Here is a 56,626-nt window from a genome sequence, read left to right on the forward strand (position 1 = left end):
GCGGGACCGGCCGGACATGCTCGCCCAGGCCAAGGTCCTCATGCGCGCCTACCTGGCCACGTTCGTGCGGGAGGAGGACGGCCGCGACCCCGATCCGGAGCGGGACCCTGATCCGGAGCGGGGTCGCGGGGGTGGTCAGGCCAGGCTGGCCACGACGGTGGGGACGCCGTTGCGCTCGGTGGAGTAGAAGTCGCCGACCGAGTGGGTCGCCCCGAGCACCTCGACGACCGTCAGGCGTTCGCCGGCGCCGACCAGGCCCTCGCCCAGCGTCAACTCGGCCCGTCCGCGGCGCTCGCTGTGGGTGACGAAGTCGCGCGAGGTGTCGCGGCTGAGAACGTCGAAGAGCGCGAAGCCGTGGCCGTCCACCTGCGGCACGGCGCGGACCAGCAGGTGAGGGTAGACGACCACGTCGTGCCAGGGCGGCGTGCCGGTGGAGTCGGCCGCCTTCCAGTCGATCTCGACCAGACTGCGGCCCTCCGCCGACACCCTGCAGGAGATCGCGTCGTCCGAGCGGTCGACCCGCATGTCCGCGAAGCGCTTCGGATACCCCCACAGCTCGCGGCCCGCCGCCACGCTCCACGAGTGGTTCTCGTACTCGGCCAGGTAGAAGCCGCCGACGAGGTCGCCGTAGCGGACCGGGACGATGACGCCGCAATCCATGAAGCCGCCGTTGGAGGCGCTGGAGAAGTCGGCGACGGTGACCACGAAGCGGTCGTCGGCGAGCACGAACGGGGTCGGCCGCAGCATCCGCTCCAACTGGTCGGCGTCGCCCCGGCAGTAGACGGTCACGGTGCTCAGCTCCGGCGCGGAGTACGGCTCCGCCGCCGGGGCGTAGTCCAGGCGCTGCCAGAAGTCGAGGGGGTTGTAGTTCTCCCGCATGGGTGTCGTTTCCTTGTCTGTCCGGTCCTCAAGAGGGCCGGTCGGTGAGAGGGCAGGTCGGTGTGAGGGAGCCAAGCCGGTCGGTGAGAGGAGACCGTGCCGGTACGGCGGGTGTGGCGGGCCCGCGGTCCGGCTCAGGCCGGGTGGTCGGCGGCAGGGGGCGCCGGGCTGTTCGCCCGCGGGGATGAGGCCGCCGGGCCGTCGAGTGCCAGACCGTTGGTCTCGGGGGCCCAGGCGGCGGTGACCACGATGCCGAACGCCAGGACGAGTGCGGTGGCCACCATGACGCCGACCACCCCCATGGACTCCAGGCCGATGGGCAGCAGGAAGGTGCCGACGGCGGCGCCGATCCGGCTGACGGCGGAGGCGATGCCGAGCCCGGAGGCGCGCAGCTCCGTCGGGAACAGCTCGCTCGGGTAGATGAACTCGAGGTTGCCGACCAGCGCGAGCAGCATGCCGAACAGGACGAACAGCGCCACCGTGATCCACGGACTGCCCGGCACCAGACCGATCCAGAGGCTGATCACGGTGAGCACGGCCATGAACCCGATCAGCGCGGTCCGCCGGCCCATGCGCGGCAGTAGGAAGATGCCGACGACCGTGCCCACCAGGGCGAACGCCGAAGGCAGCACCGTGCCGACGAACTCGTCCTTGACGTGGAGCGCGGACAACACGTCGGGCAGGAAGATGAACAGCGAGAAGTTCGGGATCGCCAGGGCCATCCAGAACAGGCCGGCCACCGCGGTCCTGCGCCACATGTCCGGGGCGAAGAGCCTGCGCCAGGAAGCGGCGGCCTGCGGCGCCTCGGCCAGGCCGTCCAGGACGACCTCGGGACCGAGCCACCTGTCCACGATCCGGCGTGCCTCGGCGGCCCGGCCCTTGCTGATCAGCCAGCGCGGCGACTCGGGTGAGCCGGTCCGCATGATCATGACGATCAGGGACGGCACGGCGCTGGTGGCGAGCGCCCACTTCCAGGCGTTGTCGCCGCCGAGTTCGACGACGTAGTAGCCGACGACGGTGGAGACGAGGTAGCCGAGCGCCCAGAGCACGCCGAGCGAGCTCATCACCGACGTGCGCAGCTTGCGCGGGGTGAACTCGGCGAGCAGCCCCGGACCGATCGCGTAGTCGCCGCCGATCGCCAGGCCCAGCACCAGCCGGATGACGAAGAGCTGCCACGGCGCGGAGGTCAGCACCTGGAGGGCGGAGACGACCACCATGGCGAGCAGATGCAGCCGGAACAGGTCCCTGCGGCCGAACCGGTCGGTCAGCCGGCCGAACACGAGGCCGCCCGTGAAGAGGCCGATCAGCGGTGCGGCCGAGACCAGGCCGTCCCAGACCGACGTCATGCCGAACGCCTCGGGGATGGACGGGAAGGCGAAGATGACGATGCCGAGGATGTAGCCGTCGATGAACATGCCGCCGCCGACGACCGCCGCGATCCGCAGGTGGAACGGGCGTAGGGGCATCTCATCGAGCGTCGTCGCTGTGGACGGCTCTCTCATGCGCAATCCTCCAAGGATCGAGAGGGGGAGGGGTGGAGAGAGCCCTAACGGGAGATCTCGGACTGATCGACGACGACGCCGGGGCCGAAGTCGAAATCGGTGAAGTCGATCCGGGCGGCCACGACCTCCAGTGGCCCGAGGAACTCCAGCGGATCACCGGGGCCGTCGTGCAACTCCAGGGTCGCAGCACCGAAGACCGGCGGGCGAAGCGTCCGGCCGGGGAACTCCAACCGGATCGTCTCGGCGGTGACCGGCACGTCCTCGTGAGGAGTGGTCAGGTGCCGCACCTGGAAGGTGGGTCCCCCGGCCGGCCACTCGACGGCGCCCGGGTCGCCGGGCGTGAAGTCGGTGGTGATCAGGGTGTGCCCGCCCCTGCGGCACTCGAGATGAATGCGGCCCTCTCCGTCCTCCTCCCAGACGATCTCGCCGCCCTTCTTGGGCCAGGCGAACACCTCGCGGCCCACGCACAGGCCCATGTCGTCGGCGATGTACTCCAACGGCACGTGCGAACCCGCTTCTCCGTTCCAGGAGCACGGGAGGATGAACTCCATGTTGTACAGGTCGGTGCGGTCGACGACCTTGCCGACGCGTGACCACTTCACCCGCAGGTAGTCGCCCCCGCCGGTCAGCGGGTAGGGCAGCAGTTCGCCGACCAGCCCGGGGCGGGTACGGCAGAGCAGGGTGACGTTCTTGGTGTCCCGGAACTCGTGGATCCCCAGCGGATACAGGGGAGACCAGCTCGGAATGGTGGCGATGATCTGACGCATGGTCATGCCGCTCCCAAAACTTGAGTTGAGTCGAGTTGAGTTTTGTTCCGAGAGTATGGCCATCGCCTCGCGACACCGTCAAGAGACCTGCGCGGCTGGTCAGACACGTGCGGAAGGCGTCGATCGCGGTGGAGCCCTGCCCTTACGGGGGCTGCCGCCGCCGAATGGCGGGACCGTACGCCGAATGCGGGGGTCGTACGACGACGGCCGGCCACGACCGCGGGTCTGCGGTCGTGGCCGGCCGTCCGCGAAGGTCGCGTGCGCGGCGCCTGTCCGTCGGCGGCTCAGCCGTACATGCCGGGGGCGGTGGCGGTGCCGTCGTTGACGGCGTGGAGGCCGCCCTTCTCGTCGCGCCACAGGCGCCAGCCGTTCTGGCTGCCCGTGAACCAGGAGGGCGGCGCGGAGGAGGAGTCCTTGCGCTTGCCCGTGGCCAGGTCGAACTCGCACAACGCCGCGATCGAGTAGAACCCGGGGATCATGCCGTGCAGCGGCAGCGGCTTGGGGTCGGTCACGCAGAACGACCATCCGCTCGCGCCGCTCACCGGGGTCGGCTCGCCGGTGCTGAGGTCGAAGACCGAGCCGGGCGCGTCGCGCTTGAGGAAGCCGAGCTTGTTCATCTCGGGCGGGAAGGCCAGCCACCAGCCCGACCCGGGGACCTGGGTAGGCGTGATCTGCCCCAGGACCCGTCCGGTCTCGGCGTCGAGCCGGGCGAACCCGCCATACTGGCCCTGCTCGTCGACCGGCCGGACGACCGGCGCGTACGCGGGGTTGCCGCTGGGGTAGACGCGGACGACGGACGGCCGCATCCAGTCGACGGCGCCGTCGGAGAGACGCGCGGAGAACAGGCCGAACGTCGAGGTCTCCTTGGTCTCTGGGTTGGTGTACGGGGCGACGTACCCGATGATCTTGTCGCCCGTCGCGCCGAAGGCCCAGCCCCCGCTGAGGTCGACGTCGGGGCCGAGGGCCTGCTCGATCGGCAGCTGCCAGACGGTCTTGCCGTCCTTGAGCGCGCGGGCCTCCAGCACCGGGTGGGAGGCGAGCCTGAGCATGACGACCTTGGACGCGTCGGACCACTCGACCTCCGCGATGCCGGCGAGGCGCCATTTCACGGCACCGTCGCGCGGATCGAGGACCACGACGCGGGCGGACGAGAGCGCGGTGTCCTCGGAGACACAGACGTACGGCCCGCAGCGTTGCGGCCCGAAGGTGGACCGCACGGGCCTGATCCACTTCTGCTGCCCGGTGCGGGCGTCCCTGGCGACCAGCGTGGCGCCCTTGCGGCCGGCGGCGGCGGGGTCGAGCGCGACCACCACGGCCTGCCCGCCGCCGGTCTCCACGGTCGCCGGAGCCTGCACCCCCATGCCGGGAAGCCGCCCCACCATCGTCGCGGGGTGTGCCCACAGCCGGCGGCCGGAGGCGAGGTCGAGGGCGACGGTCTCCAGGGAGCCGTCGGGCCGCATGGAGGTGGTGGCCGCGACGCCGCCTCCCGTGGTGGCCCGGCTGACCGCGTTCACCTGCGTGTTCTGCCAGGCCGGGTAGTCCTTGGCGGCCTCGTCGCCGCCGGAGCAGCCGGTGAGGGCGCCCCCGGTCAGCAGGGCGGTCGCGGCGAGCGCCAGAGCGGGTTTCACGTGGTTCAGCTGGGGCCGGATCATTTCGCTCCTACAGGGGGTGATGGCCCGGCCGCAGGAGGTAACCGGCTCTAGGCGTTCGGAAGCGGCCCGGGTCTCCGGCGGAGCAGCGCCGCCCACCGTCCGTGGGGGCCGACCGCCCGGCCGGCGACACGGGTCGCGGTGACCTCGGTGCCGGGTTCCTCCACGGCCATTGCGGCCAAGAGGTATTGCGATCCTTCGACGCGCACGGGTTCCGGCTCGGGCCACAACCCCAACGCGGCGCATACAGACGGTAGCACTGCGTACGCGGCTTGTAGGTAACCTCGGGCAGATGGATGAAAACGATCAGGTCCGAACATCTCGGCCGGGTTCGCGTCGAATTCGGGTCCGAGCAGGTCGGCGAACGCCACGGTGCGGCCGCCCGCCTCGACGACGGCGACCGTCTGGGCCGCGGCGAGCTGCCGCGACCAGCGCCGGGTGACCCACCGGAGCGGCTGCGCGATCGGGCGCACGGTGCCCAGGTCGGGGCAGGTCCCCACGACCACCTCCGCGCCCGCCTCGCGCAGCCGGCGCACCGCCTTCTGCAGGTGCCGTACGGCCCGGGCGGGCAGGGTGGCCGTGGTCACGTCGTTGGCCCCCACGAAGACGACCGCGATCTCCGGCCGGTCCTCCAGCGCGCGGTCCACCTGGACGCCGAGGTCCACCGACGCCGCGCCCGACTGGCCGACCACGGTGAGGCGCACCGGACGCTCCGCCACCGCCGCGAGCCCGTACGCGACGCGGACGGCCGGGGTGTCCTCGGGGTGGGTCATGCCGAGGCCGACGGAGGTCGAGTCGCCGAGGACGGCCATCCGGATCGGCTCCCCGGGGTAGGCGCCGTACACGCCGTCGGCCTGCGGGCCGTCGAGGCCGTGCGGCTGCCCCACGATGCGCCGGGCCACCATGGCCTCGGCCATCAGCAGGCCGTACGTGACCGCTCCCAGGGCCGTGAGCCCGCCTCCGCCCAGGGCTGCGGCGGTGGCGATGCGCCGCGCGGCGCGCACCGCGCCGGACGTCCAGATCACCCGCCCTCCTCACGCTCACGGTACGGTTTGAAGTAAGAAACTAGCCGAGTTCCGGCCACCCCTATCGGAATCCCGGCTGACGGCAGGCTGACAAGCTTCGGCAAACAAGGTGGTCATCGCGGTGCGCGTACACGACTCGCTGGTGGAGCTGATGGGCGACACCCCGCTCGTCCGGCTGCGCAAGGTCACGGCGGGCGCGCCCGCCCAGGTCCTGGCCAAGGTGGAGTACTTCAACCCCGGCGGCTCTGTGAAGGACCGCATCGCGGTGCGGATGATCGAGGCGGCCGAGCGGAGCGGCGAGCTCAAGCCCGGCGGCACGATCGTCGAGCCGACCTCCGGCAACACCGGCGTGGGCCTGGCCATCGTGGCGCAGGAGAAGGGCTACCGCTGCCTGTTCGTCTGCCCGGACAAGGTCGCCCAGGACAAGATCAACGTGCTCCGGGCGTACGGCGCGGAGGTCGTCGTCTGCCCGACCGCCGTCTCGCCGGACCACCCCGACTCGTACTACTCGGTGTCGGACCGGCTGGCCCGCGACATCCCGAACGCCTGGAAGCCCGACCAGTACTCCAACCCCGAGAACCCGGCGAGCCACTACCACTCCACCGGGCCGGAGATCTGGGAGCAGACCGAGGGCAGGATCACGCACTTCGTCGCCGGCATCGGCACCGGCGGGACGATCAGCGGGACCGGCAAGTACCTCAAGGAGGTCTCCGGCGGCCGGGTGAAGGTCATCGGCGCCGACCCCGTCGGTTCCGTCTACTCCGGGGGCACCGGCCGTCCATACCTGGTGGAGGGCGTGGGCGAGGACATCTGGCCCGCGACGTACGACACCACGATCTGTGACGAGATCATCGCGGTCTCCGACAAGGACTCGTTCGGCATGACCCGCAGGCTCGCCCGCGAGGAGGCGCTGCTCGTCGGCGGCTCGTGCGGCATGGCGGTGGTGGCGGCCGTACGGGTGGCCCAGGCGGCCGGGCCGGACGACGTCGTGGTCGTGCTGCTGCCGGACGGCGGCCGTGGCTACCTGTCGAAGATCTTCAACGACGAGTGGATGGCCGACTACGGCTTCCTCACCACGTCGAGCGAGGAGGGCCTGGTCGGCGATGTGCTGGGACGCAAGACGCCCGGACTGCCCGAGTTCGTCCACGTCCACCCGCACGAGTCGGTCGGCACCGCGATCTCGATCATGCGGGAGTACAACGTCTCCCAGCTTCCGGTCATGAAGGAGGAGCCGCCCGTCATGGCGGCCGAGGTCATCGGCTCGATCGTGGAGCGCGACCTGCTTGAGGGCCTCTACCGTGGCCGGGTGCGGTCCGAGGACGAGATCGGCGGCCACATGTCCGCGCCGCTGCCCATGATCGGGTCCGGCGAGCCGGTGGCCCGGGCGGTCGAGGCGCTGGAGAAGGCCGACGCCGCCGTGGTCCTGGACGACGGCAAGCCGGTGGGCATGGTCACCCGTCAGGACCTGCTGGCCTTCCTCGCCAACCACTGAGCCGACCACTGAGCCGACCATCGAGCCGACACCGAGCCGACACCCAGCCGACACCGAGCCGGCCGCTGACGCGCCCGCCGGGACCAGGCGGGCCGGGCGGCTACGCTCGACCCCATGAACCAAGGTTTCGAGACGCTCGCCATCCACGCGGGTCAGGAGGCGGACCCCCACACGGGTGCGGTCGTGCCGCCCATATACGCGGTGTCCACCTACAAGCAGGACGGCGTGGGCGGCCTGCGGGCGGGATACGAGTACAGCCGGTCGGCCAACCCGACCAGGACCGCCCTTGAGGAGGCGCTGGCCGCCGTCGAGGGGGGCGTGCGCGGGCTGGCCTTCGCGTCGGGCCTGGCCGCCGAGGACACGCTGCTGCGGTCCGTCTGCAAGCCCGGCGACCACGTGGTGATCCCCGACGACGCGTACGGCGGGACCTACCGGCTGTTCTCCCGGGTGCTGGAGCCGTGGGGGGTCTCCTTCGACCCGGTGCCGCTCGGCGACCTGGACGCGGTGCGCGCCGCCATACGGCCGAACACGAAGGCGATCTGGGTGGAGACGCCCACGAACCCCCTGCTGAACGTGGCGGACATCGCCGCGCTGGCGGCGGTCGCCCACGACGGGGGCGCGGTGCTCGTGGTGGACAACACCTTCGCCTCGCCCTACTTGCAGCAGCCGCTCAGCCTGGGCGCGGACGTGGTGGTCCACTCGACGACCAAGTACGTCGGCGGCCACTCCGACGTGGTTGGCGGGGCGCTGGTGACCCGGTCGGCGGACCTCGGCGAGCGGCTGGCCTACCACCAGAACGCGATGGGCGCGGTGGCCGGGCCGTTCGACTCCTGGCTCACGCTGCGCGGCCTCAAGACGCTGGGCGTGCGCATGGACCGGCACTGCGACAACGCCGAGCGCGTGGTCGACCTGCTGCTGTCGCACCCGAAGGTCGTCCAGGTCCTCTACCCGGGCCTGCCCGAGCACCCGGGCCACGAGGTCGCGGCCAAGCAGATGCGGCGCTTCGGCGGGATGGTGTCGTTCCGCGTCGAGGGAGGCGAGGAGGCGGCCGTCGAGGTCTGCAACCGCGCCAAGCTGTTCACGCTCGGGGAGTCGCTCGGCGGCGTCGAGTCGCTGATCGAGCACCCCGGCCGGATGACCCACGCGTCGGCCGCCGGGTCGCCGCTGGAGGTCCCCGCCGACCTGGTCCGGCTGTCGGTCGGCATCGAGACCGTCGACGACCTGCTCGCCGACCTCTCCGAGGCTCTCGGCTGACGACTCTCCGGCGCCGCTCCGCTCTCCAGCTTCCGCTCCGCGCTGCTCTCTAGCGGGCGCTCCGCTCCGCTCTCTAGCGGGCGCTCCGCGCTGCTCTCTAGGGGGCGCTCCGCGCCGCTCTCTAGGGGGCGCTCCGCGCCGGGGCCGCTTGCTCCGGCGCGGAGGCACGGGCGGGAGCCACCCACCGTTCGCACAGCAGGGCGGCGAGCGCCGCGGCGGTCAGGACGGCGCCCGCCACGGTCACGCTGCGGACGCCCGAGTGGTCGATGAGCGCGCCGCCCAGCAGCGACCCGCCCGCGATGCCGACGTTGAAGGCCGAGCCGCTGCCGGCCGAGGCGATGTCGGTGCTGCCCGGGGCCACCTGTAGCGCGCGGCTCGCGATGGCCGCCGCCAGCGCGCTGAACGACATGCCGGTCACGCAGAGGGCCACCACCGCCACCGGGTGCAGGGCGCCGAAGAAGTAGAGGGTGAGCAGCGCGCACGTGATGAGGGCCAGCGGCCCGACGAGGGCCGTCCTCGGCCGGCTGTCGAGCAGCCGGCCGACCACGATCGTCCCCGCGACGCCGGAGATCCCGGACGCGAGGAGCAGCGGGCTGAGCGCGGCCGGGGCGAAGCCTCCGAAGTCCAATAGGAACGGCGTGATGTAGGTGTACGCGGTGAGGTAGCCGCCCACACCGATCACGGTGGCGACGATGAGCAGCGCGTAGCGGCGGGCGTCCGGGGTCGCGCCGCGTCCGGGCTCGTGGCCGCCGGAGCCGACGCGCGGCATCAGCGTCGCCACGGTGACGCACGTGATCAGGCCGACGGCGGCGGCCAGGGCGAACGCGGTCCGCCAGCCGACCTGCTGGCCGAGCCAGGTGCCCACCGGGACGCCGAGGACGGGCCCGAGGGAACTGCCGATCGACATCCGGGCGATCGCGCGGCCCCGGACCTCCGGGGGGAACATCGCCGCCGCGGCCGGGGTCGCGACCGACCAGAACAGCGCCTGGGTGGCCGCGACCAGCAGCCGTGCGCCCAGCAGCACCGGATAGTTCGGCGCCACGGCGGTCAGCAGCATCCCCGCGACGAACACGCCGAGCGTGGCGGTGAGCAACCTGCGCCTCGGCACCCGCCGGGTCAGCCGGGTGAGCGGCAGCGACGCCAGCACCACGACCGCGGCGTACCCCGTCACGAGCAGGCCCGTCTCGGACGGCGACCGGTCCAGGTCGGCCGCCATGACCGTGAGCAGCCCGATGGGGAGGACCTCGGCGGTGACGTAGGTGAAGGCCCCGACGGCGAGGGCGACCAGCGCCCACGCCGCCCGGCGTTGCGTCGTAAGGTGCACCCGCTCCTCTTTCCCCCGTTTTCGGCCAAAGACGTTCTACCGGACATTCAGGGAAAAGCGGGAATCTTTCTCAGGGGTTGAAGAAGACCATCAGCAAGAGGATGACGAGCCAGATCAGGGCGCTGATGCCGCCCAGCGCGGCGATCCGCCCGGTCTGCACCTTGGCGTCGTCCTCCGGCGACTCGCTGGACAGCGCGGCGATGGCCGTACGCTGGTCGCGCTCGACGATCACCAGCAGGACGGCCGCCACGACGAACAGTGTCATCGACACCGACAGGTACGGCGCGCCGAGCGCGCTGCGGCCCAGCAGCAGGCCGAACAGGAAGACCCCGATCGTGAGCAGGCCGAACAGCCGGGTCGCGCGGTGCAGATACCGCAGCACGGCGACCTCCCTGGCCCGGATGTAGCGCGGTGTGACGCTCGTGACCGCCGTGAGCGGACCGAGCGCGAAGATCGCGAACCCTATGTGCAGCCACAGCAGGAAATGGTCGAGAGGCGACATGGGCAGAGGCTATCGCCTGGCTGATCGGCCCGCAGTCGCCCGGACGCGCTCGCCGCGGGCGCGTCGGACGCCGGAGCGTCGAGGAACTACTTCCGGCGGCGGGGGCGGTTGTGGACCGCCATCTCGAACAGCACCGTGGTGAGGACCATGAGGACGACGAGGCCGACCGCTGCGAACATGGGAGCGCTCCTTCCACCGGCATGTGGAACGACCAGCGCGAACAGGGGATGCCTGTCTATCGTCCGCCGATTGCAACCCGGTCGGCAATCGATTATCGATCTCCCGGTATCGGTCTCCCGGAGCCACGGACGCCCGTCTCCCCGCTCGCGCCCGCTGCCCGGAGCACTTCCGGTCTCCGTCCTGCGGCGTCGGGACGCGCCCCCCGAATCGCGCCAATGTGCCTAGCTTGCCCGCATCTCGGGCGGCGAACCGCCCTGTGGCGTCCGACAAGGCCGCGACCGCGGCTCGGTCTTCGTCAGCGGGTGCGGCGGGCGCGCAGGAAGTCGCTGACGACGTACTCGCCGAGGCGGTCGGCGCTGGCGGAGAAGACGCGGCCGCCGTTGCGCCGTGCGACCTCGTCCACGAACTCCCGCAGCCGGTCGTCGGCGGCCAGCATGAAGACGTTGATCGTCGCGCGTCGCCGGGTCATCTTGTCGACCTCGGCGAGCGTGAGCGTCAGCGTCTCCTGGGACGGCGGCCACTCGAAGCGCGGCACGCCGTTGCGCATCAGGTGCGCCGTCGGCTCGCCGTCGGTCACGACCAGGACCACCGGCTCGAAGTCCGGGTGCCGGTCGAGGTGACGGCCCGCGATCAGCAGGGCGTGGTGCAGGTTGGTGCCCTGGACCATGTCCCATTCGAGCCCGGCCAGTTCGTCGGGCCGCAGCACCCGCGCGTAGTTCGAGAACCCGATGATCTGCACCGCGTCCTGCGGGAACTTCGAGGCGACCAGCGCCTGGAGGGCGAGCGCGGTCTGCTTGGCCGCCGCCCAGGTGCCGCGCAGGGCCATCGAGTAGGACAGGTCGACCAGCAGGCAGACGGCCGCCGCCGAGCGCCGCTCGGTCTCCACGACCTCGAAGTCGTCCACCGACAGGCTCACGGGAGCGCCGCCGCCCCGGCGTACGCCGTTGACGACCGTACGGACGACGTCGATGGGCTGCTCGTCGCCGAAGCGCCACGGACGGGTCGATCCGGTCGGCTCTCCGGCCGTGCCCGCGTCGCGCTGGTCGTGGTCGCCGCGGCGGCCCGAGTCGAGAGAGGCGAAGACCCGGCGCAGGGCGGTCTCCCCGAGCCGGCGTACGGCCTTGGGGGTGAGCTCCAGCTTGCCGCGGTTGCGGCGCAGGTAGCCCTGGGCCTCCAGTTCGCGCTCGACCTGCCGCAGGGCCTCCAGGTCGTCCACGGCCGAGCGGCCGAGCGCCCGCCGGATGGCGGCCTCGTCGATGTCGTCGAGCCGGGCGCCGGGGTAGTCCTGGCGCAGCGCGGTCTCCAGGTCGCCGAGGTCGGCCAGCTCCTGCAGGGCCGTCACGGCGTCGCCCATGCCCATCGGCTGCTCGCCGGACACCCGCTCGGGGGCGCCCCAGGCGAGGTCGGGGCGGCGGGCGTAGAGGGCGTCGCCGAGCCGCCGCATCTGCTCGGTCAGGCCGGCCTGCTCCAGCGTGTGGTTGATCAGCCCGGCCAGCTCCTCGCGCTGCTCCGGGGTGAGCGAGGCGAGCAGCCGCTGCGCGGCGGCGGCGCGGCGGGCGAGCTGGTCGACCAGCTCGTCGAGGTTCCGCGGGTTCTCGGGGAACATGTCCCCGTATTTCTGCATGAACCGGTCGAAATCATCCTGGGTGTGCTCACCCCGGGCGTCCCGGTCCAGCATGTCGTTGAGATCCGACATCATCTGCCGGACCCGCTCCATGGCGGCCGGGTCGGGGTTGGCCAGCGCGTCGCGCATGCCGCGGAACTGGCTGTCGAGGACCTCCCGGCGCAGCAGGTCGCGCAGTTCCTCGAACGTCTGCCGCGCGGCGGCCGACCGCCAGTCGTAGTCGGCCAACTCCTGGACGGCCCTGGACGTGTCCGAGGGCAGCGCGTCGAGCGCGGACTCGCGGAAGCGTGCTTCGTCCGAGGGATCGGGGAACAATTCGGCCCGCTCCTGGCCGATCGCCTTGTCGAGCAGGGCGCGGGCGCGCTCCAGCGTGCCGTCGAGCCTGGTGTTCTCCCGCAGGTCGCGGCGGCGCCGCCGTACCTGGCGGAGCAGGTCGTCCAGGCCGCGGCGGTCGGGAGCGCCGGGGAGTCCTCGCCGCAGCAGGTCGCGCAGCGCGTCGAGCGGCGTCGAGCCGGACAGGATGGCGTCGCCCATCTCGTCCAGCGCCGAGCGCACGTCGTAGGGCGGAGCCAGCGGATCCGGCCCGTCGTGGTACTCCCGGTAGAAGTAGCTCACGTGCGGTACACCGTCGCGCCGTCGGTCTCGTCCTTGGACAGCCTGCGCATCAGGTAGAGCCCCTCCAGCGTGAACTCCAGCGCCGCGGCGGCGTGGCCGGGCGACTCGTCGCCCTCGCCCATGCCGAGCCGCGCCATGATCTTCGACAGGCCCTCGACACGGCCGATCCTGCGCAGCAGCTCGTGGGCCGGCACCAGCTCGCCCGACTCGACCTGCGCGCCCTCGCCGAACCTGTCGAGCAGCGGCGCGAGGTCGGCGCCGCCGAGCGAGGCGCGGAAGGTCTCGGCCGTCGCGCGGCGCAGCAGGTGGGAGAGCACGTCGACCTCCCGCCCCTCCTCGCTGACCTCGAACTCGACCTTGCCGCGCAGCGTGTGGACCACGCCGGGCAGGTCGCACACCCGCGTGACGGGCCGTTCCTCCCCGGTCAGCGCGGCCCGCCGTACGGCGGAGGCGGCGGCGGTCTCGGCGGCGGCGATCGAGAAGCGGGCCGACACGCCCGAGCGGGAGTCGACGGCGGTGGACTCGCGGACCAGGCGGGTGAACCGGGCGATCACTTCCACCAGGTGGTCGGGCAGGTCCGCGCCGAGAGCGCCGAGGTCGGCCTCCTGGCGGATCAGGACCAGCTCGTCCTCGACCGCGCGGGGGTAGTGCGTGCGGATCTCCGCGCCGAAGCGGTCCTTCAGCGGGGTGATGATCCGGCCGCGGTTGGTGTAGTCCTCGGGGTTGGCGCTGGCGATCAGCAGGATGTCGAGGGGGAGCCGCAGGTTGTAGCCGCGGACCTGGATGTCGCGCTCCTCCAGCACGTTGAGCAGCGCCACCTGGATGCGCTCGGCCAGGTCGGGCAGCTCGTTGACGGAGAAGACGCCCCGGTTGGTCCGGGGGACCAGGCCGTAGTGGACCGTCTCCGGGTCGCCGAGCGTGCGGCCCTCGGCGATCTTGATGGGGTCGACGTCGCCGATGAGGTCGCCGACCGAGGTGTCGGGGGTGGCCAGCTTCTCGCCGTACCGGTCCTCGCGGTGCTTCCACGCGACCGGCAGGTCGTCGCCGTGCGCGGCGGCCAGCCGCCGGCACCGCACGCAGACCGGCGCGTACGGGTGGTCGTTGATCTCACAGCCCTTGACCACGGGAGACCACTCGTCGAGCAGGCCGGTGACGGTGCGGATCAGGCGGGTCTTGCCCTGACCGCGCTCGCCGAGGAGCACGAGGTCGTGACCCGCGATCAGCGCCCTCTCCAGGTGCGGCAGGACGGTGTCGTCGAAGCCGACGATGCCGGGGAACCGGGTCTCGCCGGCCCGCAGCCGGGCCAGGAGGTTCTCCCTGATCTCGGCCTTGACCGTACGGTATCGGTGTCCACTCTCGCGCAGTTCACGCAGAGTGCTGGGGGCAGGCGTGGGCGATTTGTGCACGGAGTCGAGCCTACGTCTCCGTCAGATGATCCGGCAGCCCGGTTTGCCGGACGCCCGACCCAATTGGACGGGCGGCCCGTGCGTTGACCTCCGTTCAGTGGGGAGAATCGGCCCAGGGAAACAGTCGGCAGGAAGAGAGGGCGAGACGATGGCGGTAATGACGAGCCGCTTCGCCGACGGTCTCGCCGTGGGCGCGAACCTGGTGGAAGCGGCCGAGACGGCCGTACGCCAGGCGTTGGCCGGCCTGTCGGGTCCGCCGGACCTGGTGTGCTTCTTCATATGCGGGGACGATCCCGACGACGTGGCCAGGGCGGGCCAGCGGGCGATGTCGGTCGCGTCCGGAGCCGACGTGATCGGCTGCAGCGCGACCGGCGTCATCGGGCACGGCCAGGGCGTGGAGCTCACGCCGGCCGTGAGCGCGTGGGCGGCATCCCTCGGCGGCGCCAGGATCGACACCTTCGCCCTGGAGACGCTACGCACGGAGGACAAATTCGTGGTCGTGGGGCTGCCCGAACGCGTCCCCGACGACCGGGCGGCGATCCTGCTCGCCGACCCCTACAGCTTTCCCACCGACGCGTTCATCGAGCACTCGCACGAGGTGCTGGGCAGCCTGCCGATCGTCGGCGGCCTGGCCAACGGGCTCCAGGGCCGTGGTTCCGTACGGCTGTTCGCCAACGGAGAGGTCCACGACTCCGGCGCGATCGGAGTGATCATCGGTGGTTCGGTGAACATCGGCACCGTCGTCAGCCAGGGCTGCCGGCCGATCGGGCCGTCCATGGTCGTCACCCGGGCCGAGGACAACGTGTTGCTGGAACTCGCCGGTCAGCCCGCCCTCGCCCGCCTGGAGGACATCGTCAGCGCCCTCGACGAGGAGGACCGCGACCTGGTCGCCGCCGGCTTACAGATCGGCATCGCCATGGACGAGTACGCCGAGCGCCACGAGCGCGGCGACTTCCTGATCCGGGGGGTCATCGGCATCGATCCCGAACGCGAGGCGGTGGCCGTCGGCGACGTGATCGAGATCGGCAGGACGGTGCGGTTCCAGGTCAGGGATGCCGAGACCGCCGACGAGGACCTCTACGAACTGCTCGACGCCCACCTGCAGCAGCACTCCGGCCGGGTCGAGGGGGCCCTGCTGTTCTCCTGCAACGGCCGGGGCTCGGGCATGTTCGGCTCGGCCGACCACGACGCGCTCGCCGTGCGCGAGACGCTGGGGCCGATCGGGGTGGCGGGCTTCTTCGCCGCGGGCGAGGTCGGGCCGGTCAGCGGGCACAATCACGTCCACGGCTTCACCGCGTCGCTGCTCGTCTTCTCCAGCGGCACGGGATTCTCCAGCGGCACGGGGCTGTCCACCGGTACGGGAGCGGGTGCGTGAGCGACCTCGCTCTGGCCGTCGACATCGGCGGCACGAAGTTCGCGGCGGGCCTGGTGGAGCCGGACGGGCAGGTGGTGGCGGCCGAGCGGGTCGCCACCCCGCAGGGCGGCGACGCGGAGACTTTGTGGGAGACGCTGACCGGCCTGCTCGACCGGCTGGACGTGCCCGATGCCCTCGCCGGCGTGGGCATCGGCTGCGGCGGCCCGATGACCTGGCCGGAGGGGGAGGTCTCGCCGCTCAACATGGGCGGCTGGCGCGGTTTCCCGTTGCGCGGGAGGCTGGCAGCGCGCTTCCCCGAAGTCCCGGTCCGCATCCACAACGACGCGATCTGCCTGGCCGTCGCCGAACACTGGCGCGGCGCCGGGCGGGGGAGCGCGGCCATGCTCGGGATGGTCGTGTCGACCGGGGTCGGCGGCGGGCTGATCCTCGGCGGCAGGCTCATCGACGGCGGGACGGGCAACGCGGGTCACATCGGCCACGTGGTGGTCGATCCCGAGGGCCCGCCGTGCGGTTGCGGCGGCAACGGCTGCCTGGAGGCGATCGCCCGCGGCCCCGGCCTCGCCGCCTGGGCGCTCGCCCAGGGCTGGTCTCCGGGCGAGGCCGGCACTTCGGGGGAGCTCTACCAGGAGGAGGGGACGGCCACAGCGCGCAGGCTGGCCGCCGACGCCGCGGCGGGTGACCCGATCGCGCTGGCCGCGATGGCCAGGGCCGGGCGCGCCCTGGGCGTGGCGATCGCCTCGGCCGTCAACCTGTGCGACCTCGACCTCGTGACCGTCGGCGGCGGGCTCAGCCAAGCGGGCGACCTGCTGTTCGGGCCCCTGGAGGAGGCGTTGCGGGAGCACACCCGGATGGGGTTCGCCGGGCGGGTGCGGGTGGTGCCCGCCGAGCTCGGCCAGGACGCCGGTCTCGTCGGCGCCGCCGCCCTCGTGATCGCCGGAGACGGATACTGGTCGCCCGGCCTCTGAAGGCGTGTCGCTCCCCGGAACCTGTGATGATTGGCACATGGCTGTCCCACAGGTGACGTACGACGACGTCGTCGCCGCGCGCGAGTTGCTGTCGGAAGTGGCGGCGCTGACGCCCGTCCTGCACTCACGGGTGCTGTCCGAGATCGTCGGCGGCTCGGTTCACCTGAAGTGCGAGAACCTCCAGCGGGCCGGGTCGTTCAAGATCCGCGGGGCGTACGTGCGGATCGCCCGCCTGAACGAGGAGGAGCGGGCCAGGGGCGTGGTCGCGGCCAGCGCGGGCAACCACGCGCAGGGCGTGGCGCTGGGCTCGTCGCTGGTCGGAGCCAAGTCGACCGTCTACATGCCCGAGGGCGCGCCGCTGCCGAAGGTGGAGGCCACCCGGGCGTACGGCGCGGACGTGGTCTTCGCGGGGCACACCGTCGACGAGGCCCTGCGGGCGGCCAGGGAACACGCGGACCGGACCGGCGCGGTGTTCATCCACCCGTTCGACCACCCCGACGTGGTCGCCGGGCAGGGCACGGTCGGCCTGGAGATCCTGGAGCAGCTTCCCGGCACGGCCACGATCGTGCTGCCCATCGGCGGCGGCGGTCTCGCGGCGGGGGTCGCGCTCGCGGTGAAGTCCCAGCGCCCGGGGATCAAGGTGGTGGGCGTGCAGGCCGAGCGGGCCGCGGCCTACCCCGACTCGCTGGCGGCCGGCCGGCCGGTCATGGTCGAGCCCACGTCCACGATGGCGGACGGCATCGCGGTCGGGCGGCCGGGCGACCTGCCGTTCGAGCTGATCCACTACCTGGTGGACAGCGTCGTGACGGTCTCGGAGGAGTCGCTGTCGCGGGCCCTGCTGCTGTGCCTCGAACGCTCGAAGCTGCTGGTGGAGCCGGCCGGAGTGGCGGGGGTCGCGGCGCTGCTCGACCAGCCGCACGCGTTCGAGCCGCCGGTGGTCGTCGTGCTGTCGGGCGGCAACATCGACCCGCTGCTGCTGGCCAGGGTGCTGCGGCACGGCCTGGCGGCGGCGGGCCGCTACCTCGCCTTCCGCATCCGGCTGACCGACCGTCCCGGGGCGCTGGCCGCGCTGCTGGCCCGGCTGGCGGACCTCGGGGCCAACGTGCTCGACGTGGTGCACGAGCGGTTCGGCTCCCGGCTGCACCTGGAGGAGGCCGAGGTCCTGCTGCAGCTGGAGACCCGCGGCCCCGCGCACTGCGACGAGGTGCTGAGCGCGCTGCGGCGGGACGGCTACAAGCTGCTGTTCTCCTGAGCCGGACGGCGGCCGGTCAGGTGATCGCCGCGGTCAGGTGATCGGGGCGGCCAGGTGATCGGGGCGGTCAGGTGATCGTGGCGGGACGCTTCGGCTGGAACAGCCAGGCGTCGAACAGCCCCTTGAGGTTCTTGCCCGAGACGCGCTCGGCCAGCGCGATGAACTCCGGTGTCGTGACGTTGCCATACCTGTGGGCGTCGGTCCACGCCCTGATCAGCGGGAAGAACTTCTCGTCGCCGATCTCCCGGCGCAGGGCGTGCAGCGTCATCGCGCCGCGGGTGTAGACGGCGGCGCTGAACAGGTCGTCGGAGCGGGCCGTGCCCGGGGGGTAGGCCCACATCGGGTCCGCCGCGTTCGCGTAGTAGCGCCGGAACGCCGAATCGGCCGTGTACTTGCCGGTGTGCTCCGCCCACAGCCATTCGGCGTACGTCGCGAAGCCCTCGTTCAGCCACAGGTCCCGCCAGCGCCCGATGCTCAGGCTGTCGCCGAACCACTGGTGCGCGAGCTCGTGCGCGATGATCGCGGGCTCGGGGGAGAAGCCGCCGTAGATGGGCTTCGTCTGGTTCTCCAGCGCGTACCCCGCCGCGTAGTCGTCGATCACGCCGCCCGTGGAGGAGAAGGGGTAAGGCCCGAACACGGTGGACCAGTAGTCGGTGATCTTCCCCGTCTCCGTGAAGAGCGGGTCGAGCGAGCCGCGGAAGGAGTCGGCGACGGCGACGTAGATCGGCAGGCCCTTGTCGCTCTTGCCGGTGCGGACCTGGAACTTCCCGGTCGTCATCGTGGCGAGGTAGCTCGCCATCGGGTGCTTCTCCTGCCAGACGAAGGTCGTCTTGCCCGCCTTGGTCTGCGGCGTCCCGGCCATCTCGCCGTTGGCGATCGCGGTCAGCCCCTCGGGAACGGTGATTCGGAAGTCGTAGGTCGCCTTGTCGGAGGGGTGGTCGTTCGACGGGAACCAGGTCTTCGCGCCGTTCGGCTCACACGTGACGAACGCCCCGTCCGAGGTGGGGATGAAGCCGTACTGGCCGAGGTTGGCGGAGTCGCGCATCGGCTGGGGCACGCCCGAGTAGTCGACCGTGACCGCGAACGGGTCGCCGTTCGAGATCCGCCGGGCCGGCTCGATCACGAGCTCGTCCTTGCTGCGGCTGAACGAGGCCGCCGCGCCGTCCACCGTCACCCGGCTCACCGTGAGCCCGTGCAGGTCCAGGTCGAACGACGTCAGGTCCTGTGAGGCCTTCGCCTGGATCGTGGCGCTGCCCGCGAGGTTCCTGGACGACGGGTCGTACGACAGGCGCAGGTCGTAGTGCTGGACGTCGTAGCCGCCGTTGCCGTCGCTGGGGAAGTCCGGGTCGCCGATCCCCGGGGCGCCCGTGGTGCCCCTCGACGCGCCCGCACCCGGCGACGCCGGGGCGACCGCCGCCTGGGACGCCGGAGCGACGGCCGCCTGGGACGGCGCGACCGCGCCCTCGGACGGCGCGCAGGCCGTGACGGCGCCCACGGCCACGGCACAGATCAGGGCGGAGACCGATCGGCCGGCCCGCACGCCGGTCGGCGTGGTGGTCGGCACTGGCAACGGAGGAAGACGATGCGTGGACATATGTCTGGCAACTCTACGCGAGGCCACGCTGTGGTCCGGGTAGTGACTCCGGATGTTTTCCCTGCTCGCAGGGGTCGTCGAGGGTCCAGTGGCGCCTGAGTGACGGGTCTCAGGCGTCCACGACGAGCGTCCGGGCCGCCTTGTCGTGCAGGGCCTGCTTCCTGCGGTCGAACAGGATCCACGCGAGGTTCACCAGTCCGAGGCAGCACAGCCAGCCCAGCACGATCTCCACCGCCTGCCGCACCGCGATCGGCCCGGGCCCGGCCGGATCCCCGGTCTCCCGCACGACGCGCATGCCGAACAGCCTCTTGCCCACCGTCTGGCCGTTCCAGAACGACTGGAGCAGCCAGTAGTAGAGGAACCCGATCACCCCGACGAAAAGGCCGTTGCCGACCGGGATCCGCGCCACCGCCCCCGCCGTGCTGTCGTACACGACCCTCCAGTTGTCCCAGGTGACCGGCGAGGTGACGAGCCCGACGAGCACGGCGTCCACGATTCCGGCGAACAGGCGGCGCCAGCGGCCGGCGAGCCGCGGCGCCGTCTGCCCGAAGGGCGGGGGCGTCCAGGGGATCCTCGGTTCCTCGTACGGGTTTCCCGGAGGCGGCGGTGGTCCCATGGCTGAATGGTCACCCCGCCGCCCTTCGGTCAAAGCCGGGCAAGCGCAAAGGGTGCGTCAGAGGGTGCCGCGGCGTTCCTGCTCGCGCTCGATGGCCTCGAAGAGCGCCTTGAAGTTGCCCTTGCCGAAGCCGAGGGACCCGTGACGCTCGATGAGCTCGAAGAAGACGGTGGGCCGGTCAACCACCGGCTTGGTGAAGATCTGCAGAAGATAGCCGTCCTCGTCGCGGTCCACGAGGATGCGGCGCTTCTTCAGCTCCTCGACCGGCACGCGGACCTCGCCGATGCGGGAGCGCAGCTCCGGGTCGTCGTAGTAGGAGTCGGGCGTGTCGAGGAACTCGACTCCCGCCTCGCGCATGGCGTCGACCGTCGTGACGATGTCGTTGGTGGCCAGCGCGATGTGCTGCACGCCCGGGCCGCCGTAGAACTCCAGGAACTCCTCGATCTGGGACTTCTTCTTGCCCTCGGCGGGCTCGTTCAGCGGGAACTTGACCTTGCGGGTGCCGTCCGCGACGACCTTGGACATGAGCGCCGAGTATTCGGTGGCGATGTCGTCGCCGATGAACTCCGCCATCTTGGTGAAGCCCATGACCTTCTCATAGAACTCCACCCATTCCTCCATGCGCTCGACGTTGCCGACGCAGTGGTCGACCGCCTGGAAGAGCCGGCCGTTCTTCACCGCTGGCGGCGCGACGATGGGCTCGGCCGCGACGTATCCCGGCAGGTAGGGGCCGGTGTAGTTGGACCTGTCGATCAGCGTGTGCCGGGTCTCGCCGTAGGCCGCGATGGCGGCGACCACGATCTTGCCGTGGTCGTCCTCGACCACGTGGGGCTCCTCCAGCCCCCGGGCCCCCTGCTCCAGCGCGTGCCGGTAGGCCGTCTCCACGTCCGGCACGTCCAGCGCGAGGTCGATGACGCCGTCGCCGTGCTCGGCCACGTGGCGTGCGAGCGGCGTACCCGCCCGCACGGTTCCGCGCAGCTCGAACCGGGCCGAGCCCGACACGAGGACGTACGCCACCTCGTCGCGGCTGCCCGTCTCCGGCCCCCGGTAGGCCACCAGGCGCATCCCGAAGGCGGTCGAGTAGTAGTGGGCGGCCTGCTTCGCGTTGCCGACCGCGAAGACCACCGCGTCCATGCCGTGAACCGGAAAGACATCGTTCATGGGTCAACTGTCGATTGGCGTGGCCAATTTGTGCAACAGTGAGTTGATTCACTGGACAATGTGCTCAGTTATCGCCGCATACAAGAGGAAATCGTTATGACGATTGACCACCTCGATGCCCGGCTCGTCGCCCTGCTGGCCGCCGAGCCCAGGATCGGCGTGCTCGAGTGCTCCCGCAGGCTGAACGTCGCCCGGGGGACGGTGCAGGCCCGGCTCGACCGGATGGCGGAGAGGGGAGTCATCACCGGCTACGGCCCGAACATCGATCCGGGCGCGCTCGGCTTCGACGTGACGGCGTTCGTGACGTTGCACATCCGGCAGGTCGCGGGACACGTGCCGGTGGCCGACCAGCTCGCGCTCATCCCCGAGGTCCTGGAGGTCCACACGATCACCGGCGGGGGAGACATGCTCTGCCGCGTGGTCGCCCGCAGCAACGCCGACCTCCAGCGCGTCATCGACCTGATCGTGGACGTGCAGGGCGTCGTGCGGACCGAATCGGTGATCGCGCTCGACACGCCTGTGCCGTACCGGACCCTCCCGCTCGTCCGTGCGGCCGGGGGCTGACGCGCGTTTTCCACAGTGTCCTTGCCGCGGGGCAGGCTTTTCCACAGACGTCGCGGGAAGTGCCGGACCATCGATGGCCATCGTTTACCGTGGTTCCATCCGCCCAGCTCAGAGGACACAAATGGGCGTAGCGGGGGTATCGGACTTATCGGGGGTCACAGCGTGGACAGCGCCGAGGAGGGCCCGATCGGGGAGGGCGCCATGGATCCACGGGCGTCACTCGGCGGCCCGGACGGGGGAGGAGGCGGCGGGGACGGCGGCACGCCGGAGCCTCGCCGGCGAAGACGGCTGCCGCGTGTCCTCCTCGTGAGCGTGGCCACCGGGATCGTCGGGCTCGCCGTGTTCCTCGCCGTGGTGTGGGCGCTGACCCCCATCCCGGACAGCACCCAGGAACTGGCGACGGCCCAGGGCTCGGTGATCTACTACCGGGACGGCAGGACGGTCCTCGCCACCGAGGGCGTCAACCGCAAGAACGTGCCGCTCACGCAGGTCCCCCAGGTCGTCAGAAGCGCGGTCATCGCGGCGGAGAACCGGACGTTCTATCAGGACCAGGGCGTCTCCCTGTCCGGTACGGCCCGCGCCGTGTGGTCGACGATCAGCGGCCGTCAGCTCCAGGGCGGCTCCACGATCACTCAGCAGATGGTCCGCAACTACTACACCGGCCTCGGTCAGGAACGCTCCATCGGGCGCAAGCTCAAGGAGATCATGATCGCGCTGAAGGTGGATCGTTCCAAGTCGAAAGACTGGGTGCTGGAGCGCTATCTCAACACCATCTACTTCGGCCGGGGGGCTTACGGCATCCAGGCCGCCGCGCGGGCCTACTTCGACAAGGACGTGCAGAACCTGACGGCGGCCGAGGGCGCCTACCTCGCCGCCGTGATCCAGCAGCCCACCCGTTTCGCCAACCCGACCGGGGCCGCGCTCGACGCGGTGAAGGCCAGATGGACGTCGGTGATCAAGGGCATGCGCGAGACCGGCGCGATCACCCGTGAAGAGGCCGCCGCCCAGGTGTTCCCCACACTCGCCGAGCAGCGGGCGCCGCTGTCCCTCGGCGGCCAGAACGGCTACATGCTGGCGCAGGTGCGCGCCGAGCTGAACCGGCTCGGCTTCACCGACGAGGACATCAACCACGGCGGCCTGAAGGTCACCACGACGTTCGACAAGAAGCTGATGGCGCAGGCCCAGCAGGCGGTCAAGTCGGTCCTGCCGGACGACACCCCCAAGAAGGTCCGCACCGGCCTGGCGGCCATCGATCCCGCGACCGGTGAGGTCGTCGCCTTCTACGGCGGTCGTTACGAGACCAACCAGTACGACAACGCCTTCTCCGCCAAGGTGCAGGCCGGCTCGACGTTCAAGCCCTACACGCTGGCCGCCGCGCTCGAAGCGGGATACGGGCTCGACACGCTGGTCTACGGCAACTCCCCCATCCGCATCGGCTCCGCCGACATCCCCAACTCCGGGGGCAAGTCGTACGGGCAGGCGATCACACTGCTCCAGGCGACGCAGTTCTCGGTCAACACCGCCTTCGTGGACCTCGGGCAGCGGATCGGCCTCGACAAGGTCGTCGCGGCGGCGCGGGCCGCCGGGATCCCCGCGGCGCAACTCGTCCCACACCAGGGCGCCGCCACGTTGCCCCTCGGCGTGGCCTCGGTGAGCGCTGTTCAGCAGGCCTCCGGGTTCGCCACCTTCGCCGCCGGAGGCATCCACCACGAGCCTCACGTGATCCGGGCGGTCACCGACAGCACCGGACTCACCCGGAAATTCGCCCCACCCGGCACCCGGGCCTTCAGCGAGAACACCGCCGCCGACACGACGTACGCACTGGAGCAGGTGGTGCGCAGCGGCACCGGCACGGCCGCGGGGCTGTGGGACCGTCCGGTGGCGGGCAAGACCGGCACCACCGACGAGTCGGCGGCCGTCTGGTTCTCCGGCTACGTCCCCCAGCTGGCCGTCGCGGTCAACATGTTCCGCGACGACAACAAGCCGGTGACCGTGCCCGGATACGGCGAGTTGTACGGCGGCACCCTGCCCGCCGAGATCTGGAAGACCTTCATGAGCACCGCCATGGAGGACAAGCCGGTCAGGGAGTTCCCCGACCCGGTCACGTGGAACCCCTACTACTGGGACACCTACGGCATGGCCATGCCCCAGCAGGGCGGGGCTCCCACGGCCTATCCGTCGGGGCCCGCCGGGTCGCCCATGCCGTACGGGCGGGATGACGAGACGACGGTGCCCGGCCAGGACATGCCCGGCGCGCCCACGGGCGCGGACGAGGAGCAGCAGGGCGCGACCGGCCAGGACGGCGAGGCAGGCCCGAGAGGCGGCGCGAACGGCATCGGCGACGCGACCGGCCAGAGCGGCCCGACCGGCACGGGCCGCACCCGCGATACGGGTGCCGCGGACGCCGCCACCCGCGCCGGCCCCGAGACGGGGACCGCCAGATCCGACGCGGGCGCCACCGGCACGGCTGCCAAGCGGGCCGGCCAGACCGACCCGGGCACCCGGCGGACGGGCCAGACGGGTCAGTCCGGCCAGAACGCGCAGACTGGCCAGACTGGCCAGAATGGTCAGAGCGGTCAGAGCGGCCAGGCCGGCCCGGTCGCGCAGATCCCCGGGCCGCAGCTCCCGGTCGCCCAGGTCCCCGCTCGCTGACGGCCCCGGCCCGGCACTCCGGTGGCGGGCGACTGTGACGCTCAGGCGACCCCATCGCCCCGCTGCCGGCGGTGGGGCCTGCTGTGGAGAGCCGACAACTCCACCGCACGCGTCCGCGCCCTCGTCCGGGCTGCCGGCGATCTGGTCGGAGATCACACCTGAGGGCGCCCCGACCTGCCGCCTCTGCTGTGCCGCTTCTAGTGGGTCAGTTCTGCTCGCAGTTCGGCGGGGGTGGTGACCGGCGCCCGGCAGGTGAACCGCCGGCACACGTAGGCCGCGGGCGAGCCGTCGACCATGCCCCGCCCTTCGAGCAGCGGCACGTCCACCGGCGCGGTGCCGAGCTGCCCCGTGCCCAGCGCGACGACCAGCCCCGGAGTGCCGGACATGAGGGCCGCCCGGTGCAGCGCGCGGGTGCGGGCGTCGTCGGCCGGGCCGATGATCGCCACCTCGGCGGGGCCGCGCAGCGCCGCCTCCGCCACCGCGAGACCCCACCCGGCGAACCGGGCGTACCGCCCCGCCAGCGCGGAGACCGTGCCCAGGGCCGCCTCGGCCGCCTCCCGGTGCCGGGCCGAACCGGTGAGCGCGGCGTACGACAGCAGCGCCCCCGCCGCCGCGAACTGGCCCGACGGCGTCGCGTTGTCGGTCGGGTCCTGGGGCCGCTGGAACAGCCGCTCGCCGTCGTCAGGGGCGTCGTAGAACCCCCCTGACCCGTCCGGGAACCGCGTCAGCACGGTCTCCAGCAGGTCTCCTGCGCGGTGGAACCACCGGCTCTCGCCGGTCACGCCGTAGAGGGCGAGGAAGCCCTCGGCCGTGTTGGCGTAGTCCTCCAGCATGCCCGCGTTGGCCCCCGCCCGGCCGTCGCGGGAGGTCCGCAGCAGCCGGGCCGGGTCGTGGCTCACCGTGTGCAGGTCGTCGAGCAGCACGGCCGCCTCACGTGCGGCGTCGACCAGGTCCTGCCGGTCGAAGAGCGCGCCCGCCTCGGCCAGGGCGGCGATCGCGAGCCCGTTCCAGGAGGCCACGACCTTGTCGTCCCGGCCGGGCCGTGGCCGCCGCTCCCGCGCGGCGCGCAGGGCCGTACGGACCCGGTCGAACCGGGCCGGGTCGTCGGGGTCGGCGAGAAGCTGGAGCACCGACATGCCGTGCTCGAACGTGCCGGTCACCTCGAACACCGATGCCGCCCAGGCGGCGTCGTCCTCCCCGAGGACCTCGCGGAGCTGTTCGGGGGTCCAGACGTAGAACAACCCCTCGCCGTGGGTGCCGTCCGGTCCCTCGCTGTCGGCGTCGAGGGCCGAGGCGAAGGCGCCCTCGGGCGTGCGCATCTCCCGCAGCAGCCATTCTGCGGTCTCCAGGACCACCCGCCTGGCCAGGACCGAGCCGGTGGCGCGCCACCAGTGGGCGTAGACCCGCAGCAGCAGCGCGTTGTCGTAGAGCATCTTCTCGAAATGCGGCACGACCCAGCCCACGTCGACCGAGTAGCGGGCGAAGCCCCCGCCGAGCTGGTCGTACATGCCACCCCTGGCCATCGCCTCCATGGTCGTCTCCGCCATGGCGACGGCCTCTCGGGTGCCATGCCGCAGCAGGAACTCCAGGACCATGGACGGCGGGAACTTGGGCGCCCCGCCGAATCCGCCCCGCCGCTCGTCGAAGCTCTCCGCGAGGTTCCGTACGGCGAGGTCGAGGGTCTCGGCGGTGGGCAGTGGGCCCGACGGCGTCCCGGCGCGTTCGGCGAGCGCCTCCACCACCTTCTCCCCCTGGGCCAGGACGCCCTCCCGGTCCTGCCGCCAGGCCTGCGAGACGGCGTCCAGCAGCCGCTGGAAGTGCGGCCGGGGGAAGTAGGTGCCGGCGTAGAACGGGTGTCCGTCGGGGGTGGCGAAGACCGTCATCGGCCAGCCGCCCTGCCCGGTCATCGCCTGAACCGCGCCCATGTAGACGGCGTCCACGTCGGGCCGCTCCTCGCGGTCCACCTTGACGTTGACGAACAACTCGTTCATCAGCCGGGCGGTGGCCTCGTCCTCGAACGACTCGTGCGCCATGACATGGCACCAGTGGCACGCCGAATAGCCCACGCTGATCAGCAGGGGGACGTCGCGCCCGCGCGCCTCCGCGAACGCCTCCTCACCCCAGGGGAACCAGTCCACCGGATTGTCCGCGTGTTGCAGGAGGTAGGGAGAGGTCTCGCCGCCCAGCCGGTTCATAGGGCCAGCCTCTCACACCGTCGAAAAAGGACGATGCGGGTAAGGATGACGTGGTGGTCCTTCCGAGGTGCTGCGTTCCTGCCTGCGGTGGGCGATGTCGTCCATCGTGGTGGTGGGCAGCGTGCCCGCCTCGGCGGCCCCGCGGACGCGGTCACGATGGGGATCGGTGTCGAGCATCGCCCGTCCCCACCAGGTCGTGAGCACGCCGTCGAGTTCCGTCCCCTGCTGAGCTTCCAGCAGCTCCGCGAAGATCTGCGCCCGACGGGCGCCCCGGAGGGCGTTCGAGATACCACCGATGGTCCGGGGCACACGCGGCTGTTCGGCCGAATGCTGGTGGACGGGCTGAGCGCTCACCGACACCGCCTTTCGTCGCTCCCGACCAGGGTACGGCGCAGTGGACAGGCTCCGGGGTCGCTCGCGTGATTCATCGGCACCAGTGGCGCGCCGAACAGCCCACGCTGATCGGCGAACCGTTTTCCCAGGTGGGGCCGTTTGCCATGTCCGGGGCGAACGCGTGGGAGACCGCGGGGATGTGTTCCGGCCCGTCCCGGCGTAGGCTCACAGGACGTGGGCTTGGATCTGGACTTCGCTATCAGGCACTCGGGACGCCCGGCGGCCGCTATGACGCGGCGCGACGTCGCGCGGGTGCTGCTGGCCGTTCCGTCCGGACAGGCCCTGGTCGCCCTTCCCGACCTGCGCCGGCAGATGTTCGCGGCGGGCAACCCGCTGTCGCCCAGGTTCTGGGAGTCGGCCAAAGCCGTGCTGATGAGCATCGAGTCCGGCGTGGCGACGGTCGGCGACGTGCAGCGCTGGCTGGAGTCCAGCGGGACCGAGCCGATCATGCTCACCCGCAGCTACTTCCTGTGGCCCGAGGAGAGCGAGCGCGGCCCGGTGGCCACCGAGATGTACGAGCGGCTGGTCGAGTTCCTGGAGGAGCGGCTGGCGGCCGGAGAGATCGACGCGGACGCGCTGGCCGCCGGGGATCCCGGCGCCCGGCACGCCTACGAGGAGCTCCAGGAGCGCTGGCTCGGCACCCCGCTGCCGGACGGCAGGGTGCCCAACGTCGTGGTCAACGACGAGCAGGACCAGGAGCTGTACGCCGCCTGGGACGAGGAGGAGGCGTTCGCGCTGAGCGAGCTGCGGCGGGTGCTCGACGACCTGCCGGAGCCGCCCTTCCCCGAGGCCGATCTCCGCTTGGCCGCCCAGCGGCTGCGCGTGACGCTGACTCGGCCCGGCTACCCGGGCAACGTGCTGCGCGCCTGCGCCGGGCTGGAGGACGGCGAGCTGCCCGAACGCGACGAGGACCTGTGGCTCACCGTCGCCGCCGGGATCGCCGCGCCGATCTCCGACCTCCCGGACGAGGAGGACGCCGCCCGGTTCTTCGACATGGAGGGCGAGCTCAGCCACGAGGACTCGATACTGGCCTCGTTGTGCGCCATCCACCACGCCGACTGGCTCGCCTCGGTGATCGCCCTGGTCCGGTACGGCCCCGGGGTGCTCGCCTCGCCCGAGCGGATCGCCCGGTTCATCGCCGACTCCGAGGACGTCGACCTGGACCCGGACGAGCCGGAGGACCTGGAGGCTACGGAGATGCTGTTCACGGCGGTGACACCGCTGTGGGCGCACCTCGGCATCGTGAACCGGGCCGAGGTGCTGACCCCGCTGGGCTGGTGGGGCCTGCCCAAGGCGCTGGAGCGCGCCTGGTCCTCAGGTCCCGCGCTACCTGACTGAGGCTGCGCGACCGAGGCTGCCCGACCGAGGGGGGTCACCCGGGCGTGTCGACCAGGTCCCCGTAGCCGTCGTCCACCAGATCGCGATATTCCGGATGGCGCTGGATGTACCAGGCCACGAACGAGCACAGCGGCACGACCCGCAGACCGGCCGCCCGCGCTCCGTCGAGTGCCCCGCCCACCAGCCTGCTGCCCAGCCCGCGGCCCTCGAACTCGTCGCGTATCTCGGTGTGCGGGAAGACCATCGAGCCGCCCCGCAGCCGATACTGGGCGAACCCCGCGACAGCGCCGTCGAGAAGGATCTCGTAACGCGACGCGGCGGGGTTGTCGACGACCTGGGCGGCCGCGCTCACGCCTCGGGCCCGTTCCCGTGCCGTTCGTCCTCGTGGCCGTCGTGCGGCACCTGGATCTTCCTCATCTGCTTGTTCATGTTCTTCAACAGGAAGAACAGGGCCAAACCGATCCCGGCGACGACAAGGAAGCCCAGGAGACCCGGCCCGTAGCTGGTTGCATCCACGCCTTCCAGCTTACGAGCAGGCAGGGGTGACCTCCGCGTGGATCCCCGTGAACAGGTCATCCTCCGGCAACGAGGTGTCCACGAGCGACCGCGCGAGGTGGTAGTCCTCGGTCGGCCAGATCTCCTCCTGGAGCTCACGCGGGCAGACGAACCAGAACCCGTCGGGGTCCACCTGGGTGGCGTGCGCGAGCAGGGCGAGATCGCGGACCTCGAAGTACTCCGCGCACGGGACCCTGGTGGTGACCTCCCACTTCTGCGGCCGGTCCTCCCACCGCGAGATCCAGTCGGCGTACGGCGAGCCCATGTCGCGCTCGGTCATGGCGTTGTGCAGCGCCTCGAACCGCTCCCGGGTGAAGCCCATGTGGTAGTAGAGCTTCAGCGGCTGCCACGGCTCACCCGTGCCGGGGTAGCGGTCGGGGTCGCCCGCCGCCTCGAACGCCTCGACCGACACCCGGTTGGTCATGATGTGGTCCGGGTGCGGATAGCCGCCGTTGTCGTCGTACGTGAGGATCACGTGCGGCCGGAACTCCCGGACGGCGGCGACGAGCGGCGCCGAGGCCACCTCGAGCGGCTGCAGCGCGAAGCACTCCTCGGGCAGCGGCTCGTTCTCGTCCTCCGGCAGCCCGGAGTCGACGAAGCCGAGGAAACGCTGCTGGACGCCGAGGATCTCGCGCGCCTTCTCCATCTCCTGGCGGCGCACCTCGCCCATGTTCTCCAGGATGTCGGGCCGGTCCATCTTGGGGTTGAGGATCGAGCCGCGTTCACCACCCGTACACGTGACAACGAGCACCTCAGCGCCCTCCGCGACGTAGCGGGCCATCGTGGCGGCACCCTTGCTCGACTCGTCGTCTGGGTGCGCGTGTACGGCCATCAGCCTCAACGGTGCACTCACGGCTCTCCTCATGGTGTCCTCTGGCTACGAAAAGAGGTTAGCTTCTAAGAGACCCTGTGTTCCGGACCCGGTATGGCCCCGCGTCGCGGACACGGTCGACTTGTGCGGACGATCGTCTCGCACAACACCGACAATCCTCAGGGAGATTCCGCGATGCCCACCGATGAGGCCGGCGGCCAGGGGACACGCCCGGTGCTCGGCACGCCGGACGACTTCGTGCCCCGCCCGGCGCGGCCCGCCAGGCTGGTGACGTACGTCGTGATGGCGCTGATCGTGGCGGTCATCGCGGGCGGATGGGGCTACGTGATGCTCCGCGCCAACGGGAATCCGTCCGTGAGCGCGGACGTGATCACCTTTGACGCGAGCGCTCCGGACTCCGCCGCCATAACCTTCACCGTGCACAAGCCCGCCGACCGGGCGGCGATGTGCCGGATCCAGGCACTCGACACCAAGCACCTGGAGGTCGGCAGCCGCGAGGTCGACATTCCCAAGGGGCGGTCGGACCTCGAGTTCACCGAGCGGCTGAGGACAAGCGCCCAGGCCACAGCAGTACATGTCGACTACTGCGATCTCGTATAGTGGAATCTTTGGGGAAGCGTTCGAAGGCGTTAACTTGACAGCCTTTCGAGTCACTTACGGAAACAAGGAGAGCCCGTGGCCGTCTCCCAGAACGACAACGTCACCTGGCTGACGCAAGAGGCGTACGACCGCCTCAAGGAGGAGTACGAGTACCTTTCGGGCCCGGGTCGCACGGACATCGCCAAGAAGATCGAAGCCGCCCGGGAAGAGGGTGACCTCAGGGAGAACGGTGGCTACCACGCCGCCAAGGACGAGCAGGGCAAGATGGAGGCCCGCATCTTCCACCTCCGGCAGATCCTGGACAGCGCCAGGGTCGGTGAGGCTCCCCGCGCCGAGGGCATCGTGGGTCCCGGCATGACCGTGACGGTCCGCTTCGCCGGCGACGACGAGGAGGTCACCTTCCTGCTGGCCTCCCGCGAGGAGAGCGGCGCGCCCATCGACGTCTACTCGCCGAACTCTCCCCTCGGGTCCGCGATCAACGGCAAGAAGATCGGGGAAAAGGCGACGTACACGCTGCCCAACGGCAGGCAGAACACCGTCGAGATCCTCGAAGCCGTTCCGTACATCGGCAACTAGGTCCCACCCTTTTCGCCGCGGCCGGGAATTCCGTATGCGTTTGCGGTATTCCCGGCCGTGCGGCAGTCTCGTCGAGGACCGGACCATTCGCCGCGGGAGGGGTGAGATCGTGCTCGAACGCCGAGCGCGTCCGTCCACCCGTTTAGGCAGGAAGCTCGCGAGAGCCGCGTCCGAGGCTCGTCAGGACCTCGCCTACCGCCCCCGCCTGCCCCGCCCCGGGCGCCTGCGCAAGACGGTTCCCCTCATCGCTGTGGCGCTCGCCACCGTGCTGACGATCGACGTGCTCGTGCTCGGTGAACTCGGGTCGGAATCCCCGAGCTCAGGCGAGGTCACGGCCCTGTCCGAGCAGCGCACGGGCAACGGCTACGTGGCGGCGGCGCGGCAGGCTCGCGACACGTCGACTCCGACGCCGGGGCGCCAGGCCCCGGTCGCCCAGACCGTGACGCAGCAGCCGGTGGCTCCGCTGGAGCGGCTGACCCGCCCGCACCTGTTCGTGGTGGCCAACCGGCCCCTCCCACCCGAGGTGGTGGAGAAGGTGCGCAAGGAGAAGGGCGTGACCGCCGCCGAGGTGACCGGCGCGGCCGACGTGGTCGTGGACGGCAAGCGGGTGCCGACGATGGGCGTCGACCCGTCCACCTTCCGCTCGTACACACCGAAGGTGACGGCCTCCTCGGACGAGTTGTGGCGCAACATCGCCGCCGGCGACATGGCGGTCTCCTTCGAACTCGGCAATGACGGCGGCGTGCAGCTCGGCTCGCAGGTCCACAGCGGCGCCAGGCGGCTGCGCATCGGCGCGTACGCCACGGTGGGCATGGGCTCGATCGCGGCGATCGTCTCGAAGGGGACGGCGACGGCGCTCGGCATCCCGGACGGCAACGCCCTGGTCGTGAGCGCGCCCAAAGTCGACTCCCGCAAGCTCCGCCTCAGGCTGCTGAAGATCCTGCCCAAGGGCAGCCAGGTCGCCACGATCAACCCGGTGGTGGTGACGCCCAAGGGGCGCACCGTGTGGCCGCAGACCGCGTTCATGTCCGTGGAGCAGCTCAAGGTCGCGCTCACGGCGGCCGTCGGCAAGCTCGGCCGGCCCTACGTGTGGGGCGCCGAGGGGCCCGACAGCTTTGACTGCTCGGGGCTCGTGCAGTGGGCGTACGCGCAGGCGGGCGTGCGAATGCCGCGGGTGACGTCGCAGCAGTGGGCCACCGGGCCGCAGGTGCCGCTGTCGCAGGCGCAGCCGGGCGACCTGTTGTTCTGGCGCAACGACCCGACCAACCCCAGCTATATCTCGCACGTCGCCATCTACTGGGGCAACGGGAAGATGCTGCACGCCCCGCACACCGGCGACGTCGTGAAGATCGCGAACGTCTACACCAAGAACCTCGCCGGGGTCGTCCGGGTCAGTCCGCAGCTCTCCGCCCGCGTCCGCTGACCGCGCCGGCGGCCAGGCCGTCCATGACGAGCGAGAACAGGTGCTCGCGCCGCTCGGCGACGACAGGGCCCTGCTCGGCGATCCAGCCGATGGCGCTGGTCAGCGCCAACACGTCCATCCCGTCGGCGTCGGGCCGGATGTGGCCGTCGTCCTGGGCCCGTTTGACCAGGCGTCCGGCGGCTCTGCTGGAAGAGGGCTCGCTGCGCGTCGGCCTGGACTCCGTCTTCCCGCTCGCCGAGGCCGCGAGGGCCCATGAACGGGCCGAGCGCGGGCACATCCAGGGGAAGATCGTCCTTCGGGTCGTGCCGGACCGGATGGACTAGATCGGCAGCCCGGCCTCCAGGCAGCCGAGAGCCTCGTCGACCAGATCGGGCAGCGGGGTGGCGCCGTCCCGCTCGACCCAGGCGAACAGGGCCGGGAGCAGGACTCCCATGACCGCGCCGGCGAGGGCCCGTACGGCGAGGCTGTGGGGGTCGCGGCCCGCCCGCTCGGCCACCGCGCCGGCGAGCACGTCGATCGTGGCGAACAGCCCCTCCACGGTCCGCGCCCGCAGGGCGGGCACGGAGGTGGACAGCTTGGTCCGGGCGAGCAGCTTGTCCAGCTCCTCGGCCCGCATCGACGCGAACGCGGTACGGAACGCGCCGCGCAGCGCGGTCAGCGGAGGCAGGTCCGGCGGCTGGGCCTTGATCATCTCCATGAGGATCGGGTCGTAGTCGTCCTGGGTGACCACGTCCTCCTTGGTAGGGAAGTAGCGGAAGAACGTGCTCGGCGAGACCTCCGCGGCCTCCGCGATCTGCTCGATCGTCGTGGCCTCGTATCCCTGCTGCGTGAACAGCCGCAGGGCCTCCTCCTGGATGGTCCGGCGGGTCTTGGCCTTCTTGCGCTCGCGCAGGCTCGTGACAACGCGGTCGGATGGATGCGGGGTCCGGTCGGCGCGCTGTGGTGAGCTCATGCTCCGATTTTGCCGTTTTTCCACCCCTGCCCGTACTCCCCGGTAGGAGGACGCACTGGGTCATAACTGAGCAGCGATGTAATGTTGATTACATGCATGCAGAAGAGCAGTTGAGCGCCTGGTTTGCCGGCCGGTTGCCCGAGAACTGGTTCGCCGAAGCCCCCGAGGTCGTCGTGGACCGCGAGGAGATCACCGTGCTCGGCACGCTTCCGCCGCTGTCGGTGGCCGATGGGCTTCCCGACCTGGAGCGTGCGGCGGCGGTCGAGGGGTACGTCGAGCGATTCCGCGAGGAGACCCGCGAGCGCAGGATCGAGATCGCCAAGGAGGCCGAGCACCGCTTCCGCCGCAAGGTCTCCTGGGGCGTCGTCGCCGGTGGCGAGACAGTGATGTTCACCACTCTCTCCGTCCCCGTCATGACCCGGCTGCGTCAGCCGGAACGGCAGGTCCTCGACACCCTGGTCGCCGCGGGTGTCGCGCGCAGCCGCAGCGACGCGCTGGCCTGGTGCGTCCGGCTCGTCGGCAAACACACCGACAGTTGGCTCGCTGACCTGCGCGATGCCCTCCAGCACGTGGACCGGATCAGGGCGGAAGGTCCCGGCGGATTGGACTGAACCAATTGCCGAAGAGGTCTGGACCATTCGAATTGGCCTATACCAATGTGTAACGCCGGCGAGGCGGGTAAGGGGGAGAAGGACGTTTTTTCAAGAGGGCCAGAGTGGGTAAGGTCCCACAACATCACTGCCTCTGCCTGCGTCGATGCTGTCTGAGGCCGTGAAGCCGAGAATGGCGCCGATTTAACGGAGTGGAAACACGATGGTCTACTCCAATTGGATTCGGAAGCCATTCATCGCTGATGATGCTCTGGCCCTGAGAGATTAAGGAGCCGCCCCCGTGTCCATTTCAGTTGAGGTACCGAGGCCCACGACTCACAGCGATCTGGCGGCCTGGGTGAGCCAGATCGCGGAGCTGACCCAGCCGGACCGGATCGAATGGTGCGACGGCTCCGAGGCCGAATGGACGCGCCTGACCAACCTTCTGGTCGAGCAGGGCACCTTCACGCGGCTGGTCAAGCGTCCCAACAGCTTCTACGCGGCCTCGGACCCGAACGACGTCGCCCGCGTGGAGGACCGCACGTTCATCTGCTCCGAGCGTGAGGAGGACGCCGGGCCGACCAACAACTGGATCGCGCCCGACGAGATGCGCCGGACGTTCGCCACGCTGTTCAAGGGCTGCATGCGGGGCCGGACGATGTACGTCGTGCCGTTCTGCATGGGCCCCCTGGGCGGGAACATCTCGCAGCTGGGCGTCGAGATCACCGACTCGCCGTACGTCGTGGTGTCGATGCGGATCATGACCAGGATGGGCGAGGCAGCGCTCCGCCTCATCGAGGAGCGCGGCGACTTCGTCAAGGCGGTCCACTCGGTGGGCGCGCCGCTGAAGCCCGGCCAGGCCGACGTGCCGTGGCCGTGCAGCGGGACCAAGTACATCAGCCACTTCCCGGAGAGCCGCGAGATCTGGTCGTACGGCTCGGGCTACGGCGGCAACGCGCTGCTGGGCAAGAAGTGCTACGCGCTGCGGATCGCCAGCGCGATGGCCCGCGACGAGGGCTGGCTGGCCGAGCACATGCTGATCCTCAAGCTCACGCCGCCGCAGGGCGAGGCGCGTTACGTCGCCGCGGCCTTCCCGTCGGCGTGCGGCAAGACGAATCTCGCCATGCTCCAGCCCACGATCCCGGGCTGGAAGGTCGAGACGATCGGCGACGACATCGCCTGGATGCGCTTCGGCCCGGACGGCCGGCTGTACGCGATCAACCCGGAGGCCGGCTTCTTCGGCGTCGCGCCCGGGACCGGCCAGTCCACGAACGCCAACGCGATCGAGACGCTGTGGGGCAACAGCATCTTCACGAACGTCGCGCTGACCGACGACGGGGACGTCTGGTGGGAGGGCCTCACGGACGAGCCGCCCGCGCATCTCACCGACTGGAAGGGCCGCGACTGGACGCCGGAGTCCGGCGAGCCCGCCGCCCACCCGAACGCCCGGTTCACCACTCCGGCCGAGCAGTGCCCGACGATCGCCCGCGAGTGGCAGGACCCGGCCGGGGTGCCGATCTCGGCCATCCTGTTCGGCGGCCGCAGGGCGACCGCGGTGCCGCTGGTGACCGAGTCGCTGAGCTGGCAGCACGGCGTCTTCCTCGGCGCCAACGTGGCCTCGGAGAAGACCGCGGCGGCCGAGGGCAAGGTCGGCGAGCTCCGCCGCGACCCGTTCGCGATGCTGCCGTTCTGCGGCTACAACATGGGCGACTACTTCGCGCACTGGGTCGAGGTCGGCAAGATGACCGACCCGGAGAAGCTGCCCAAGATCTACTACGTGAACTGGTTCCGCAAGGACGCGGGCGGCCGCTTCGTGTGGCCGGGCTTCGGCGAGAACAGCCGGGTGCTCAAGTGGATCGTCGACCGGCTGAACGGCGTGGCCGACGCCGTGCCCACGCCGATCGGCAACCTGCCGGTCTCGCTCGACACCGAGGGCCTCGACATCACGCCCGAGGACATGGAACTCCTGCTCAGCGTCGACCCCGAGGTGTGGCGCGAGGAGGCCGCGCTGATCCCGCCCCACTTCGAGACCTTCGGCGACCACATGCCGAAGGAACTGTGGGACGAGTACCGCGCCCTCGTCCAGCGGCTCGGCTAGGCAGGCGTACGCCCGCCCGCGCACCCGCTGCACCAGCTTCCTGGCGGACGGTGGACGGAACTTTCCCCGTGGAAGGTTCGTCTTCGGGACAGCCGGGGCGCGGGCGACCGAGCTGTGCGGCCGGGTGACGCCGCCCGGCGTGCTGCCGGCCAAGCGGCGCGGCTCGGTCGCCCGCGCCGCCCCGGACCTCGCCGAGATCCTCGGCGCCGAGTTCGCCGGTCTGTCGCGGCGTACGCCGCGGAGCATGTGAAACCCGAGGATGGGGCGAGGGCGGACGCGCGGGATTTCGCCGCCTGGCTGCGGGGCGCGGGGGCGCCCCTGACCGTGTCCCGGAAGACGGGAGGAGGGCAGGGCATGCCGGTTCGCCCGCGATAATTGGTGATCGAGCCCACCGTCGCGAGGAAGAGGGTCGCATGAGCATGCGCGATCTCGTGTACAAGTTGTACGAGCGCAGGCTCGAACGGAAGCTGTCCTCCGACCAGATCCCCCGCCACGTCGGCATCATCGTGGACGGCAACCGCAGATGGGCGCGGGCCATGGGCCTGCGGGACGTCAGCCGGGGCCACCAGAAGGGCGCCGACAAGATCTCCGAGCTGCTGGTGTGGTGCCGCGAGGCCGGGGTCGAGTACGTGACGCTGTGGCTGCTCTCCACCGACAACCTCGCCAGGGACAAGGCCGAGCTGGAGCCGCTGCTCCAGGTGATCGAGAACCTCGTGCAGGATCTCGTGGACCAGGGATGGCACATCAACCCCATGGGCTCGCTCGACCTTCTGCCCGATCACACGGCTCATGTCCTCAAACACGCAAAAGAAACCACATCGCATCGTCCAGGCCTGATTGTGAACGTTGCCGTTGGGTATGGAGGAAGGCGTGAGATCGCTGATGCGGTGCGCTCCCTCCTCCAGGAGCATGCCAGCAAGGGCGCGAGCATCGAGGACCTCGTCGAGGTCCTCGACGTTGAGCACATCGCGGAGCATCTCTACACGCGCGGCCTGCCCGATCCGGATCTCGTCATCCGGACCTCGGGAGAGCAGCGACTCTCCGGATTCCTGCTCTGGCAGAGCGCCCACTCCGAGTTCTACTTCTGCGAGGCCTACTGGCCCGACTTCCGCAGAGTCGACTTCCTGCGGGCGCTCCGCTCGTACGCCGCACGGCACCGTCGGTACGGCTCCTGAGACGGTACGTGACCAGCATCTTTTAGCCAGCGTAAACCTATTGGGCTGGGGAGATTCGTTACGTAACGTAGTAGCTGAGCGGCCGTCGAGGGGATCGGCGGCCACCACCTCGGGAGAGGGCCCGTCCTTGCGCGACCACCATGCGAGGAGGGCCGGAGACCCGGCCTGCCCTCGCAGGTCACGGGCCCGGTCCGTTCACCACCAGTCAAGGCAGGGCGCCCACCTCAGGCGCCCGGGGGAGAACGCGTGGCAGTGTCCTCGAGCAACCCGTCCACATCCCGCACCTACGTTCTGGACACGTCTGTCCTGCTCGCCGACCCGGCGGCGATGAGCCGCTTCGCCGAGCACGAGGTCGTCGTCCCGATCGTCGTCATCACGGAACTGGAGGCCAAGCGCCACCACCCCGAGCTCGGCTACTTTGCCCGGGAGGCACTGCGCTTCCTCGATGACCTCAGAGTGCGGTACGGACGGCTGGATGAGCCCATGCCGATCGGCGACGGGAACATCCGAGTCGAGCTGAACCATAGTGATCCGTCCTGCCTCCCGGCGGGCTTCCGCCTGGGCGACAACGACACCCGCATCCTCACCGTCGCGCAGAACCTCGCGGCGGAGGGCAAGGACGTGGTGCTGGTGTCGAAGGACCTGCCCATGCGGGTCAAGGCGGCGTCCATCGGCCTCAGCGCGGAGGAGTACCGCGCCGGCATGGTGGTCGAGTCCGGCTGGACCGGCATGGCGGAGCTCCAGGTCACCACGGAGGAGATGGACGCACTCTTCGAGGTCGGCACGGCCGACATCGACGAGGCGCGCGACCTGCCGTGCCACACCGGCCTGCGGCTGCTGTCGAGCCGCGGCTCCGCGCTCGGCCGCGTCCTGCCGGACAAGTCGGTGCGTCTGGTGAGAGGCGACCGTGAGGTCTTCGGGCTGCACGGCCGGTCGGCGGAGCAGCGGATCGCGCTCGACCTGCTGATGGACCCCGACGTCGGCATCGTCTCGATGGGTGGGCGCGCCGGCACCGGCAAGTCCGCGCTGGCGCTGTGCGCGGGCCTGGAGGCGGTGCTGGAGCGCCGCCAGCACCGCAAGATCATCGTGTTTCGGCCCCTGTACGCCGTGGGCGGTCAGGAGCTGGGCTACCTGCCCGGCACGGAGAACGACAAGATGGGCCCGTGGGCCCAGGCGGTCTACGACACGCTGGGCGCGGTGACGTCTCCCGAGGTCATCGAGGAGGTCATCGACCGGGGCATGCTGGAGGTCCTGCCGCTGACCCACATCCGCGGCCGTTCCCTCCACGACGCCTTCGTGATCGTGGACGAGGCGCAGTCGCTGGAGCGCGGCGTGCTGCTGACCGTGCTGTCCCGCATCGGGGCCAACTCGCGGGTCGTGCTCACCCACGACATCGCCCAGCGCGACAACCTGCGGGTGGGCCGGCACGACGGCGTCGTCGCCGTGGTGGAGAAGCTCAAGGGCCACCCGCTGTTCGCCCACATCACGCTGACCAGGTCCGAGCGGTCGCCGATCGCCGCCCTGGTGACCGAGATGCTGGAGAACATCACGCTCTGATCAATCACGGGGGGAGATGGCCGTCCTTGGGGGTCAGATCCCAGAACTCCCGGCAGGTGTGGACCTTCAGGGGGCCGTTCCTGTCGGGAGTCGCGTGAGCGATCTCCACGGCCCAGATCTCCGGGCGCAGCCGCGCCGTACAGGTGATCTGGGCCATGGCGGTCCTGGTGATCTTCCAGCCGCTCACGAACAGCCGTACGCGCAGGCTGAGGGTGTTGTCGGGGTCGTTGCGGCTGCCCGCGTCCGGGGCGTACCTGACGAGCTGCACCTGGGCCAGCGTGAGCCCGGTCAGCGCGGTGGACAGCCGGTTCGACGACCGCCCACTGGCCGCGAACAGCGCGTCCAGCACGTCGTTGACGTGCGGCGAGCGCGCCGCTACCCGGGTGGGCCACAGTCGTCCGTCCCGCAGCAGGTAGATCGTGACGAGGGTGGGGGTGCCGCTGATGACCGGCGCCGGACCGGCGTCGACCACCCCGGTCGGCGCGACCCCGCAGGCCGCCGGCGCGATGAGCAGCCCCCCGAGCAGGGCCGCGACCGCGCGCCTGATCTGTCTCCTCCTCATGGCTTCGGGATCCAGACCCGGAAGAGGGTGCCGGGCTCGCAGCGCTCGGCCCTGATCAAGCCGCCGTGCAGTTCGGCGTTGGCCTTGGCGATGGCCAGGCCGAGACCGCTGCCCACGCTCCTGGCCCGGTCGGTGCCCGCCTTGTAGAAGCGGTTGAAGACGTGGGGGAGGACCTGCTCGGGGATGCCGCTCCCGTGGTCGCGCACGGTCACCTCCAGCGCTCCGTGCTTCTCGCCGCCGACCGCCACCCGCGCGCTCACCACGACGGGAGGCGCGCCGTGGTTGAGCGCGTTGCCGACGAGGTTGGCCACGATCACGTCGAACCTCCGGGCGTCCAGGGAGAACGTGAGCCCGACGGGCACGGTGAGCTTCACCCGGTCGGCCCAGCCCCGCATCTCCAGGCAGTCGGCCAGCGCGTCGCCCACGTCGACGGTCTCCCGGCGGAGCGTGGCGGCGCCCGCGTCGAACCTGCTGATCTCGATGAGGTGCTCGACCAGCACCCGGAGCCTGTCGATCTCGCGGACGACGATCCGCACGGCCTCCCCGGCGTCGTCCGGCAGGTCCTCGGCGTCCTCCGACAGCATGTCCGTCACCGCGGTCATCGCGGTCAGCGGCGTGCGCAGCTCGTGGGAGACGTCCGCGACGAACCGCCGCGACATCGACTCCAGCGTCCGCAGCTCGGAGACCGTGCCTTCCAGGGCCGCCGCCGTCTCGTTGAACGTCGCGGTCAGCTCCGCCAGCTCGTCCCTGCCTCGTACAGGGAGGCGGACCTGCAGCTCGCCGGCGCCGAGCGCGCGGGCGGCCGCGCCCAGCCGCCGTACGGGCAGCAGCACCCGCCGGGCCGACAGCAGGGCCAGGGTCAGCGCCAGGACGAGCGTGATGCCTCCGGCCTGCGCGAGGGCGGCCTTGAGGCGGGACAGCACACCCTCCTCCTCCGACAGCGGCACGAAGACGTAGACCGTCAGGCCCGTCGGACGCAGCACGCCGTCGCGGGTGGCCCGCTGGATCTGCGTGGCGACGATCAGCCACGGGTGGTCTCTGAGCAGCACCCTCTGGTGGACCAGCCGCCGGGCCGCCTGCCAGCGGAGCTGGTCGGGCACGTCGGTCATGGTGAAGCTGGCGCCGGTGCTGGAGCGCCTGTGGTCGCCGTAGGTCACGATGACGGTCCGCTCCGGGCCCTCAAGCGCCTGCACCACCCCGGCGAGGTCCTCCTCGGTGACGGTGGTGTCGCTCGGCCAGACGACGTCGCTCGCGCCGATCGGCAGCGTGATCCTGGACAGCGTCTCGCGTACGTCGGCGACCGCGCCCCGCTCCGCGCGTTCCAGGAGCCCCCGGCGGACGATCTGGTATCCCAGGCCCGCCACCATCGCGGACGCGGTGACCGCCACCAGCAGGAAGGTGATCACCAGCCGGGCCCGCAATCCGGTGGGCACCCAGGTCATGGCGGGCTGAAGCGGTACCCGAAGCCGCGCACGGTGTGGATGTAGACGGGGTCGGCGGGAACCGGCTCGATCTTGGCCCGGATGCGCTGCACGCACGCGTCGACCAGCCGGGAGTCCGCCACGTGCGTGTGGTCCCAGACGGCGCGCAGGAGGTACCGGCGGTTGAGCACCTGGCCGGGGTGGCGGACCAGTTCGAGCAGCAGGCGCAGCTCGGTCGGAGTGAGGTGGATCTCCTTGCCCGCGAGGCTCACCTTGAGGGCTCCGCGGTCGATCACGAGGTCGCCGAAGGTGAGGCGGTCGGGCGAGGCCGACTCCAGGCGGCGCAGAATGGCGCGGATGCGGGCGTCGAGCACCCGCGGCTCGACCGGCTTGACGACGTAGTCGTCCGCGCCTGCCTCCAGCCCCACCACCACGTCGAGGTCGTCGCCCCTGGCCGTGAGCAGGATGATCGGCAGCGGGTCGAGCCTGCGGATGCGGCGGCACACCTCGACCCCGTCGATACCGGGCAGCATGACGTCGAGGATCGCGATCTCGGGGCGGCGGGAGCGTACGTGGTCGAGGGCCTCCTCGCCCGTGCCGTACGCGGTCACCGAGTGGCCCTGCCGGGTGAGCGCGAGCTCGAGTCCGGCACGGACCGAGGGGTCGTCTTCGACCAGGAGGATGCCTGCCACCCGGTCATTATGGTGCGGACCTCACCAATTCCCCTATTTGTCATGACCTTGTGACTTCGTCCGCACGCCATCGTCAAGAAGTGGGAGCACGCTGGTGCCGGGCACCCATGCCTCTCCCTGTGGTGCAAAGTGTGACCAAAATCACATTCCAGGGGAAAGTCCATGTGATCGGCGGTCGGGTCAAGACGTCACCAAACAGGTACCACGATTCGGTTGCGGAGCACCCCCCACCACAGGGCAAGCTCATAAGCCGTGAGCTCTGGTCAGCAGTTGAAGGATCGCCCCCGCGCCCCCCGGTCCCGGCGGGGAGCCGACGGCCGCTCCGGGTCGGGCCGGCTGACTCCCAAGCGGATCGCGATCCTCGGCGTCAGCGTGGCCGTGCTCGCGGGCGGGACGACCTTCGTGGTCCGCACCTCGATCGAGCACAACAGCGCGCCCAAGCAGGTGCTGGGCCCGGACAGCTTCCTCGCCCTCGACCCGAACGCGCCCGACCCCGAGGCCGACATCCTCAAGGAACAGGCGGTCCAGGCGCTGCGCAAGGACAGGCTGGAAGGCACCCGCGACGACCGGAAGAAGGGCCTCGACCCGGTCGAGATCGCCCAGAAGGCCCCCGGCGGCGGCGGCTTCACCCCGGCCGACTTCCCGCCCGGCTCCACCCCTGACCCCGGCAGCAACAAGGCCCTCGGCAAGCAGATGGCCGAGGCGCGCGGCTGGGGCGGCGAGTGGGGCTGCCTGGAGAAGCTGTGGGACAAGGAGAGCCACTGGAATGAGCGGGCCATGAACCGCTACAGCGGCGCCTACGGAATTCCCCAGTCGCTGCCCGGCAGCAAGATGGCGAGCGCGGGCTCCGACTGGCAGACCAACCCCGCCACGCAGATCAAGTGGGGTCTCGGCTACATCGCGGGCCGCTACAAGACGCCCTGCGGCGCCTGGGGGCACTCCCAGTCCACCGGCTGGTACTGAGGTCTCCCCAGGTCTGCCTGATCCGCGAAAGTCTGGTCAGGGTTTCTCGACCTTTCGGCAAGCCCGCGCGTACGACGGGGGTCGCACTGCACCCTTGGCCTCATGGGTGTGAAGGTCAGCGTGGTTATGCCCGTGTCCAACCCCGGGCTGTCGAACGACGCCTTCGGCGCGAGTGTGCGCTCGGTGCTGGAGCAGTCGCTGCCGCCGGAAGAGTACGAGGTCGTCTTCGCGGACGACGGGTCGACGGACGGGACCCGCAGGCGGCTCGACGCCATCGCCGAGCAGCGCGACAACGTGCGGGTCCTGCACCTCGACCACAGCGGTTCGCCCGCGCGCGGGCGCAACGTCGGCCTGTCGGTGGCGCGCGGCGAGTACGTATACCTGCTCGGCCAGTACGACAGGCTGGAGCCGCACGCCCTGGAGCGGATGTACGACAGGGCCGTGGAGACCGACGCCGACGTGCTGATCGGCAGGCTCGCCGACCAGGGCCCGCCGCCGGCCGCCCTCGCCCGTGACCGGGACCGGGCCGACGTGCTGCGCGACCGCCTCCTCGCGCTGCCGACGGCGCACAAGCTGTTCAGCCGCGACTTCCTGGAGACCTGCCAGCTCCGCTTCGCCGACCGGCCGCTGTCCGAGCAGGCGTTCGTGACCAGGGCGTACCTCGCCGCGAAGGTGATCGCCGTGCTCGCCGACGAGATCTGCTGCCATCTGGGCGCCGCGGAGGAGGAGGCGCCGGACGCCGAGGCGCTCTTCGACGGCCTCAACGCGATCTTCGATGTGGTGGAGGCCTACACCGAGCCGGGCTCGCAGCGCGAGCGCATCCAGGCCCACTGGTATCGGACGCTCGGGCTGCGCCGTCTGGCGGGCGCGCGGTTCCTCGCCACTGGGCCCGACGAGCGGATGCTCCTGTTCTCCTTCCTGCGCCGCTTCACCCTCGACCGCTTTCCCGCCGCGCTCGACGGCCACCTGCCCGCGCACCTGCGCGCCCGTACGGCGCTGCTGCGCCAGGACCGCCTCGACGCGCTGGTCGCCCTCGCCGAGGCGTCCCGGGGCGCCAGGCTCAGCGCGGAGCTGCGGGAGCTGCGCTGGGACCAGGGCGTGCTGCTGCTCGATCTGAGCGTGGAGATCCTGCGGGCCGGGGGCACCCCGCTGTGGCTGCGGCAGCGGGACGACCGGCTGCTGTGGACCCCGCCCCCCGGGGTCGAGGGTCTGCTCGACGGCCTGCTCGACGACGAGGGCGCCGACGTGACCGACGCGGTGCGCAGGGCCCGCGTGGAGGTCTGCGTCCGCCACGTGGAGACCGGGGTGGTCCACTCCCTGCCCGTCACCTGCTCGGTGGGCCGTGCGGGCCTCGGGGACCAGACGCGCGGCGGCCAGGTGCGCGTGTGGGTGAGTGGCCAGGCCCGCCTCGACGCCGGTGCGGCGGCTCTCGGGCGGCCGCTGCCCGCCGGGCTCTGGGAGGTCCACGTGCGCATGCGGGGCGTGCAGACGGGCCGCACCAGGGTGGCCCGCCCCGCCCTGCCGATGAGCAGCGCGGGCGCGCTCGCCGGTGAGCCCAGGCGGCTCGTCGTGCCGTGCTGGTCCGAGCGCGGCGAGCTGGGCGTCTGCGTGGAGCCGAAGTCGTTCCCCGAGTCGATCGCGCTGGTCTCTTCCCGGGCCACCGTGGCCCGGCAGGAGGGGCACGTCTTCGTCGTCGTGCCCGTGCCGTACGTGCCGCCGAGCGGCGGGCCGCCGGCCGAGCTGGTGCTGCGCGAGCAGGACGGGCGCGGGCGCAGCATGGTCGTGCCCGCGCTGGTCGAGCCGGGGATACCCGGCAGGGTGGCCGGGCAGCTCGTCGCGCGGGTGCCGGTGAGCCGGATCGGCGGGGACGACTGCCTCGGCCCCGGGTCCTGGCGGCCCGCGCTCCGCGTCGATCAGAGGGACGTGGACCTGCTGTTCGGGCTGACGGTGCGCCGCGGCGGGCAGGTGTCCGTCCTGCCCGCCGGGGCTTCGCCGCAGGCCCCCTCACTGCTGCGGCGCATCGCCGTCCGCGTCCTGCGCGACCGCCGATAGCTGTCCGCTGACTATCCGCGCAGGTGCGCGAGCAGCGCCGCCCGGAACTCCGCCGGCTTGTCGACGTGCGGGCCGTGGCCGGCGCCCTCGACGACCACCTCCCGGTAGGCGCCGTAGCGGTCCAGCGCGGCCCGCGTCTGGGTCACCATGGGCTGGGCGGGCGTGCCGTCCCAGCCGGGCACGGCGCCGATCGCCCCCAGGTGCGCGAGGTCGAACAGCGACGTGTCCGAGACGATCACGTCCTGGTCGCCCCTGATCCACAGGATGGGCGGCTTCGGGTCGATCTCGTGCAGGTCGTCGATGCGGAAGTTGGTCGGCGCGATCGTGTTGAGCACGCCCCGCTTGCCCGGCGCCACGCCCGGCCAGGCGTCCGAGGGCAGGGAGTCGCCCGGGTAGTGGTCGTCGCCGATCCGCGTGGACAGCATCGACTCCACGAAGGCGTCCTCCTCCTCACCCATGTCCGTCCCCGCGGCGACGTACGTGGCGCGCAGCACGTTCCGGGGCGAGACGGGGGAGTCGGCCGACCGGTCGCCCGCCTGGAGCGCCACCACGAACTCGGGGTTGGCCGCGCCGCCGCCGGAGCCCACGCCGTCGGGGCTCGTGAGCACGCCGTCCGTGCCCGTGGTGCCGCCGAAGCCGTACGGCGAGACGGGGTTGACCAGCGTCGCGCTGCGGACCGCCTCGGGCCGGTCGCGCATGGCCTGCATGACCACTCCGCCGCCGAGGCTCCAGCCCACGAGGTGTGCGGGCCCGATCTGGTCGAGCAGCGCCAGGAGGTCGTCGGAGTAGTCGCGCACGCCCCGGCTCGCGTCCACCGGCTCGGGGTCGGAGTCGCCGAAGCCGCGCAGGTCGAGCGCGTACGGACGGAACCCCTCAGCCGCGATCGCGGTCATCGTCGAGTGCCAGAACGTGCTGGAGGAGACGTTGCCGTGCACGAACACCACCGGGTCGCCCGACGAGCCGGGTACCGACAGGACGTTGAGGGTCAGACGAGGCGTGCTGACACGCTCGGCGGATATGGCCAGGGTCATGGTGTTGCTCCCAGTGTGCAGGTGTTCTCGAGGTCGCCCGTGGCCGGGCGAGGCAGGGTGGCGCTCGGGGGCGGCGGTGTGCCCGTGCCGATCCACGCCTCCAGCGCGGTGAACGCGCTGCGGAAGCAGGGCAGCAGGGGCCGCAGGCGGTCGGGGAAGGCCGGGTAGAGGCTGTCGACGTGGGTGCCGTCCTCGACGCGGTAGTAGCGCAGCAGCCGGTCGCGGTGCTGGTCGGCGATCATCTTGGCGTAGACGTCCGAATCCTTGCTGATCGGCAGCAGCGCGTCCAGGGTGCCGTGGACGACGATCAGCGGCCGCTTGATCTTCCCGGTGAGACTCACCCGCGCGACCGCCTGCTTCACGGCCGCGGGCCTGGAGGCGTAGTCGTAGTCCGTGTCGCAGCCGGGCGTGCCGGAGGCGCAGAACGGCGTGCCCGCCTCGGCGTCGCCGTCGTAGGTGGGGTCGAACTCCTCACGGAAGACGCGCTGGGTGAAGTCCCAGTAGTACTGGTAGTGGAACGGCCACAGGAAGTCGGACTCCGGCGCGAAGCCCGCCGCCGCGACCCCGGCCATGTCGCCCTTCGCGTACGCGCGCAGCGCGGGCGGCAGGAACGTCAGCAGGTTGGGCCCGTCGGCGGTGAAGAGCGTGCCCTCCCAGTCGACGCCGCCGTCGAACAGGTCGGGACGGTTCTCGAGCTGCCAGCGGACCAGGTAGCCGCCGTTGGACTGGCCGGCCGCGATCGTCGTGCGGGCCGGCCTGCCGTACCGCTGCCGGACGACGGTCTTGGCGGCGACCGCGAGCTCGCTGACGCGGCGGTTCCACTCGGCCACCGCGTCGCCGGGCCGTACGCCGTCGCGGTAGAACTCGACGCCGGTGTTGCCCTTGTCGGTCGCGGCGTACGCGTAGCCCTTGGCCAGCGCCCAGTCGGAGATCGTGAAGTCGTTGGCGTACGTCTCCCGGTTGCCGGGCGACCCGGCGACGACCAGGCCGCCGTTCCACCGCTCGGGGAGCCGGATCACGAACTGCGCGTCGTGGTTCCAGCCGTGGTTGGTGTTCCCGGTGGAGGTGTCGGGGAAGTAGCCGTCGATCTGCATGCCGGGGACGTCGCTGGGGTTCACGGCACCGGGGGAGTTCAGGCCCGACCAGTCCGACTGGTCGGTGTGGCCGGAGGCCAGCGTGCCCTTCGTGGTGAGGTCGCCGAGGCAGGCCGTGACCTGCTTCTGCGCGCCGGGCACGATCACGTTCGGGCACGCGGCGGCCTCGGACGGGATGGCGGCGGCCAGGGGAAGGGCCAGCGCCAGGGCGGCCAGCATGACGGAACCGGGGCGCATCAGGCCTCCTTCACGATCGCGGCGGCTTTGGCGGCGCCCGAGGTCGGTTCGATGGCGGACAGGTCGCGGTCGCGGGTCTCCCTGGATGCGATCACCGCGATGATCGTGAGGATCGCCGCCGCCACCACGTAGACGGAGATCGGCACGCTCGATCCGTACGCGTCGAGCAGGGCGACCGCGATCAACGGGGCCACGCCGCCGGCCGCGATCGAGGCGAGCTGGTAGCCGATCGACACGCCCGAGTAACGCATCCGGGTGGCGAACAGCTCGGAGAAGAACGCCGCCTGCGGGCCGTACATCGCGCCGTGGAGCAGCAGGCCGACCGTCACGGCCACCGTGACCAGGGCGAAGTTCTTCGTGTCGATCAATGGGAAGAACGCGAAGGCCCACAGGCCGACGCCGACGGCCCCCAGAAGGTAGACCGGCCTGCGGCCGATCCGGTCCGACAGCGCGCCCCACAGCGGGATCGTGACGAAGTGGAACGCCGAGCCGATCAGCACCGCGTTGAGCACGGTGCCCTTGGGCAGGCCCGCCGCCGTCGTGCCGTACACGAGGACGAACGCGGTGATCACGTAGTAGGAGACGTTCTCGGCCATCCGGGCGCCCATCGCCACCAGCACGTCGGCCCAGTGGTGGCGCAGCACGCCGACGATGGGGGCCTTCGGCGCGGCCTCCTGCTGCTCCAGCGCCTGCTGGAACACCGGCGACTCGGTGACCGTCAGCCTGATCCACAGGCCGATCAGCACGAGCACGCCGGACAGCAGGAACGCGATCCGCCAGCCCCAGGCGAGGAACGCGTCGTCGGGCTGCACCGCGGCCAGCAGCGCCAGCACGCCAGTGGCGATCAGGTTGCCACCGGGAGCGCCGGCCTGCGGCCAGGACGCCCAGAAACCGCGGTTGCGGGGGTCGCCGTGCTCGGATACCAGCAGCACCGCGCCGCCCCACTCGCCGCCGAGGGCGAAGCCCTGCACCAGGCGGAGCGCGGTCAGCAGCAGGGGCGCGCCGGCGCCGAGGGCGGCGTACGTCGGCAGGCAGCCGATCAGGAACGTCGAGCCGCCCATGAGCAGCAGGCTGATGACGAGCAGCCGCTTGCGGCCGAGCCGGTCGCCGTAGTGACCGAAGACCAGCCCGCCGAGGGGCCGGGCGACGAAGCCGACGGCGTAGGTGAGGAACGCCAGCAGGGTGCCGGTCAGCTCGTCCTCGGTGGGGAAGAACAGCTTGTTGAAGACCAGGGCGGCGGCCGAGCCGTACAGGAAGAAGTCATACCACTCGATGGTGGTGCCGATCAGGCTGGCCCCGACGACCTTTCCAATCCGGGCAGGTGGGGTGTTTGCCATTGGAACTCCTCCGATGGGGGGGTTCCGCCACGGTATGCAGTGACCGGGGTCACTCCTATGGGGTGCTGCCACACACCTCAGGCGTCCGGCATGTGGGTGCGCAGCCGGTGCAGTCGCAGGGCGAGCTGGATCTCCAGGGCGCGCTCGGGCTCCTGCCAGTCCGCGCCGAGCAGCTGCCCCACCCGGTCGAGCCGCTGGGTCACCGTGTTGACGTGGATGTGCAGGGCCTCGGCCGTACGCGACAGCGAGCCGCCCGTGCCGAAGTAGGCGTTCAGCGTCTTGACCAGGGCGGTTCCCCGGCGCGCGTCGTAGTCGAGCACCGGCCCCAGCGCGCTGGAAAGGAAGCCGGACACCTCGCGCCGCTCGCCCACCAGCAGGCCGACGAAGCCCAGCTCCTCGGCGCTCGCGCCGTCGCCCGTACGGCCAAGCGCCACCAGCGCCCCGGCGCAGCGCCGGGCCTCGGAGTAGGCGGCGGCGACCGCCGTCACCGGTCCGGAGGCCGGCGCGGCCCCCGCCGTCGCCGGGCGGCCGAGCGAGGCGCTCAGCTCTGCCGCGACGCGCCGGGCCAGCGCGCCGGGCCGGTCGCCGGGCAGCAGCAGGACGACCTCGTCCCCCCGGGTGGTGGCCAGGCCGTGCGCCAGCGTCGCCTGGGACGACGCCCAGAAGGCGCCGCGCTCCCGCTGCCCGTCGTGCCGCGCCACGACCAGCACGTGCGGCGTGTCGAGGTCGACGCCGAGCCGCCGCGCCCGGTCGTGCAGCCCGCGCAGCTCCGGGCGGGAGACCAGGTCGTCGAGCAGTTCGCCGCGCACCCGCCCCTCCGCCTCGGCCACGCTGCGGCGGAACAGCAGCAGCAGCGCGGTGACGATCGCGGCGCGTTCCAGGATCCGCTGGTCGGTGTCGGAGACCGGGCGGTCGGTCCGCAGGACCAGCGTGCACAGCGGCGCCGCCCCGACGTCCACCGACGCGACGTACGCGTCGCCGCGCTTGACCGTGCGGCCCAGCGCCCGCGAGGACTGGGCGGCGTCGAACACGCCCGTGTCCAGGTCGCCGGACTCGCCCACGAGGGGGCGGCCCACGTCGTCCAGCACGGTCAGGCGGCCGCCGAGCACCTCGGTGACGACCGCGGCGACGTCCTCGACCCCGCCGCCGCGCAGCACGAGGCCGGTCATCCGGTCGTGCGCGTCGGCGGCCCGCTCGATCGACTCGCTGTGCGCCCTGATCAGCGTGTTCGCCTCGCTCAGCTCGGCCAGCGCGGCCCGGGTCTCCTGCAGCAGGCGGGCGGTGTCGATGGCGACCGCGGCGTGCGCCGCCAGCGAGCACAGCAGCGCCACCTCCTCCTGCGCGAACGGCCTGGCGCTGCGGTTGGCCGCGAACAGCACGCCGATGACCTGCGTGCCGAGCCGCAGCGGCACTCCGAGGATCGCCACCAGGCCCTCCTCGTGGACGGCCACGTCGATCGTGCTGGTGTGCCGGAACCTCGGGTCGGCGAAGTAGTCCGCCGTGTTGTACGGCGTGCCGCTCTGCGCCACCAGTCCGCCCAGCCCCGCGCCCATGGGCAGCCGCAGTCGCCGGAAGCTGGCTGAGATCGACCCGTCGGTCACCCGCATGTAGGTGTCGCCGCGCTCGGGATCGTTCAGCGTCATGTACGCGATGTCGGTCGCGAGCAACTGCCTGGCCCGGTGCACGATGGCCTCGAGCACCGCGTCGAGATCGCGCAGCCCGGCCAGGTCGCTGGCCGTGTCGAACAGCGCCGACAGCTCCGCCTCTCGCTTGGCCCGCCGGCGCAGCACGGCCCGCACCTGCAGCGCCGCGACCTTGGCCCGCTCCAGCTCCTCCAGCGTCGCGGAGTCGGCCCCGGCCGCCCTGGCCTGCAGGATCGGGCCCTCGAACTCGACGGCCGACGCCTCCCGGGCGAGCAGGTCGAGGTACGCGCGGGCGCCGTCCGTGTCCTTCGGGGCCGTCGTGTTCTTGGGGGACGGAGTGGTCAGCGTGCGCTCCATCCTCCGTCGATGGGGATCGAGACGCCGGTGACGAACGACCCCTGCGGCCCGCACAGGTAGGCGACCATCTCGGCGACCTCGTCCGGCTCGATCAGCCGTTTGATCGCCGCGGGGGCGAGCATGATCTGCTCCACCACCTCGTCCTCGCTGATCCCGTGGGTGCGCGCCTGGTCGGCGATCTGGTTCTCCACGAGCGGCGTCCGGACGTAGGCGGGATTGACGCAGTTGGAGGTCACGCCGTGCGGCGCCCCTTCGAGGGCGATGACCTTCGACAGGCCCTCCAGCGCGTGCTTGGCCGTCACGTAGGCCGCCTTGAACGGCGAGGCGCGCAGGCCGTGCACCGAGGAGATGTTGACGATCCGGCCCCAGCCGCGCTCGTACATGCCGGGCAGCACGTCCCGCACGAGCAGGAACGGCGCCTCGACCATCACCCGCATGATCTTGCTGAAGATCTCGGGCGGGAACTCCTCGATCGGGGCCACGTGCTGGAACCCGGCGTTGTTCACCACGATGTCGGCGTGGAGGCGGGTCTCCGGCGAGACCGGGAGCTGGCCCCGCCAGGCCACCGGGAACTCCGGATCGGACAGGTCGACGGCCACCGGCGTGCCGCCGATCTCGGCGGCCACCTTGCCCGCGGCCTCGGCGTTGATGTCGGCGACGACGACGTGCGCGCCCTCGGCGGCCAGGCGCCGGGCACACGCCCGTCCGATGCCGCTCCCCGCGCCGGTGACGAGGGCCGTACGCCCTTCAAGGCTCATGGTGCCTCACGATAGGAACCACGCTCTTCCGGGCACATGGCGGCCGGCGACATAGATGCATGCCTTCCTATGTGGGGCGGGTCATCGACAGCACGTCCAGCGCCTGGTCGAGCTGCTCCTCGGTCAGCGCGCCGCTCGCCACGTGGCCGCGCTCGATGACGACCTCCCGGATCGTCTTGCGCTCCTTCAGCGCCTGCTTGGTGATCTTGGCGGCCTCCTCGTACCCCACGTACCGGTTGAGCGGGGTGACGATCGAGGGCGACGACTCGGCGTACTCGCGCAGGCGTTCCACGTTGGCGGTGATCCCGCTGACGCACCGGTCGGCGAGCAGTCGCGACACGTTGGCCAGCAGCCGGATCGACTCCAGCACGTTGCGGGCCATCACCGGCAGCATCACGTTGAGCTCGAACGACCCCGAGGCCCCGGCCATCGTGATCGCGGCGTCGTTGCCCACGACCTGCGCGGCAACCATCGTGACGGCCTCCGGGATCACCGGGTTGACCTTCCCCGGCATGATCGACGAGCCCGGCTGCAGGTCGGGCAGGTTGATCTCGGCCAGCCCCGCGCGCGGGCCGGATCCCATCCAGCGCAGGTCGTTGGCGATCTTGTTGAGCGAGGCGGCGATCACCTTGAGCATGCCCGACAGCTCGACCAGTCCGTCACGCGCGCCCTGCGCCTCGAAATGGTCCCTGGCCTCGGTGAACGGCAGGCCGGTCGTCCGGCTCAGCTCGGCGATCACGGACTGCGCCCAGCCGGGGCCCGGCACGTTCACGCCGGTACCCACGGCCGTGCCGCCCAGCGGCAGCTCGGCCAGGCGCGGCAGCGCCGCCTGGAGCCGTTCGAGTGCCAGCTCGATCTGGGTGGAGTAGCCGCCGAACTCCTGGCCGAGCGTGACCGGCGTCGCGTCCATGAGATGCGTGCGGCCCGACTTCACCACGTCGGCGAACTCGGTCGCCTTCTCCTCCAGCGCGGTCGCCAGGTGCTCCAGCGCGGGCGTCAGCTCGTGCACCACGGCGTACGTCGCCGCGACGTGGATGGAGGACGGGAAGACGTCGTTGGACGACTGGGCGGCGTTGACGTGGTCGTTCGGGTGGACGGCCCGGCCGAGCCGCTCCTGCGCCAGCGTCGCGACGACCTCGTTCATGTTCATGTTCGACGAGGTGCCGGAGCCGGTCTGGAAGACGTCCACCGGGAACTGGTCGTCCCAGCGTCCCCCGGCGACCTCTTCGGCCGCATCCTGGATGGCCTGCGCCATGTCCTTGTCGATGACGCCGTACTCGGCGTTGACCTTCGCGCAGGCGGCCTTGATGCGGGCGAGCGCCGCGATGTGCGCCGGCTCGAGCCCCCGGCCGGACACCGGGAAGTTCTCCACCGCCCGCTGCGTCTGGGCCCGCCACTTGGCACGGGCGGGCACCCGGACCTCGCCCATGGAGTCGTGCTCGATGCGGAATTCGTCCATGCCTCAGTCCTTCAGGGTCTTCCTACGGCACGTTCCTGCCCGGATCCGCGCCTTCTGAACGGTCAGTCTCCGACCACCGCGTCAGGCAACTCCGACCCCGTCACTTCCCGGAAGACCGCCGCCACTCCTTCCGGATCGATGTGGTAGGCGTCACGCAGGCATAGCAAGATCATATCGGCCGTTGTCTCAGGTCTTTCCGACAGCCGCCATGCCTCGGCCAGTGACCGGGCGTTCTCCTTCGACTCGTAGTGATTGGGCAGGTAGGTCACATCGATCAGGAGATACTGCGCCATGATCGGTCGCTCGGCGGCGGAGGCCAGCCTGTCGAGCCGGGGGTTGCCGAGGAAGTGGATCATGTTGAGTGTGTGCGGGCCCGGCAGGGGCCGGGGCGTCTTCTCAGACCACCAGAGCCGGAAGCCGCCCACTCGCTGGTACTCGGCGTTGCCGATGTACCGGACAACCAGGTCATGTTCCCTTCTATCGACCTGGAAATGCCGCGTCAGACTGCTGAAGGCGTCCTCGCTCAGCCGCGCGTACCAGAGGGACGTCAGGTAAGGCCAGGCGTGGGTGGGCTGCCTCTCGTCGGGGAACAGCTCGCCCGCGCTGATGCCGTCGGCGGTGAGGGAGGCGAGGATCACGAGGTTGGCCGTGTAGCAGGCGTACCGCGTGATGAACGTCGACTTCTTCGGGCGGTAATCGGCGTAGCTCTGGTCGGTGCGGGTCTCGGCGGCGTGCAGCAGGCGGACGAGCAGGTCGACGGTGGGCTCGCGGTCGAGGGTGGGCAGCAGGTCGCGGAGGAACTCCACGATCGGCTGCCGCTCGGTCAGCACTGAGAACGACAGCAGCGCGTGGAGGAGCCCATCGTCCGGCTGCGGGGGAGCGAAGAACGGATCGGCCGCGGCCGCCGTCTCGCGGGCGACCATGCTCCGCAGCACGTCGCGCACTATCCGGGCGACCAGGTACTCACCGAAGGTGGCGTGCAGGAACTCGTACGTCGCCAGCGTGGCGTTGTCCCGGACAGCGGACGCCTGGTGGACGAAGAAGAACTTCCCGATCACCCGGTCGGCTCGGGAGAGGGGTGCCTGGAAGCTCGTGGTCTGACTTGGGGGCGCCGGGAGCAGCGCGGCGAGGTCGCCGTTGAGGTCCTCGGTCGTGACCCATTGCCTGCCCCGGTTGAACATCGCGATCGCCGCGACGGCCAGGGCGCGCAACTCCAACTCCACGGCCTGCGCCGCCGCCGTCTCCGGCAGCCCGGGCTCATGCTTGTCCACCTCCCGGCGGGCGAAGCGGGTCAGCAGCCGCTCGTACAGCTCCGCCTGGCTGAGCCCGGTCTCGCCGCGCTGCAGGGCGTTGGCGTCCGCGTCGTACAACGCGAGCATCAGCAGCAGCAGTGGCTGCGACGCCAGGTCGCCGTGCGCCTGCGCCGTCTCCGGCGGTAGCGGCTTCAGGCCATGCGCGGTGAAGTAGTCGTGGTTCGCGGCGTTCCACACCGTCAGCCAGCGGCGGACCTGCTCCTCCTTGAAGGGTTCGAGCCGGATCGTCAGGCATCCCGGCGGGAAGCGCATCCGGTCGGCGACAGCCGTGCGCGTGGTCACGAGCACGACCGCCGGGCGGCCCAGCTCCGCCTCCCGGCGTTGGAAGTCGGCCACCCGGCTCAGGTAGTCGGACCGGTGGACGCCCGTGGCCTGCAACAGCTCGTCCAGCCCGTCCAGCATGATCACGGGGAGGGCGCCCTCGGCAGACCGCGTCAGGCCGGGCCAGCTGACGTGCTCACCGGTGGCCTCCCGCACCGCGACCTCGATTTGCTCCTGGATCGTCCCGTCGGCCGGCACCTCCCGCAGCGGCACCCGCACCGGGAGATAGTCGCCGTCCGGGAGGCGACCGGCCAGGATCTTGGTGAGCACGGACTTGCCGGCGCCGGGCTGGCCGAGCACGACCAGCGGCATCCTGGTGGCCTCGGGCGAGGTGAAGTAGCGGGCCAGGAAGCCTGCGATGTCGTCGCTCGGCTCCCTCTGGTCCCACCACCATTCGGCGCTCGGATCGGCCTGCTCGCCATACTCGGCCAGCCGGAAATCGGGGTTCACGTACGCCTCGACGAGGGTGGGCATGCGCATGCCCGGGGGGACCTCACCGGACTGCGCGATGGGCCGGTCGAGCACGGCCCGATGGGCGCGCGACAGCGTGTGCCCATGCCCTGGCGTCTTGGTGCGGGAGGCGACCTCGGTGAGCAGCGCCTCCAGTTCGCCCAGGCCGGTGTCGACCCGCTGCCGGAAAATCATGTCCTGCCACAGTGCGAACTCGGGGATGTCCAGAGCCAGCCGCCGGTGCAGTTCCTCGTACTTCTGGCAGGCGGCCTCGGGCAGCTGATTCTCGATGGCCGTCTTGGCGCGAGCCCATTCGGTCTCGTCCAGCCGGTCCCGGACCGCCAGCCCGGAGACGAACCTGATCAGCGCCGCCGCCAGTTCGCCGTAGTAACCCCTGATCGCGTCGAGCATGTCGGGGTACGGCTGATTGGCCCGGAAACCGGCCGGCTCGATCGTCATGAGCGTGTTGACGAACCACTTGTGTCGCCGGCCGGATCCGGTCAGCGCCGCCTGATCGTCCCGGGTGAAACGCAGTTCCTTCGGATCGAACGGCAGGCGCAGCTCGTCGAGGGCCTCGAAGAATGCCGCCACGACGAGGACGGCCTGGGCCGCCTCCAGCCGGGCTGTGCGGTCGTATCGGTTCAGACCCGTCAGCCGATCGCGCAGCCTGCCGGTCACGTCGGCAGCCAGTCGCGCGGCCTCGTCCTTGACGTCGAACAGGGACAGGACCGGCACGGCGCCGACGAGGGTGCCGGTGAGGACCTTCGCGACCGTGCTCTCCTGTCCGAGCAGGCCGACCGCGTCGGCGTAGCTGATCCCTTTGCGCACCGGTCACTCCAGGGGGACACCGAAGGTATTCGTGACCTTGCTAGCAGTGTCCGGACGCCCGGCGCAACACTCGCCAGTCCGCCGTCCACCGTTCACCGGGAGCGAGGGAGCGGAGCGGAAGGGAGCGAGGACCGCAGCGAAGGCCCAGCGGAGCGGGCTTCGCGAGGACCGGAGTTTCCTTCCGGCGCAGTGACCGACCCGGCCAGAGCTCGTGGACACCTCGCTGGCGGTGTCCGGACGTCGCAACAATCACTTGGCGAAGATGAAGACGCCCAAGAGGATCAGCACGAGGACGCCGACGAGCACGATCCCCATCGTCACGAGCACCCGGACCCGCGTCCCGGAGTCGGGGCCGGCGGGACTTTGCATCGCGAACAGGTCCGTGCCCAGGCTGGGCGGCCTCCCCGGGACGCCGTCCCCGGGCTGGAAGGAGCCGGGGTGCGGCGGGACGGGCGGCCCGGCGGGAGGCCCGGCGGGAAGCCCCGGCATGACGGGCACGGGGCGGTTCTCGGCGACGGGGCCGGGCGGCGGGGGCATCGCGGGTCCCCGGCCGGGCAGCCGCCCGGGCACCGTGGTGCTGTGCCTGTCCGAGGCGTCGGAGACGTGCTCGGGCGCGCCTGTGACACCGCTCCGGGGCCCGCCCGGAGGCGGAGAAGGGAGGCGGAGGCCTCCTGCGGGGCGGGGGACGACCATCGTGCGGTTGGCGTCGTCCTCGTCGTCTCCGGTCATGTTCCCTCCGGTGGATCGGGTGGCGGCCGCCGCGGCGGCCGGGGTGCTGCCGCGAGACTCCGCGGCGTGGGACCGGTCGGCCGGGCCGTTCCCGTCGGGGCGGGCCTTCGCATCGCCCGCGGAAGCCCCAGCGGGCGCAGGGGACGCGGGGGGTGCCGGCGGCGCAGGGGGCACAGCGGGAATGGCGCCCGTGGGGGTGTCGGCGATGATGCGCAGCATCGCGGTGGCGCGCTCCGGCGAGAGGCGCGCGGTGTGGTCCTTCTCCAGCAGCCCGTCAAGGACCGGCCGCAGCGGCCCGGCCTGCGCGGGCGGGTCGGCCTTCTCCGTCATCAACGCGGCCAGCGTCTCGCCCACGGTCGACCGTTCGTACGCCGGCCGTCCCTCGACGGCGAAGTACAGCGTCGCGCCGAGCGACCACAGGTCGGACTCGGGGCCGGTGTAATCGCCCCGGGCCCGCTCCGGGGCGGTGTATCCCGGCGAGCCGATCACCATGCCGGTCTGGGTGAGCGCGTGGTCGCCCAGCGCCTTGGCGATGCCGAAGTCGGTCAGCACGACTCTGCCCGTCTCGGTCAGCAGCACGTTCGCCGGTTTGACGTCACGGTGCAGGATGTCCTGGGCGTGGGCCGCGCGCAGCGCGCCGAGCAGGTCGTAGCCGATCTCGGCCACCAGACGCGGCGGCAGCGGCCCCTCCTCGTCG

General features: G+C 71.2%; 49 protein-coding genes and 1 pseudogene (2 of these 50 running past the window's edge). 20 read left to right on the forward strand and 30 right to left on the reverse strand.

Annotation, left to right across the window (positions count from 1 at the left end; translation table 11 throughout):
- Positions 1–187: the final stretch of a TetR/AcrR family transcriptional regulator gene (locus ACQEVJ_RS04775; RefSeq protein WP_433097548.1), read on the forward strand. It extends 545 nt beyond the left edge of the window; only the last 187 of its 732 coding nucleotides appear in the window; its start codon lies beyond the left edge, outside the window; it ends in the stop codon at positions 185–187.
- Here the strand turns inward: ACQEVJ_RS04775 and ACQEVJ_RS04780 are convergent.
- The 5 genes from ACQEVJ_RS04780 to ACQEVJ_RS04800 all read right to left on the reverse strand — a co-directional run bounded on the left by ACQEVJ_RS04780 (position 136) and on the right by ACQEVJ_RS04800 (position 5,822).
- Positions 136–879 carry an acetoacetate decarboxylase family protein gene (locus ACQEVJ_RS04780; protein ID WP_433097550.1) on the reverse strand — a complete coding sequence of 248 codons (744 nt, stop codon included), beginning with the start codon at positions 877–879 and terminating at the stop codon, positions 136–138. The two genes, ACQEVJ_RS04775 and ACQEVJ_RS04780, sit on opposite strands and share 52 nt — an antisense overlap.
- A gap of 134 nt (positions 880–1,013) precedes the next feature.
- Positions 1,014–2,381 (reverse strand): MFS transporter, encoded by a 1,368-nt coding sequence (locus ACQEVJ_RS04785; protein WP_433097552.1) that lies wholly within the window; start codon positions 2,379–2,381, stop codon positions 1,014–1,016.
- Positions 2,382–2,425: 44 nt separating this feature from the next.
- Positions 2,426–3,154 carry an acetoacetate decarboxylase family protein gene (locus ACQEVJ_RS04790; RefSeq protein ID WP_433097554.1) on the reverse strand — a complete coding sequence of 243 codons (729 nt, stop codon included), beginning with the start codon at positions 3,152–3,154 and terminating at the stop codon, positions 2,426–2,428.
- A 278-nt stretch (positions 3,155–3,432) separates the two neighbouring features.
- Positions 3,433–4,800, reverse strand: coding sequence for a PQQ-binding-like beta-propeller repeat protein (locus ACQEVJ_RS04795; protein ID WP_433097556.1), 1,368 nt, complete (start codon positions 4,798–4,800; stop codon positions 3,433–3,435).
- A gap of 47 nt (positions 4,801–4,847) precedes the next feature.
- Positions 4,848–5,822 carry an SGNH/GDSL hydrolase family protein gene (locus tag ACQEVJ_RS04800; protein WP_433097558.1) on the reverse strand — a complete coding sequence of 325 codons (975 nt, stop codon included), beginning with the start codon at positions 5,820–5,822 and terminating at the stop codon, positions 4,848–4,850.
- A 121-nt stretch (positions 5,823–5,943) separates the two neighbouring features.
- Between ACQEVJ_RS04800 and ACQEVJ_RS04805 the strand changes: the two genes are divergently transcribed.
- Together ACQEVJ_RS04805 and ACQEVJ_RS04810 are read left to right on the forward strand one after the other, a co-directional pair.
- Positions 5,944–7,314, forward strand: coding sequence for a cystathionine beta-synthase (locus tag ACQEVJ_RS04805; RefSeq protein WP_433097560.1), 1,371 nt, complete (start codon positions 5,944–5,946; stop codon positions 7,312–7,314).
- Positions 7,315–7,428: 114 nt separating this feature from the next.
- Positions 7,429–8,568 carry a cystathionine gamma-synthase gene (locus tag ACQEVJ_RS04810; RefSeq protein ID WP_433097562.1) on the forward strand — a complete coding sequence of 380 codons (1,140 nt, stop codon included), beginning with the start codon at positions 7,429–7,431 and terminating at the stop codon, positions 8,566–8,568.
- Positions 8,569–8,689: 121 nt separating this feature from the next.
- Here ACQEVJ_RS04810 and ACQEVJ_RS04815 read toward each other — a convergent pair whose 3' ends face one another.
- The 4 genes from ACQEVJ_RS04815 to ACQEVJ_RS04830 all read right to left on the reverse strand — a co-directional run bounded on the left by ACQEVJ_RS04815 (position 8,690) and on the right by ACQEVJ_RS04830 (position 14,219).
- A complete protein-coding gene (locus tag ACQEVJ_RS04815) occupies positions 8,690–9,892 on the reverse strand; it encodes an MFS transporter (protein ID WP_433097564.1) in 1,203 nt (400 codons plus the stop codon).
- A 70-nt stretch (positions 9,893–9,962) separates the two neighbouring features.
- Positions 9,963–10,394, reverse strand: coding sequence for a hypothetical protein (locus ACQEVJ_RS04820; RefSeq protein ID WP_433097566.1), 432 nt, complete (start codon positions 10,392–10,394; stop codon positions 9,963–9,965).
- 475 nt (positions 10,395–10,869) lie between these two features.
- Positions 10,870–12,813 (reverse strand): vWA domain-containing protein, encoded by a 1,944-nt coding sequence (locus ACQEVJ_RS04825; protein WP_433097568.1) that lies wholly within the window; start codon positions 12,811–12,813, stop codon positions 10,870–10,872.
- On the reverse strand, positions 12,810–14,219 hold the full coding sequence (locus tag ACQEVJ_RS04830) for a sigma 54-interacting transcriptional regulator (RefSeq protein ID WP_433097570.1): 1,410 nt from the start codon (positions 14,217–14,219) through the stop codon (positions 12,810–12,812). Before ACQEVJ_RS04830 ends, ACQEVJ_RS04825 begins: the two co-directional genes overlap by 4 nt.
- 157 nt (positions 14,220–14,376) lie before the next feature.
- Between ACQEVJ_RS04830 and ACQEVJ_RS04835 the strand changes: the two genes are divergently transcribed.
- From ACQEVJ_RS04835 to ilvA, 3 genes are read left to right on the forward strand one after another with little or no spacing between them, the layout of a single operon-like run.
- The gene (locus ACQEVJ_RS04835) at positions 14,377–15,594 is read left to right on the forward strand and encodes an FIST signal transduction protein (protein WP_433097572.1); all 1,218 of its coding nucleotides are present in this window, start codon (positions 14,377–14,379) and stop codon (positions 15,592–15,594) included.
- Entirely contained in the window at positions 15,591–16,559 is a 969-nt protein-coding gene (locus tag ACQEVJ_RS04840; RefSeq protein ID WP_433097574.1) for an ROK family protein, read from the forward strand. The genes ACQEVJ_RS04835 and ACQEVJ_RS04840 overlap by 4 nt, the downstream gene beginning before the upstream one ends.
- A gap of 37 nt (positions 16,560–16,596) precedes the next feature.
- Positions 16,597–17,811, forward strand: a complete 1,215-nt coding sequence (ilvA, locus tag ACQEVJ_RS04845) for a threonine ammonia-lyase (RefSeq protein WP_433097576.1) — start codon at positions 16,597–16,599, stop codon at positions 17,809–17,811.
- 67 nt (positions 17,812–17,878) lie between these two features.
- Here ilvA and ACQEVJ_RS04850 read toward each other — a convergent pair whose 3' ends face one another.
- The 3 genes from ACQEVJ_RS04850 to hppD all read right to left on the reverse strand — a co-directional run bounded on the left by ACQEVJ_RS04850 (position 17,879) and on the right by hppD (position 21,182).
- Entirely contained in the window at positions 17,879–19,375 is a 1,497-nt protein-coding gene (locus ACQEVJ_RS04850; protein ID WP_433112564.1) for a M1 family metallopeptidase, read from the reverse strand.
- Positions 19,376–19,514: 139 nt separating this feature from the next.
- Positions 19,515–20,021 carry an RDD family protein gene (locus ACQEVJ_RS04855; protein WP_433097578.1) on the reverse strand — a complete coding sequence of 169 codons (507 nt, stop codon included), beginning with the start codon at positions 20,019–20,021 and terminating at the stop codon, positions 19,515–19,517.
- 57 nt (positions 20,022–20,078) lie between these two features.
- Complete coding sequence (gene hppD / locus ACQEVJ_RS04860; RefSeq protein WP_433097580.1) at positions 20,079–21,182, reverse strand: 4-hydroxyphenylpyruvate dioxygenase; 1,104 nt, start codon at positions 21,180–21,182, stop codon at positions 20,079–20,081.
- A gap of 96 nt (positions 21,183–21,278) precedes the next feature.
- Here hppD and ACQEVJ_RS04865 point away from each other — a divergent pair, with 96 nt between their 5' ends.
- Together ACQEVJ_RS04865 and ACQEVJ_RS04870 are read left to right on the forward strand one after the other, a co-directional pair.
- On the forward strand, positions 21,279–21,746 hold the full coding sequence (locus ACQEVJ_RS04865; RefSeq protein WP_433097582.1) for an Lrp/AsnC family transcriptional regulator: 468 nt from the start codon (positions 21,279–21,281) through the stop codon (positions 21,744–21,746).
- Between the two features lie 201 nt (positions 21,747–21,947).
- Positions 21,948–24,398 (forward strand): transglycosylase domain-containing protein, encoded by a 2,451-nt coding sequence (locus tag ACQEVJ_RS04870; protein WP_433097584.1) that lies wholly within the window; start codon positions 21,948–21,950, stop codon positions 24,396–24,398.
- A gap of 197 nt (positions 24,399–24,595) precedes the next feature.
- Here ACQEVJ_RS04870 and ACQEVJ_RS04875 read toward each other — a convergent pair whose 3' ends face one another.
- Complete coding sequence (locus ACQEVJ_RS04875; protein ID WP_433097586.1) at positions 24,596–26,593, reverse strand: thioredoxin domain-containing protein; 1,998 nt, start codon at positions 26,591–26,593, stop codon at positions 24,596–24,598.
- 12 nt (positions 26,594–26,605) lie between these two features.
- Positions 26,606–26,947 (reverse strand): hypothetical protein, encoded by a 342-nt coding sequence (locus ACQEVJ_RS04880; protein WP_433097588.1) that lies wholly within the window; start codon positions 26,945–26,947, stop codon positions 26,606–26,608.
- 213 nt (positions 26,948–27,160) lie between these two features.
- Between ACQEVJ_RS04880 and ACQEVJ_RS04885 the strand changes: the two genes are divergently transcribed.
- A complete protein-coding gene (locus ACQEVJ_RS04885) occupies positions 27,161–28,324 on the forward strand; it encodes a hypothetical protein (RefSeq protein WP_433097590.1) in 1,164 nt (387 codons plus the stop codon).
- 34 nt (positions 28,325–28,358) lie between these two features.
- Here ACQEVJ_RS04885 and ACQEVJ_RS04890 read toward each other — a convergent pair whose 3' ends face one another.
- From ACQEVJ_RS04890 to mca, 3 genes are read right to left on the reverse strand one after another with little or no spacing between them, the layout of a single operon-like run.
- Positions 28,359–28,676, reverse strand: a complete 318-nt coding sequence (locus tag ACQEVJ_RS04890; protein ID WP_433097592.1) for a GNAT family N-acetyltransferase — start codon at positions 28,674–28,676, stop codon at positions 28,359–28,361.
- On the reverse strand, positions 28,673–28,840 hold the full coding sequence (locus ACQEVJ_RS04895) for a hypothetical protein (protein WP_433097594.1): 168 nt from the start codon (positions 28,838–28,840) through the stop codon (positions 28,673–28,675). Before ACQEVJ_RS04895 ends, ACQEVJ_RS04890 begins: the two co-directional genes overlap by 4 nt.
- Before the next feature lie 10 nt (positions 28,841–28,850).
- Positions 28,851–29,732 carry a mycothiol conjugate amidase Mca gene (gene mca / locus ACQEVJ_RS04900; protein ID WP_433097596.1) on the reverse strand — a complete coding sequence of 294 codons (882 nt, stop codon included), beginning with the start codon at positions 29,730–29,732 and terminating at the stop codon, positions 28,851–28,853.
- Between the two features lie 153 nt (positions 29,733–29,885).
- Here mca and ACQEVJ_RS04905 point away from each other — a divergent pair, with 153 nt between their 5' ends.
- The 3 genes from ACQEVJ_RS04905 to ACQEVJ_RS04915 all read left to right on the forward strand — a co-directional run bounded on the left by ACQEVJ_RS04905 (position 29,886) and on the right by ACQEVJ_RS04915 (position 32,310).
- On the forward strand, positions 29,886–30,311 hold the full coding sequence (locus ACQEVJ_RS04905) for a DUF4307 domain-containing protein (RefSeq protein WP_433097598.1): 426 nt from the start codon (positions 29,886–29,888) through the stop codon (positions 30,309–30,311).
- Positions 30,312–30,386: 75 nt separating this feature from the next.
- The gene (gene greA, locus ACQEVJ_RS04910; protein ID WP_142571247.1) at positions 30,387–30,887 is read left to right on the forward strand and encodes a transcription elongation factor GreA; all 501 of its coding nucleotides are present in this window, start codon (positions 30,387–30,389) and stop codon (positions 30,885–30,887) included.
- A 109-nt stretch (positions 30,888–30,996) separates the two neighbouring features.
- Complete coding sequence (locus ACQEVJ_RS04915; protein ID WP_433097600.1) at positions 30,997–32,310, forward strand: C40 family peptidase; 1,314 nt, start codon at positions 30,997–30,999, stop codon at positions 32,308–32,310.
- On the opposite strand, the pseudogene ACQEVJ_RS04920 reads toward ACQEVJ_RS04915, so the two are convergent.
- A pseudogene (locus tag ACQEVJ_RS04920) lies at positions 32,279–32,491 on the reverse strand (hypothetical protein); the annotation flags it as partial. The gene ACQEVJ_RS04915 and the pseudogene ACQEVJ_RS04920 sit on opposite strands and share 32 nt — an antisense overlap.
- Here ACQEVJ_RS04920 and ACQEVJ_RS04925 point away from each other — a divergent pair.
- Positions 32,448–32,633 carry a zinc-binding dehydrogenase gene (locus ACQEVJ_RS04925; protein ID WP_433112567.1) on the forward strand — a complete coding sequence of 62 codons (186 nt, stop codon included), beginning with the start codon at positions 32,448–32,450 and terminating at the stop codon, positions 32,631–32,633. The pseudogene ACQEVJ_RS04920 and the gene ACQEVJ_RS04925 overlap by 44 nt on opposite strands.
- On the opposite strand, the gene ACQEVJ_RS04930 is transcribed toward ACQEVJ_RS04925, so the two are convergent.
- Positions 32,630–33,262, reverse strand: a complete 633-nt coding sequence (locus tag ACQEVJ_RS04930; protein ID WP_433097602.1) for a TetR family transcriptional regulator — start codon at positions 33,260–33,262, stop codon at positions 32,630–32,632. The two genes, ACQEVJ_RS04925 and ACQEVJ_RS04930, sit on opposite strands and share 4 nt — an antisense overlap.
- A 92-nt stretch (positions 33,263–33,354) precedes the next feature.
- Between ACQEVJ_RS04930 and ACQEVJ_RS04935 the strand changes: the two genes are divergently transcribed.
- From ACQEVJ_RS04935 to ACQEVJ_RS04955, 5 genes are all read left to right on the forward strand, one after another.
- Positions 33,355–33,873, forward strand: a complete 519-nt coding sequence (locus tag ACQEVJ_RS04935; protein WP_433097604.1) for a hypothetical protein — start codon at positions 33,355–33,357, stop codon at positions 33,871–33,873.
- Positions 33,874–34,153: 280 nt separating this feature from the next.
- The gene (locus tag ACQEVJ_RS04940) at positions 34,154–35,950 is read left to right on the forward strand and encodes a phosphoenolpyruvate carboxykinase (GTP) (RefSeq protein WP_433097606.1); all 1,797 of its coding nucleotides are present in this window, start codon (positions 34,154–34,156) and stop codon (positions 35,948–35,950) included.
- Between the two features lie 124 nt (positions 35,951–36,074).
- Entirely contained in the window at positions 36,075–36,200 is a 126-nt protein-coding gene (locus ACQEVJ_RS04945; RefSeq protein ID WP_433097608.1) for a hypothetical protein, read from the forward strand.
- Positions 36,201–36,363: 163 nt separating this feature from the next.
- Positions 36,364–37,125: an isoprenyl transferase gene (locus tag ACQEVJ_RS04950; RefSeq protein ID WP_433097610.1), complete on the forward strand. Its 762-nt coding sequence runs from the start codon at positions 36,364–36,366 to the stop codon at positions 37,123–37,125.
- Between the two features lie 246 nt (positions 37,126–37,371).
- Complete coding sequence (locus ACQEVJ_RS04955) at positions 37,372–38,682, forward strand: PhoH family protein (RefSeq protein ID WP_433097612.1); 1,311 nt, start codon at positions 37,372–37,374, stop codon at positions 38,680–38,682.
- A gap of 4 nt (positions 38,683–38,686) precedes the next feature.
- Here ACQEVJ_RS04955 and ACQEVJ_RS04960 read toward each other — a convergent pair whose 3' ends face one another.
- Genes ACQEVJ_RS04960 through ACQEVJ_RS04970 form a run of 3 tightly spaced genes read right to left on the reverse strand, consistent with a single transcriptional unit; the run spans position 38,687 to position 41,357 of the window.
- Positions 38,687–39,244: a hypothetical protein gene (locus tag ACQEVJ_RS04960; protein ID WP_433097614.1), complete on the reverse strand. Its 558-nt coding sequence runs from the start codon at positions 39,242–39,244 to the stop codon at positions 38,687–38,689.
- Complete coding sequence (locus tag ACQEVJ_RS04965; RefSeq protein WP_433097616.1) at positions 39,241–40,686, reverse strand: sensor histidine kinase; 1,446 nt, start codon at positions 40,684–40,686, stop codon at positions 39,241–39,243. Before ACQEVJ_RS04965 ends, ACQEVJ_RS04960 begins: the two co-directional genes overlap by 4 nt.
- A complete protein-coding gene (locus ACQEVJ_RS04970) occupies positions 40,683–41,357 on the reverse strand; it encodes a response regulator (RefSeq protein ID WP_433097618.1) in 675 nt (224 codons plus the stop codon). The genes ACQEVJ_RS04965 and ACQEVJ_RS04970 overlap by 4 nt, the downstream gene beginning before the upstream one ends.
- Before the next feature lie 270 nt (positions 41,358–41,627).
- On the opposite strand from ACQEVJ_RS04970, the gene ACQEVJ_RS04975 reads away from it, so the two are divergent.
- Both ACQEVJ_RS04975 and ACQEVJ_RS04980 read left to right on the forward strand, forming a co-directional pair.
- The gene (locus ACQEVJ_RS04975; protein ID WP_433097620.1) at positions 41,628–42,320 is read left to right on the forward strand and encodes a lytic transglycosylase domain-containing protein; all 693 of its coding nucleotides are present in this window, start codon (positions 41,628–41,630) and stop codon (positions 42,318–42,320) included.
- 102 nt (positions 42,321–42,422) lie between these two features.
- Positions 42,423–44,372, forward strand: coding sequence for a glycosyltransferase family 2 protein (locus tag ACQEVJ_RS04980; RefSeq protein ID WP_433097622.1), 1,950 nt, complete (start codon positions 42,423–42,425; stop codon positions 44,370–44,372).
- A gap of 11 nt (positions 44,373–44,383) precedes the next feature.
- Here the strand turns inward: ACQEVJ_RS04980 and ACQEVJ_RS04985 are convergent, their stop codons facing one another.
- The 8 genes from ACQEVJ_RS04985 to ACQEVJ_RS05020 all read right to left on the reverse strand — a co-directional run.
- Complete coding sequence (locus tag ACQEVJ_RS04985) at positions 44,384–45,403, reverse strand: alpha/beta fold hydrolase (RefSeq protein WP_433097624.1); 1,020 nt, start codon at positions 45,401–45,403, stop codon at positions 44,384–44,386.
- The gene (locus tag ACQEVJ_RS04990) at positions 45,400–46,734 is read right to left on the reverse strand and encodes a 3-hydroxybutyrate oligomer hydrolase family protein (protein WP_433097626.1); all 1,335 of its coding nucleotides are present in this window, start codon (positions 46,732–46,734) and stop codon (positions 45,400–45,402) included. The genes ACQEVJ_RS04985 and ACQEVJ_RS04990 overlap by 4 nt, the downstream gene beginning before the upstream one ends.
- Positions 46,734–48,071 carry an MFS transporter gene (locus ACQEVJ_RS04995; protein ID WP_433097628.1) on the reverse strand — a complete coding sequence of 446 codons (1,338 nt, stop codon included), beginning with the start codon at positions 48,069–48,071 and terminating at the stop codon, positions 46,734–46,736. Before ACQEVJ_RS04995 ends, ACQEVJ_RS04990 begins: the two co-directional genes overlap by 1 nt.
- Before the next feature lie 77 nt (positions 48,072–48,148).
- Positions 48,149–50,071, reverse strand: coding sequence for a helix-turn-helix domain-containing protein (locus tag ACQEVJ_RS05000; RefSeq protein ID WP_433097630.1), 1,923 nt, complete (start codon positions 50,069–50,071; stop codon positions 48,149–48,151).
- Positions 50,056–50,829 carry a 3-hydroxybutyrate dehydrogenase gene (locus ACQEVJ_RS05005; protein WP_433097632.1) on the reverse strand — a complete coding sequence of 258 codons (774 nt, stop codon included), beginning with the start codon at positions 50,827–50,829 and terminating at the stop codon, positions 50,056–50,058. The genes ACQEVJ_RS05000 and ACQEVJ_RS05005 overlap by 16 nt, the downstream gene beginning before the upstream one ends.
- A gap of 67 nt (positions 50,830–50,896) precedes the next feature.
- A complete protein-coding gene (locus ACQEVJ_RS05010; protein ID WP_433097634.1) occupies positions 50,897–52,288 on the reverse strand; it encodes a class II fumarate hydratase in 1,392 nt (463 codons plus the stop codon).
- A gap of 62 nt (positions 52,289–52,350) precedes the next feature.
- Complete coding sequence (locus tag ACQEVJ_RS05015) at positions 52,351–55,200, reverse strand: NACHT domain-containing protein (RefSeq protein WP_433097636.1); 2,850 nt, start codon at positions 55,198–55,200, stop codon at positions 52,351–52,353.
- Between the two features lie 249 nt (positions 55,201–55,449).
- Positions 55,450–56,626, reverse strand: partial view of a serine/threonine-protein kinase gene (locus ACQEVJ_RS05020; RefSeq protein WP_433097638.1) — the 3' portion only. Its footprint extends 317 nt past the window's final position; only the last 1,177 of its 1,494 coding nucleotides appear in the window; the start codon falls outside the window, past its right edge; it ends in the stop codon at positions 55,450–55,452.

This window comes from Microbispora sp. CA-102843 (assembly GCF_050936215.1).
Lineage (GTDB): Bacteria > Actinomycetota > Actinomycetes > Streptosporangiales > Streptosporangiaceae > Microbispora.

Excerpts from the sequence above, each read along its gene's own strand:
- ACQEVJ_RS04930 (WP_433097602.1), bottom strand. The coding sequence starts at position 33,262 with ATGAGCTCACCACAGCGCGCCGACCGGACCCCGCATCCATCCGACCGC.
- ACQEVJ_RS04980 (WP_433097622.1), top strand. The coding sequence starts at position 42,423 with ATGGGTGTGAAGGTCAGCGTGGTTATGCCCGTGTCCAACCCCGGGCTG.
- ACQEVJ_RS04785 (WP_433097552.1), bottom strand. The coding sequence starts at position 2,381 with ATGAGAGAGCCGTCCACAGCGACGACGCTCGATGAGATGCCCCTACGC.
- ACQEVJ_RS04985 (WP_433097624.1), bottom strand. The coding sequence starts at position 45,403 with ATGACCCTGGCCATATCCGCCGAGCGTGTCAGCACGCCTCGTCTGACC.
- ACQEVJ_RS04835 (WP_433097572.1), top strand. The coding sequence starts at position 14,377 with ATGACGAGCCGCTTCGCCGACGGTCTCGCCGTGGGCGCGAACCTGGTG.
- ACQEVJ_RS05000 (WP_433097630.1), bottom strand. The coding sequence starts at position 50,071 with ATGGAGCGCACGCTGACCACTCCGTCCCCCAAGAACACGACGGCCCCG.
- ilvA (WP_433097576.1), top strand. The coding sequence starts at position 16,597 with ATGGCTGTCCCACAGGTGACGTACGACGACGTCGTCGCCGCGCGCGAG.
- ACQEVJ_RS04855 (WP_433097578.1), bottom strand. The coding sequence starts at position 20,021 with ATGGGACCACCGCCGCCTCCGGGAAACCCGTACGAGGAACCGAGGATC.
- hppD (WP_433097580.1), bottom strand. The coding sequence starts at position 21,182 with ATGAACGATGTCTTTCCGGTTCACGGCATGGACGCGGTGGTCTTCGCG.
- ACQEVJ_RS04865 (WP_433097582.1), top strand. The coding sequence starts at position 21,279 with ATGACGATTGACCACCTCGATGCCCGGCTCGTCGCCCTGCTGGCCGCC.
- ACQEVJ_RS04870 (WP_433097584.1), top strand. The coding sequence starts at position 21,948 with ATGGATCCACGGGCGTCACTCGGCGGCCCGGACGGGGGAGGAGGCGGC.
- ACQEVJ_RS04875 (WP_433097586.1), bottom strand. The coding sequence starts at position 26,593 with ATGAACCGGCTGGGCGGCGAGACCTCTCCCTACCTCCTGCAACACGCG.
- ACQEVJ_RS04810 (WP_433097562.1), top strand. The coding sequence starts at position 7,429 with ATGAACCAAGGTTTCGAGACGCTCGCCATCCACGCGGGTCAGGAGGCG.
- ACQEVJ_RS04990 (WP_433097626.1), bottom strand. The coding sequence starts at position 46,734 with ATGCGCCCCGGTTCCGTCATGCTGGCCGCCCTGGCGCTGGCCCTTCCC.
- ACQEVJ_RS04935 (WP_433097604.1), top strand. The coding sequence starts at position 33,355 with ATGCATGCAGAAGAGCAGTTGAGCGCCTGGTTTGCCGGCCGGTTGCCC.
- ACQEVJ_RS05010 (WP_433097634.1), bottom strand. The coding sequence starts at position 52,288 with ATGGACGAATTCCGCATCGAGCACGACTCCATGGGCGAGGTCCGGGTG.
- ACQEVJ_RS04820 (WP_433097566.1), bottom strand. The coding sequence starts at position 10,394 with ATGTCGCCTCTCGACCATTTCCTGCTGTGGCTGCACATAGGGTTCGCG.
- ACQEVJ_RS04795 (WP_433097556.1), bottom strand. The coding sequence starts at position 4,800 with ATGATCCGGCCCCAGCTGAACCACGTGAAACCCGCTCTGGCGCTCGCC.
- ACQEVJ_RS04995 (WP_433097628.1), bottom strand. The coding sequence starts at position 48,071 with ATGGCAAACACCCCACCTGCCCGGATTGGAAAGGTCGTCGGGGCCAGC.
- ACQEVJ_RS04950 (WP_433097610.1), top strand. The coding sequence starts at position 36,364 with ATGAGCATGCGCGATCTCGTGTACAAGTTGTACGAGCGCAGGCTCGAA.
- ACQEVJ_RS04905 (WP_433097598.1), top strand. The coding sequence starts at position 29,886 with ATGCCCACCGATGAGGCCGGCGGCCAGGGGACACGCCCGGTGCTCGGC.
- ACQEVJ_RS04790 (WP_433097554.1), bottom strand. The coding sequence starts at position 3,154 with ATGACCATGCGTCAGATCATCGCCACCATTCCGAGCTGGTCTCCCCTG.
- ACQEVJ_RS04925 (WP_433112567.1), top strand. The coding sequence starts at position 32,448 with ATGTGGCCGTCGTCCTGGGCCCGTTTGACCAGGCGTCCGGCGGCTCTG.
- ACQEVJ_RS04780 (WP_433097550.1), bottom strand. The coding sequence starts at position 879 with ATGCGGGAGAACTACAACCCCCTCGACTTCTGGCAGCGCCTGGACTAC.
- ACQEVJ_RS04960 (WP_433097614.1), bottom strand. The coding sequence starts at position 39,244 with ATGAGGAGGAGACAGATCAGGCGCGCGGTCGCGGCCCTGCTCGGGGGG.
- ACQEVJ_RS05005 (WP_433097632.1), bottom strand. The coding sequence starts at position 50,829 with ATGAGCCTTGAAGGGCGTACGGCCCTCGTCACCGGCGCGGGGAGCGGC.
- ACQEVJ_RS04965 (WP_433097616.1), bottom strand. The coding sequence starts at position 40,686 with ATGACCTGGGTGCCCACCGGATTGCGGGCCCGGCTGGTGATCACCTTC.